The organism is Paenibacillus sp. J31R109, assembly GCF_059692055.1.
This window is the reverse complement of sequence record NZ_JCAUAR010000013.1, coordinates 1-57,671: the sequence shown is the minus strand read 5'-3', so window position 1 is coordinate 57,671 and position 57,671 is coordinate 1. Positions and strand designations below refer to the sequence as shown.

Annotated in this window: 63 protein-coding genes and 2 pseudogenes (1 of these 65 running past the window's edge); 11 read left to right on the top strand and 54 right to left on the bottom strand. The window is 40.0% G+C overall.

Annotated features, from left to right (window positions below):
• On the top strand, positions 1-217 hold the end of the coding sequence (locus tag AC58QT_RS25995) for a helix-turn-helix transcriptional regulator (RefSeq protein ID WP_497411547.1). It extends 644 nt beyond the left edge of the window; 217 of the gene's 861 nt are visible here — the last part of the coding sequence; its start codon lies beyond the left edge, outside the window; the stop codon is at positions 215-217.
• Positions 218-272: 55 nt separating this feature from the next.
• On the opposite strand, the gene AC58QT_RS25990 is transcribed toward AC58QT_RS25995, so the two are convergent.
• The 5 genes from AC58QT_RS25990 to AC58QT_RS25970 form a co-directional block, all read right to left on the bottom strand.
• Positions 273-809, bottom strand: coding sequence for a hypothetical protein (locus AC58QT_RS25990; RefSeq protein WP_497411546.1), 537 nt, complete (start codon positions 807-809; stop codon positions 273-275).
• A 64-nt stretch (positions 810-873) separates the two neighbouring features.
• A complete protein-coding gene (locus tag AC58QT_RS25985) occupies positions 874-1,833 on the bottom strand; it encodes a D-2-hydroxyacid dehydrogenase family protein (protein ID WP_497411545.1) in 960 nt (319 codons plus the stop codon).
• A 13-nt stretch (positions 1,834-1,846) separates the two neighbouring features.
• Positions 1,847-2,842, bottom strand: a complete 996-nt coding sequence (locus AC58QT_RS25980) for a glycoside hydrolase family 43 protein (protein ID WP_497411544.1) — start codon at positions 2,840-2,842, stop codon at positions 1,847-1,849.
• 85 nt (positions 2,843-2,927) lie between these two features.
• Positions 2,928-3,722 carry a Nif3-like dinuclear metal center hexameric protein gene (locus AC58QT_RS25975; protein WP_497411543.1) on the bottom strand — a complete coding sequence of 265 codons (795 nt, stop codon included), beginning with the start codon at positions 3,720-3,722 and terminating at the stop codon, positions 2,928-2,930.
• A 116-nt stretch (positions 3,723-3,838) separates the two neighbouring features.
• The gene (locus AC58QT_RS25970; protein ID WP_497411542.1) at positions 3,839-4,294 is read right to left on the bottom strand and encodes a VOC family protein; all 456 of its coding nucleotides are present in this window, start codon (positions 4,292-4,294) and stop codon (positions 3,839-3,841) included.
• A 232-nt stretch (positions 4,295-4,526) separates the two neighbouring features.
• On the opposite strand from AC58QT_RS25970, the gene AC58QT_RS25965 reads away from it, so the two are divergent.
• Positions 4,527-5,576, top strand: coding sequence for a rod shape-determining protein (locus tag AC58QT_RS25965; RefSeq protein WP_497411541.1), 1,050 nt, complete (start codon positions 4,527-4,529; stop codon positions 5,574-5,576).
• Positions 5,577-5,700: 124 nt separating this feature from the next.
• On the opposite strand, the gene AC58QT_RS25960 is transcribed toward AC58QT_RS25965, so the two are convergent.
• Both AC58QT_RS25960 and icmF read right to left on the bottom strand, forming a co-directional pair.
• A complete protein-coding gene (locus tag AC58QT_RS25960) occupies positions 5,701-6,468 on the bottom strand; it encodes a sugar phosphate isomerase/epimerase family protein (protein WP_497411540.1) in 768 nt (255 codons plus the stop codon).
• 88 nt (positions 6,469-6,556) lie between these two features.
• The gene (gene icmF, locus AC58QT_RS25955; protein WP_497411539.1) at positions 6,557-9,820 is read right to left on the bottom strand and encodes a fused isobutyryl-CoA mutase/GTPase IcmF; all 3,264 of its coding nucleotides are present in this window, start codon (positions 9,818-9,820) and stop codon (positions 6,557-6,559) included.
• A gap of 209 nt (positions 9,821-10,029) precedes the next feature.
• On the opposite strand from icmF, the gene AC58QT_RS25950 reads away from it, so the two are divergent.
• From AC58QT_RS25950 to kamA, 3 genes and pseudogenes are all read left to right on the top strand, one after another.
• Positions 10,030-11,478, top strand: a complete 1,449-nt coding sequence (locus AC58QT_RS25950; protein ID WP_497411538.1) for a sigma-54 interaction domain-containing protein — start codon at positions 10,030-10,032, stop codon at positions 11,476-11,478.
• Between the two features lie 232 nt (positions 11,479-11,710).
• Positions 11,711-12,130: a hypothetical protein gene (locus AC58QT_RS25945; RefSeq protein WP_497411537.1), complete on the top strand. Its 420-nt coding sequence runs from the start codon at positions 11,711-11,713 to the stop codon at positions 12,128-12,130.
• Positions 12,131-12,264: 134 nt separating this feature from the next.
• Positions 12,265-13,254 (top strand): annotated as a pseudogene (gene kamA, locus AC58QT_RS25940) (lysine 2,3-aminomutase); the annotation flags it as partial.
• Positions 13,255-13,291: 37 nt separating this feature from the next.
• Here the strand turns inward: kamA and AC58QT_RS25935 are convergent.
• The 4 genes from AC58QT_RS25935 to AC58QT_RS25920 all read right to left on the bottom strand — a co-directional run bounded on the left by AC58QT_RS25935 (position 13,292) and on the right by AC58QT_RS25920 (position 17,152).
• Complete coding sequence (locus AC58QT_RS25935; RefSeq protein WP_497411536.1) at positions 13,292-13,438, bottom strand: hypothetical protein; 147 nt, start codon at positions 13,436-13,438, stop codon at positions 13,292-13,294.
• Between the two features lie 897 nt (positions 13,439-14,335).
• Positions 14,336-14,665 carry a hypothetical protein gene (locus tag AC58QT_RS25930; protein ID WP_497411535.1) on the bottom strand — a complete coding sequence of 110 codons (330 nt, stop codon included), beginning with the start codon at positions 14,663-14,665 and terminating at the stop codon, positions 14,336-14,338.
• Positions 14,665-15,057, bottom strand: coding sequence for a hypothetical protein (locus tag AC58QT_RS25925; protein ID WP_497411534.1), 393 nt, complete (start codon positions 15,055-15,057; stop codon positions 14,665-14,667). The genes AC58QT_RS25930 and AC58QT_RS25925 overlap by 1 nt, the downstream gene beginning before the upstream one ends.
• Positions 15,058-15,340: 283 nt before the next feature.
• Positions 15,341-17,152 carry a phage/plasmid primase, P4 family gene (locus AC58QT_RS25920; RefSeq protein ID WP_497411533.1) on the bottom strand — a complete coding sequence of 604 codons (1,812 nt, stop codon included), beginning with the start codon at positions 17,150-17,152 and terminating at the stop codon, positions 15,341-15,343.
• A gap of 913 nt (positions 17,153-18,065) precedes the next feature.
• Between AC58QT_RS25920 and AC58QT_RS25915 the strand changes: the two genes are divergently transcribed.
• On the top strand, positions 18,066-18,851 hold the full coding sequence (locus AC58QT_RS25915) for an FRG domain-containing protein (RefSeq protein ID WP_497411532.1): 786 nt from the start codon (positions 18,066-18,068) through the stop codon (positions 18,849-18,851).
• 21 nt (positions 18,852-18,872) lie between these two features.
• A complete protein-coding gene (locus AC58QT_RS25910; RefSeq protein WP_497411531.1) occupies positions 18,873-19,967 on the top strand; it encodes a DUF262 domain-containing protein in 1,095 nt (364 codons plus the stop codon).
• 318 nt (positions 19,968-20,285) lie between these two features.
• Here AC58QT_RS25910 and AC58QT_RS25905 read toward each other — a convergent pair whose 3' ends face one another.
• The 30 genes from AC58QT_RS25905 to AC58QT_RS25760 all read right to left on the bottom strand — a co-directional run bounded on the left by AC58QT_RS25905 (position 20,286) and on the right by AC58QT_RS25760 (position 44,817).
• On the bottom strand, positions 20,286-20,495 hold the full coding sequence (locus AC58QT_RS25905) for a YolD-like family protein (protein ID WP_497411530.1): 210 nt from the start codon (positions 20,493-20,495) through the stop codon (positions 20,286-20,288).
• Positions 20,492-21,763 (bottom strand): DNA polymerase IV, encoded by a 1,272-nt coding sequence (locus AC58QT_RS25900; protein WP_497411529.1) that lies wholly within the window; start codon positions 21,761-21,763, stop codon positions 20,492-20,494. The genes AC58QT_RS25905 and AC58QT_RS25900 overlap by 4 nt, the downstream gene beginning before the upstream one ends.
• On the bottom strand, positions 21,764-22,132 hold the full coding sequence (locus AC58QT_RS25895) for a YhjD family protein (RefSeq protein ID WP_497411528.1): 369 nt from the start codon (positions 22,130-22,132) through the stop codon (positions 21,764-21,766).
• Between the two features lie 158 nt (positions 22,133-22,290).
• Positions 22,291-22,494: a hypothetical protein gene (locus AC58QT_RS25890; protein WP_497411527.1), complete on the bottom strand. Its 204-nt coding sequence runs from the start codon at positions 22,492-22,494 to the stop codon at positions 22,291-22,293.
• A 567-nt stretch (positions 22,495-23,061) separates the two neighbouring features.
• On the bottom strand, positions 23,062-23,214 hold the full coding sequence (locus tag AC58QT_RS25885) for a hypothetical protein (RefSeq protein WP_497411526.1): 153 nt from the start codon (positions 23,212-23,214) through the stop codon (positions 23,062-23,064).
• A gap of 535 nt (positions 23,215-23,749) precedes the next feature.
• Entirely contained in the window at positions 23,750-24,415 is a 666-nt protein-coding gene (cas5, locus tag AC58QT_RS25880) for a type I-MYXAN CRISPR-associated protein Cas5/Cmx5/DevS (protein ID WP_497411525.1), read from the bottom strand.
• A gap of 17 nt (positions 24,416-24,432) precedes the next feature.
• A complete protein-coding gene (locus tag AC58QT_RS25875; protein WP_497411524.1) occupies positions 24,433-25,395 on the bottom strand; it encodes a DevR family CRISPR-associated autoregulator in 963 nt (320 codons plus the stop codon).
• Between the two features lie 2 nt (positions 25,396-25,397).
• Entirely contained in the window at positions 25,398-26,945 is a 1,548-nt protein-coding gene (gene cas8a1 / locus AC58QT_RS25870; RefSeq protein ID WP_497411523.1) for a type I-MYXAN CRISPR-associated Cas8a1/Cmx1, read from the bottom strand.
• Positions 26,930-29,329, bottom strand: coding sequence for a CRISPR-associated helicase Cas3' (gene cas3, locus AC58QT_RS25865; RefSeq protein ID WP_497411522.1), 2,400 nt, complete (start codon positions 29,327-29,329; stop codon positions 26,930-26,932). Before cas3 ends, cas8a1 begins: the two co-directional genes overlap by 16 nt.
• The gene (gene cas6 / locus AC58QT_RS25860) at positions 29,326-29,988 is read right to left on the bottom strand and encodes a type I-MYXAN CRISPR-associated protein Cas6/Cmx6 (protein WP_497411521.1); all 663 of its coding nucleotides are present in this window, start codon (positions 29,986-29,988) and stop codon (positions 29,326-29,328) included. Before cas6 ends, cas3 begins: the two co-directional genes overlap by 4 nt.
• Before the next feature lie 231 nt (positions 29,989-30,219).
• Positions 30,220-31,218 (bottom strand): PDDEXK family nuclease, encoded by a 999-nt coding sequence (locus tag AC58QT_RS25855; RefSeq protein WP_497411520.1) that lies wholly within the window; start codon positions 31,216-31,218, stop codon positions 30,220-30,222.
• A 606-nt stretch (positions 31,219-31,824) separates the two neighbouring features.
• Positions 31,825-33,120, bottom strand: a complete 1,296-nt coding sequence (locus AC58QT_RS25850; RefSeq protein WP_497411519.1) for a zinc-ribbon domain-containing protein — start codon at positions 33,118-33,120, stop codon at positions 31,825-31,827.
• Positions 33,121-33,223: 103 nt separating this feature from the next.
• Positions 33,224-33,544, bottom strand: a complete 321-nt coding sequence (locus AC58QT_RS25845) for a pyrophosphohydrolase domain-containing protein (protein WP_497411518.1) — start codon at positions 33,542-33,544, stop codon at positions 33,224-33,226.
• The gene (locus tag AC58QT_RS25840) at positions 33,541-34,095 is read right to left on the bottom strand and encodes an HNH endonuclease (protein WP_497411517.1); all 555 of its coding nucleotides are present in this window, start codon (positions 34,093-34,095) and stop codon (positions 33,541-33,543) included. Before AC58QT_RS25840 ends, AC58QT_RS25845 begins: the two co-directional genes overlap by 4 nt.
• 69 nt (positions 34,096-34,164) lie before the next feature.
• Entirely contained in the window at positions 34,165-34,530 is a 366-nt protein-coding gene (locus AC58QT_RS25835) for a hypothetical protein (protein WP_497411516.1), read from the bottom strand.
• A gap of 249 nt (positions 34,531-34,779) precedes the next feature.
• Positions 34,780-35,016, bottom strand: coding sequence for a hypothetical protein (locus AC58QT_RS25830; protein ID WP_497411515.1), 237 nt, complete (start codon positions 35,014-35,016; stop codon positions 34,780-34,782).
• Positions 35,017-35,048: 32 nt separating this feature from the next.
• Positions 35,049-35,900: an HNH endonuclease gene (locus AC58QT_RS25825; RefSeq protein WP_497411514.1), complete on the bottom strand. Its 852-nt coding sequence runs from the start codon at positions 35,898-35,900 to the stop codon at positions 35,049-35,051.
• Between the two features lie 51 nt (positions 35,901-35,951).
• Complete coding sequence (locus AC58QT_RS25820) at positions 35,952-36,311, bottom strand: hypothetical protein (protein WP_497411513.1); 360 nt, start codon at positions 36,309-36,311, stop codon at positions 35,952-35,954.
• A gap of 36 nt (positions 36,312-36,347) precedes the next feature.
• Positions 36,348-36,680, bottom strand: coding sequence for a hypothetical protein (locus AC58QT_RS25815; RefSeq protein ID WP_497411512.1), 333 nt, complete (start codon positions 36,678-36,680; stop codon positions 36,348-36,350).
• Between the two features lie 195 nt (positions 36,681-36,875).
• Complete coding sequence (locus AC58QT_RS25810) at positions 36,876-37,289, bottom strand: hypothetical protein (RefSeq protein ID WP_497411511.1); 414 nt, start codon at positions 37,287-37,289, stop codon at positions 36,876-36,878.
• Between the two features lie 294 nt (positions 37,290-37,583).
• Positions 37,584-38,204 carry a hypothetical protein gene (locus AC58QT_RS25805; protein ID WP_497411510.1) on the bottom strand — a complete coding sequence of 207 codons (621 nt, stop codon included), beginning with the start codon at positions 38,202-38,204 and terminating at the stop codon, positions 37,584-37,586.
• A gap of 98 nt (positions 38,205-38,302) precedes the next feature.
• Positions 38,303-38,599, bottom strand: coding sequence for a hypothetical protein (locus AC58QT_RS25800; protein ID WP_497411509.1), 297 nt, complete (start codon positions 38,597-38,599; stop codon positions 38,303-38,305).
• A 34-nt stretch (positions 38,600-38,633) separates the two neighbouring features.
• Positions 38,634-39,011, bottom strand: a complete 378-nt coding sequence (locus AC58QT_RS25795) for a hypothetical protein (RefSeq protein ID WP_497411508.1) — start codon at positions 39,009-39,011, stop codon at positions 38,634-38,636.
• Positions 39,012-39,130: 119 nt separating this feature from the next.
• Complete coding sequence (locus AC58QT_RS25790; protein WP_497411507.1) at positions 39,131-39,406, bottom strand: hypothetical protein; 276 nt, start codon at positions 39,404-39,406, stop codon at positions 39,131-39,133.
• A 483-nt stretch (positions 39,407-39,889) separates the two neighbouring features.
• Positions 39,890-40,309 carry a hypothetical protein gene (locus AC58QT_RS25785; RefSeq protein WP_497411506.1) on the bottom strand — a complete coding sequence of 140 codons (420 nt, stop codon included), beginning with the start codon at positions 40,307-40,309 and terminating at the stop codon, positions 39,890-39,892.
• Positions 40,310-40,376: 67 nt separating this feature from the next.
• A complete protein-coding gene (locus AC58QT_RS25780) occupies positions 40,377-40,754 on the bottom strand; it encodes a hypothetical protein (protein ID WP_497411505.1) in 378 nt (125 codons plus the stop codon).
• A gap of 27 nt (positions 40,755-40,781) precedes the next feature.
• Positions 40,782-41,003, bottom strand: coding sequence for a hypothetical protein (locus AC58QT_RS25775; RefSeq protein WP_497411504.1), 222 nt, complete (start codon positions 41,001-41,003; stop codon positions 40,782-40,784).
• Between the two features lie 31 nt (positions 41,004-41,034).
• Positions 41,035-41,493 carry a GIY-YIG nuclease family protein gene (locus AC58QT_RS25770; RefSeq protein WP_497411503.1) on the bottom strand — a complete coding sequence of 153 codons (459 nt, stop codon included), beginning with the start codon at positions 41,491-41,493 and terminating at the stop codon, positions 41,035-41,037.
• A 306-nt stretch (positions 41,494-41,799) separates the two neighbouring features.
• The gene (locus tag AC58QT_RS25765) at positions 41,800-42,816 is read right to left on the bottom strand and encodes a stalk domain-containing protein (protein ID WP_497411502.1); all 1,017 of its coding nucleotides are present in this window, start codon (positions 42,814-42,816) and stop codon (positions 41,800-41,802) included.
• A gap of 291 nt (positions 42,817-43,107) precedes the next feature.
• A complete protein-coding gene (locus AC58QT_RS25760) occupies positions 43,108-44,817 on the bottom strand; it encodes a zinc-ribbon domain-containing protein (protein WP_497411501.1) in 1,710 nt (569 codons plus the stop codon).
• Positions 44,818-44,972: 155 nt separating this feature from the next.
• On the opposite strand from AC58QT_RS25760, the gene AC58QT_RS25755 reads away from it, so the two are divergent.
• Positions 44,973-45,482 (top strand): LptM family lipoprotein, encoded by a 510-nt coding sequence (locus AC58QT_RS25755; protein ID WP_497411500.1) that lies wholly within the window; start codon positions 44,973-44,975, stop codon positions 45,480-45,482.
• 580 nt (positions 45,483-46,062) lie between these two features.
• Here the strand turns inward: AC58QT_RS25755 and AC58QT_RS25750 are convergent.
• The 11 genes from AC58QT_RS25750 to AC58QT_RS25700 all read right to left on the bottom strand — a co-directional run bounded on the left by AC58QT_RS25750 (position 46,063) and on the right by AC58QT_RS25700 (position 52,425).
• On the bottom strand, positions 46,063-46,515 hold the full coding sequence (locus tag AC58QT_RS25750; protein ID WP_497411499.1) for a hypothetical protein: 453 nt from the start codon (positions 46,513-46,515) through the stop codon (positions 46,063-46,065).
• 49 nt (positions 46,516-46,564) lie between these two features.
• The gene (locus AC58QT_RS25745; protein WP_497411498.1) at positions 46,565-47,017 is read right to left on the bottom strand and encodes a hypothetical protein; all 453 of its coding nucleotides are present in this window, start codon (positions 47,015-47,017) and stop codon (positions 46,565-46,567) included.
• A gap of 73 nt (positions 47,018-47,090) precedes the next feature.
• The gene (locus AC58QT_RS25740; RefSeq protein ID WP_497411497.1) at positions 47,091-47,606 is read right to left on the bottom strand and encodes a DUF3841 domain-containing protein; all 516 of its coding nucleotides are present in this window, start codon (positions 47,604-47,606) and stop codon (positions 47,091-47,093) included.
• 50 nt (positions 47,607-47,656) lie between these two features.
• Positions 47,657-47,950, bottom strand: a complete 294-nt coding sequence (locus AC58QT_RS25735; protein ID WP_497411496.1) for a hypothetical protein — start codon at positions 47,948-47,950, stop codon at positions 47,657-47,659.
• Positions 47,951-47,970: 20 nt separating this feature from the next.
• Complete coding sequence (locus AC58QT_RS25730) at positions 47,971-48,153, bottom strand: hypothetical protein (RefSeq protein WP_497411495.1); 183 nt, start codon at positions 48,151-48,153, stop codon at positions 47,971-47,973.
• A 22-nt stretch (positions 48,154-48,175) separates the two neighbouring features.
• Positions 48,176-48,328 carry a hypothetical protein gene (locus AC58QT_RS25725; RefSeq protein WP_497411494.1) on the bottom strand — a complete coding sequence of 51 codons (153 nt, stop codon included), beginning with the start codon at positions 48,326-48,328 and terminating at the stop codon, positions 48,176-48,178.
• 57 nt (positions 48,329-48,385) lie between these two features.
• Positions 48,386-48,832, bottom strand: coding sequence for a hypothetical protein (locus tag AC58QT_RS25720; protein WP_497411493.1), 447 nt, complete (start codon positions 48,830-48,832; stop codon positions 48,386-48,388).
• Between the two features lie 941 nt (positions 48,833-49,773).
• Entirely contained in the window at positions 49,774-50,034 is a 261-nt protein-coding gene (locus AC58QT_RS25715; RefSeq protein WP_497411492.1) for a hypothetical protein, read from the bottom strand.
• A 123-nt stretch (positions 50,035-50,157) separates the two neighbouring features.
• A complete protein-coding gene (locus AC58QT_RS25710) occupies positions 50,158-50,733 on the bottom strand; it encodes a hypothetical protein (protein WP_497411491.1) in 576 nt (191 codons plus the stop codon).
• A gap of 454 nt (positions 50,734-51,187) precedes the next feature.
• Positions 51,188-51,478, bottom strand: a complete 291-nt coding sequence (locus tag AC58QT_RS25705) for a hypothetical protein (RefSeq protein ID WP_497411490.1) — start codon at positions 51,476-51,478, stop codon at positions 51,188-51,190.
• A gap of 71 nt (positions 51,479-51,549) precedes the next feature.
• A complete protein-coding gene (locus AC58QT_RS25700) occupies positions 51,550-52,425 on the bottom strand; it encodes a hypothetical protein (RefSeq protein WP_497411489.1) in 876 nt (291 codons plus the stop codon).
• A 98-nt stretch (positions 52,426-52,523) separates the two neighbouring features.
• Here AC58QT_RS25700 and AC58QT_RS25695 point away from each other — a divergent pair, with 98 nt between their 5' ends.
• A complete protein-coding gene (locus AC58QT_RS25695; RefSeq protein ID WP_497411488.1) occupies positions 52,524-52,676 on the top strand; it encodes a hypothetical protein in 153 nt (50 codons plus the stop codon).
• Positions 52,677-53,287: 611 nt separating this feature from the next.
• Positions 53,288-53,995, top strand: a complete 708-nt coding sequence (locus tag AC58QT_RS25690) for a magnesium chelatase domain-containing protein (protein WP_497411487.1) — start codon at positions 53,288-53,290, stop codon at positions 53,993-53,995.
• On the opposite strand, the gene AC58QT_RS25685 is transcribed toward AC58QT_RS25690, so the two are convergent.
• Entirely contained in the window at positions 53,900-54,811 is a 912-nt protein-coding gene (locus tag AC58QT_RS25685; RefSeq protein ID WP_497411486.1) for a hypothetical protein, read from the bottom strand. The two genes, AC58QT_RS25690 and AC58QT_RS25685, sit on opposite strands and share 96 nt — an antisense overlap.
• Positions 54,812-55,359: 548 nt before the next feature.
• Positions 55,360-56,886 carry a recombinase family protein gene (locus AC58QT_RS25680; RefSeq protein ID WP_497411636.1) on the bottom strand — a complete coding sequence of 509 codons (1,527 nt, stop codon included), beginning with the start codon at positions 56,884-56,886 and terminating at the stop codon, positions 55,360-55,362.
• A gap of 56 nt (positions 56,887-56,942) precedes the next feature.
• Between AC58QT_RS25680 and AC58QT_RS25675 the strand changes: the two are divergent.
• Positions 56,943-57,377 (top strand): annotated as a pseudogene (locus AC58QT_RS25675) (lysine 2,3-aminomutase); the annotation flags it as partial.
• Positions 57,378-57,671: the final 294 nt, after the last annotated feature.

Below are 57,671 nucleotides of genomic sequence, written 5' to 3'. Positions count from 1 at the left end.
ATTATCCCAACATCTAGGCGTAACCTTTGTTACGCTGCTGCAAGAGACACGGATTCGTCATGCTTGCAGTTTGTTAACTACTTCTGAGATGAAAGTGACTGATATCGCGTTTGAAGTTGGTTACGAATCTTTTGCTAGCTTTAGTCGTAATTTTCTGAAGCTTGTAAGTACTTCTCCTACACAGTATCGAGCGTCCATGCGAGAGAAGTTGAAGTGAAACTACAAAAAAACCGACTGAGACGAATCTCGGTCGGTTATTGTTTGTACTGCACCTATACAGATATAAATCGGATCAAACCTAGTAGGGCGAAAGAGAACAATACGATGCCAGCACCTATGCCTGTAATCGCGCTGTTCGCCACTTTGAGTTTAGGAGAAACGACTATGGCAACCAGCGAGACGGCTAACATTAACGCGGCCAGTATCCACAAGCTGGGATCTTTAAAAACACTTTTTAAACTAATAAAATGAATGCCGACGATAAAAGCGATCCAAGGAGCAACATACGCTTGACGTTTTTTCCTGATGAGGACAAATGCTCCTGCACCGCCTACAACAAATTCCGTATAAAACGAAAGTAAATAATCACGAAAAGCAGCCTGATCATTCAATGCCGAGGGTTCCTGCCAGTTCTTCACGCTCAAATATACACCTAGCAAGCAGACCAGCAGTGCTATCCCGGAAGAAATCCCCAGGTAAATTCGCCAACTTGCCCTAGGATTCTCTTGTGCCCAACCGAACCAGACGAAGCTAAACAGGCCAAATACAGATGCATACATCGCATAATCCCTTATGTATTCCAATCTCATTCCCTCCTGTCCGTCATTTCGAAGCGAAGTGTCCCCCTCAATCCCACAAGACTTCCTAGAGAACTTAATTCAATCTTCGCACAGGTTCACCGGTCAAATAAGCTTCAATATCTTCCACAACGTCTCTGTAAAATGCTTCATAATTCGCTTTCGATACATAACCGATATGTGGTGTTGTGAGCAGGTTTGGAAGCGATCTATAGATATCATCTTTAGGCAAAGGTTCCACATCGAATACATCTACCGCGGCACCTGCGATTCTGCCAGACTGAAGAACATCTGCAAGTGCAGCTTGATCTACGATTGGTGCACGTGATGTATTAATTAGATAAGCTGAATGGCGCATCCGATTGAGTTCATCTGCCCCAATTAAACCTCTAGTTCGATCGCTTAGGACCAAATGAATCGATACGAAATCGCTGTTTTCCAGAAGTTCCTCCTTCGAAGCGGCTAATTTCACGCCAACCTCATCGGCCCGCTCTTTCGTCAAATTCTGGCTCCACGCCATGACATCCATCCCGAATGCCTGACCGAATTTCGCGATCTTACTGCCAAGTTTACCAAGTCCAAGTACACCAAGTGTTTTACCGTACAAATCTGTTCCAAGCGTACTCTGCCATTGACCGCTGCGAATAGCGTTATGCTCGACTACGATGTTTCTGGCGAGTCCTAGTAGCAATGCCCACGTGAGCTCCGCTGTTGCATTGCCTGCTCCGCCCGTTCCACAAACAATGACGTCTTGTGAAGCTGCAGCCGTCATGTCGACCGATGCATTGCGCATGCCTGTAGTGATCAGCAGCTTTAAATTCGGAAGCTGAGCAAGCAGCGATGCATGGAAAGGTGTCCGTTCGCGCATAATCACGATAATTTCACAATCAGAGATCTGTTCGAGCAGTTCCTCTGGTTGATCAATATGATGTCCGATACTCTTAACCTCAACCTTATCCAAAATCCGCTCCCAGTTCGTGGAAGTTAACGCTACTTGCTGGTAGTCATCTAAGATCGCACAACGAAGTTTCTTCATATTTTGGTCTCCTTTATAACAAATGATCATCCAGCGATCTAACGATTGAGAAACTGTGACCCGTGTCTGCCATTTCGAATAATTTGCATCTTGAATCCGGCATTTTGAATGGCCGATGGAGGATGAGCATCCAGGTTCCCTCGAACGTTTGGAACATCATCCCGTGCCCACTGTCTTCTTTCACTAATGGCGGGAGCTGTTCCCAAGGACCTGCTAGCCTACCCGTTGTCGAGCGAGCAATGGTCTGTACGTAGCTGTCAGCTTCATAACTCGACCATAACATGATGAGATCTCCACTCGACGTTCTGTACAATTGGCAGCCATCCGTTACATAAACACGAGTTTGATCGTCAGTCGACTTCTCTTCTTTAAGCCAAGGTGCTTCCGAAGCGTTGAACAGATGAACCGGCTCACCAGCAGCTTCAGTTAAATCATCAGACAATTGTACGGCCTCTATGGTCCCATCGATCGTCTGGATCCACTCATGGCAGTACACCATCCATGGGATTCCGACTTCATCCACATATAAGGTGCCATCGAGCGTCATCATCGTTTCCGGCAGCACATGTGCATGTGTATTTACTAAGTTAAATGGCCCTTCCGGCGAATCGCTGACAGAGATGACAGTGCCTCTCCAATGCTTAGCATATCCATGAATAGGCTCACCTTCCAGTTGACGATCCTTATTGTGCAACGTAACGAATAGGTAGAATCGACCTTGATACGCATGGACTTCAGGCGCCCAGGCACCATGCTGGGGATGAGCCCAAGCGTCATCAGGAACAGTGAAAACGGTGTAAGGTCCTTCCCATTCCGTTAAATTCGTGCTTTTGTAAGTAATAATGCCATAACGTTCCAACCCGTGCAACCTTGGCGAGGCTCCTGTATACAAGTAATACGTACCTGTACGGCTATCAGCAAAAATGAAAGGATCATGTGCAGGAATATCTGCTAATCGGTGACCTTGTTGTGGCTGAGTAACATCGCATGTTAAGTGATAGACAGTCAACTGGCGTCAACTCCTCTGGTATTCATGGATTGGCAACAAAAAGAACAGGCTGTTAGGGTACCTGCTCCTGCTACTAGACACTCTTTTAACCTATTTGGAATATAGGACGTTCTTTGATGTAATGCACGGGAATGTTAGGGAATCGAGTAGCCAGCTTATGCGCCAAAAGCTTCATCCCTGGTTCTTCACTCTCAGCATGGCCTAGAACGATTAATGCTTTATGCTTTCCTTGGTAAACAGCGTCCCTTACATATTCAGGTGTTTCCCATTCAGGACCTTCCCCGTAAATAACGAGATCAAGTTGTTCCTTGGCAAAAAGCGGAAGCACGTTCTGAGCTCCACCTCGATAACCCGCGAGCAGCCCTATTTTCGAACACTCCAATCCCAAATCACCTACTACTCTTACATACGGAATTTCAAGGCATTTCTTCACATGTTCTACTAGGCCACTTACCGTTTCAGTAGGAATATGCAGGACGGAGGAAGCCGCATGATGCTCCCTTACGAAAGCCAGCCAATCAAGTGCTTGAATCAGCCCTTCCGTAACACCGTCAGGTTTATACCGGTGATAATAATCATGGAATCGAAATAGCGCGATACCCGATGCTTCAAGCAGCTGTCGTTTTTCCTCATAGATAGGATCCTTATGCAGGATGGCCGTATCATCATGATGTGAAAAGAAAGCTCCCTCATGAGCAACGATGAGGTTCGCTCCCAGCGCTTTAGCTTGCTCGATTACATATTGCGTAGGCATGAAAGCCGTAACGATACCCGTCACTTCTGTGTCCAGATGGCCAAATTTCAACGTATCTACGGTCTGCTCGAGCCTTCCTACTGGGGCTATTAACGATTCGATAACGGTTTGTATTTGAACACGCATGGATTGTCCCTCAAGTCATAAATGTACTTACTGCTTACTAACTTCTCTACCGTGCAAAATCTCAAGCAGCGCATTCATCATATCATAATGGACCAAATGGCTGCATCATATTGTCGCTATTTATCTTGAATTTGGCGCATCGCACCAAGAACTAAATTGTACCCGTCAGGATCTTGTATGTAGGCATTTTTGAACTCCCAATTTCCATGTGCCCCCGTAAAGGGCTCCGTTGCAATCCTTCCACCTTTGCCACGCACTTCTTCAATCAACGCTTCCAAATCTTCCCAAGTCACATGAATAAAGGTATCCCAAGCCTGATCCGGGCCTTCCCATTCAGTCGGATAATTGGAACGCTTTTGCGATACACGATTGGGCTGAACATCCTCTGTTGAGACCGCTTGTTGTAAAAGAAAGCACATATGATCGCGCTCAGCATGACCCCATTCGTCAATCCTGCAACCCAGTACATCTCTGTAGTAGGCCTGTGATCTTCCTAAATCCGAGACCAATCTCACCTGGATAGTTTGACCGAATTTCGCTTTCTGATTTGCTGCAATCTGTTGTTCAAACATTGTCGAGTTCTCCCTTCGTTCTCAAAGTAAGTCATAGCATAGTATATTCGAGTTACTCCCATAATTTCCCTGTTTAATCATAGTTCAATACAGTGATACCACTCCAAAAAAGTGGTTTATCCTGGTAATTTACGATGCAACCCTCTGAAAACCGCAAAAGAACAAGAATACTATACAGACGTGAATACCACCTCCAAGCTGCGCCTTACTACAATCTAAGGAGGAAAAAGTAATGTTCAAACAGTTTGATAAATTATATGGGATTGATTTAGGTACTTCCAACACCGTTATTTTTGAAAAAGGAAAAGGTATTGTGCTCAACGAGCCATCCGTCGTCGCTTTTAACCTACAAACGGGTGAATTACTAGCGGCAGGAACGGAAGCACAAGCGATGATTGGTCGAGCCCCTGCTCATGTGGAGATCACGTACCCTTTAATCAATGGCGTCATTGCTAATTTTGACAAGACAAGCATCATGTTGAAATATTTCATCAAAAAGATTCAAGGCAGATCCTCGTTTTTACGTAGTTCACAGATTTACATCACTGTGCCTTGTGGTATTACCAACGTACAGAAGCGTGCAATTGAAGAAACCATTGTTCACAAGGGAGCCAAGAAAGCGATCGCAGTTGAGGAGCCGCTTGCAGCAGCGCTTGGAGCTGGACTTATGCTCGATGAACCCATTGGCCATTTAGTACTTGATATCGGTGGAGGCACATGTCAAGTAGCCGTTTTGTCCCTTGGAGGCATTGTCGCAAGTCATACGATTAACCAGGGAGGTCTCTCCATCGATCGTGACATCATGGAATATGTGAAGCGGCAGTACAACCTAGAAATTGGAGAACGAACCGCTGAACAGATTAAAATGGAAATTGGAACTGCCAGCACTTCAACGGAGGAGCGAACGTTAGACATTCGTGGACGTGATCTAGTTGATGGATTACCCCGTTCCATTCGTTTGGTCTCCAGTGAAATTTACACCGTCGTCAATGAATTCTTAGGGTCACTCATTGAAGCGATTCGAGCTACCTTGGAGCTTTGCCCACCGGAGCTTGCGGGTGATGTCATGGAGCAAGGGATATTGCTTTGTGGTGGTGGCGCCTTGTTGGAAGGGATTGATGAACGGATTCGTGCCGAGACTGGCGTTGCCGTGCATATCGCCGATCAACCGCTCATCTGTACGGCACTCGGGACAGGTCAGATGCTTGGCGTATACAAATCTAAAAGCAGACCCCTCACACATGAACGTGAACCTGAAGAAAAAATAGCGGTCAGTCAATAGAAAAAGCTTAGTCTGTGAGCGTCGGCCCATAGACTAAGCTTTTTTGTTATTTACAGCTTCCCATCCATAGTTACTCTCGTCCAGAGCGGGATGATCACCTTGATTTCGGTACCTAGAAGTTGAGTTAACCCTTCATTCCTAATTTGGCAAGATTGTTATAGCTAATCTCCAAGCTTTCGAAGGGATTACGGTCATAACAGTCATCCTGCTCTACCGCTGCCCACTCTACCCCAATTTCCTCGCAAGCTTGAATAATACCTTTGAAATTCATGTTTCCTTCACCGATCTCGGCAAAACGTTGCTTGCGATCATGGGTAATCATCATATCTTTGAAATGCACGACTTTCATTCGTCCATCTACTTTGCGGATCCACTCGATAGGATCTGCGCCGCCTGCTTGCACCCAATAAACATCTAATTCGAAATCCACAGCTTGTGGATCGGACTCTTCCAATAAAATATCCATGCCTGTTTTCCCATCATATTTGGCAAATTCGAAATCATGATTATGATAAATAAACTGTAAACCTGCACTTTTCAACTGTCTGCCAAATTCAGATGCTTGCTTGGCAAATGTTGCATAACCTTGTCTATTTTCCCGAAATTCCGTAGGTAAACCGCCTAACCCTACGTATTTGCAATCCCATGCCAAATGTTTCTCAATAACGGAATCCATATCATTTAACAAATCATTGTAACCGATGTGAGTTGCACAAATGGTCAGGCCTGCCTGATCCGTAAGCGCTTTAAATTCATGAATACCGATAGGACCAACACCTGATGCCTGTACGGAATTGTACCCTATTTGCTTCACTTTCTTCAAACTCTCACTAATGGCCTCTGGTGTTTGCAGAAAACTTCTAAGCGTATACAGTTGTGTTGCGATTTTCATTTCTCTCACTCCATTCAACAAATTTAGTTCTATTCATATATATCATGGAATGGGAGGAAGGGCTATATAAATCTATTAACTTTTTAACTTACATGTTCCTACGGTACTGCCCTCCTACTTCATATAACGTTGCTGTAATCTGTCCTAGCGAAGCAACTTTAACCGTTTCCATTAGTTCTTCGAAAAGGTTCCCCTGATTACACGCAGCTAGCTTTAAACGTTCTAGTGCTGCCGGGCAGGACGATTGGTGTTGCTCCTTGAAAGCTTTCAATCCGAGAATCTGCGACTCTTTCTCTTCAACCGTTGAACGAGCGAGTTCAATTTCAACTGCTGAACTATCGACATGAGGTTTCACGAATGTGTTGACACCAATAATCGGCAACTCTCCTGAATGCTTCTTGTGTTCATAGGCGAGCGATTCATCTTGTATTTTTCCACGTTGATAGTGTGTTTCCATGGCACCGAGCACACCGCCACGAGCATGAATGCGCTCAAATTCAGCCAAAACGGCTTCCTCCACGAGATCGGTCAAATCTTCTACAATATAGGCACCTTGTAATGGATTCTCATTCTTGGTTAATCCAAATTCCTTATTGATGATCAATTGGATCGCCATGGCTCTGCGGACTGAATTCTCAGTAGGCGTCGTAATCGCTTCATCATAAGCGTTCGTATGCAAAGAGTTGCAATTATCGTAGATGGCAATGAGTGCCTGCAGACTTGTTCGTATATCATTAAAATCCATTTCTTGCGCATGTAAAGAGCGTCCAGATGTTTGAATATGATATTTCAGCCTTTGACTTCTTTCATTGCCGCCATAACGATGTCGAACGACAGTTGACCATATGCGACGCGCGACTCTCCCCATGACCGTATATTCAGGATCAAGACCATTACTGAAAAAATAAGAAAGATTCGGCGCAAAATCGTCAATTCGCATGCCACGGCTCAAATAATATTCCAAATAGGTAAAGCCATTGGCCAATGTAAAAGCTAACTGCGTGATAGGGTTCGCCCCTGCTTCCGCAATATGATAGCCGCTTATGCTTACAGAGTAGTAGTTGCGCACATGATGATCTATGAAATATTGCTGCATGTCACCCATCATTTTCAAGGCAAATTCAGTTGAAAACAGGCATGTGTTCTGTCCTTGGTCTTCTTTCAAAATATCAGCCTGAACTGTACCCCGAACCGTGTTGAGTGTCCACGTTTTTATTTGCGCATATTCCTCGTCACTTGGTTGACTACCCTTATGTTGAACAAACTTCTCCACTTGCTGCTGAATCGCCGTATTCAAGAACATGGCCAGAATCATTGGAGCCGGCCCATTAATGGTCATCGATACGCTTGTAGTGGGATGGCACAAATCGAATCCATCGAACAGCTTTTGCATATCCGTTAACGTACATACATTTACACCGCTGTTTCCGATTTTCCCATAAATATCAGGGCGGTAGTCCGGATCTTGGCCATATAAAGTTACACTGTCAAAAGCCGTTGATAATCGTTTCGCCTCCTCATTTTCGCATAAGTAGTGGAAGCGACGGTTGGTGCGCTCAGGCGTGCCTTCTCCGGCAAATTGGCGTTTTGGATCCTCACTCGTCCGTTTAAATGGAAATACACCAGCTGTATAAGGAAAGTGGCCAGGTAGATTTTCCAGCAACAGCCATCGAAGAATATCCCCCTCATCTGCGTACCGAGGTAAACTAATTTTTGGAATCTTCGTTCCTGAGAGTGATTCGGTGTACATCGCTGTTTTCAGCTCTCGGTCGCCAACTTTGCTGATTCGTTCATCTTGCTGATAGGAGTGTCGAACTTGCGGCCATTCTTGAAGCAGCTTTCTGCAAGCGGGATCCATCAGGGTTGTATAATGAGTAATGCGTTCCTGCAGCATGGTCATGACCATTTGTGAATCCTGTTCATTTCCCATATGATCGGACATTAGTATGTCTTTCGTTCCACGCAGCTGGTAGAGCTTTCGCGCTACTTTCGCCTGCGCATCTGTGAACTTTCTATATTGTCGGACCGTTTGCACAATCTCGCTGAGATAACCGGTGCGGTCTGGCGGTATGATGACATTTTTCGTAGTAACAGGCTGTCTATTCGTAATTTCGGTCACTGGCCAATCGCCGCCTGTTTTAATAGAGATGACCTTCATGAGTTTGGCAAATAACCCATGTGTACCAGGATCGTCAAATTGACTAGCAATCGTACCGAATACAGGCAACTCCTGGACTGGTGTATGAAATAAACCATGGCTGCGCTGAAATTGCTTGCGAACATCGCGCAAAGCATCCTCCGAGCCGCGACGGTCGAACTTATTAATGACGATGATATCTGCGAAGTCAATCATGTCTATTTTTTCCAACTGCGTTGCGGCGCCAAATTCACTCGTCATCACATAGAGAGACACATCGCATAGCTCTACGATTGCTGAATCACCTTGCCCAATACCGCTCGTTTCCACCATCACCATATGGTAGCCAGCAGCCTTAAGGACTTGTATGGCTTCTTTCGTAGCTAGACTTAATTCCGACTTAGCCCCCCGAGTTGCTAAGCTTCGCATATAGACCCGAGGGCTATTAACAGCATTCATTCGGATACGATCACCAAGAAGAGCTCCGCCCGTTTTCATTTTTGAAGGATCAATAGAGATGATCGCAATGCTTTTATCCGGGTATTGCTGCAGATAGCGCCTTACCAGCTCATCGGTTAATGTACTTTTACCTGCTCCACCTGTCCCCGTAATCCCAATAACGGGTGCGGTAAGTGACATCTGTAGGTTTTGTATAATAGGTAATATTGGCGCTATGGGTCCACTTCCAGCGCCTTTTTCAACTGCTGTAATGGCACTGGCCATGACTGCCCATAAACGTTCTAATGGTAACGGGAGTTCCTCCGGAAGTTGCCTTGGTGTTGGCTTGTCTACGGCTAGAATCATGTAATTGATCATGCCTTGTAATCCCATTTCCCGGCCATCATCTGGTGAAAAAATTTTAGCAATCCCATATTGCTCTAAGAATCGGATCTCAGAGGGAACAATGACACCTCCGCCACCAGCAAAAATTTGAATATGGTCAGCACCCTTTTGCCGAAGAAGATCATACATATAAGTCAAATATTCAATATGTCCGCCTTGATAAGTGCTAATTGCGATCCCTTGCACATCTTCTTGAATCGCTGCATGGACAACCTCATCAACAGATCGATTATGGCCTAGATGAATCACTTCAACGCCCGATGCTTGCAAAATCCTTCGTATAATATGAATGGTAGCATCATGCCCATCAAACAAAGCCGCCGCCGTAACGAACCTTACTGCATTCTTGGGCCGATAGACTTGTGTGTTCACAGGTAACCCACCTTCTCACCATGACGTCGTAGTAGCTTAGCTAATATTACGTTTTATCCGATTTCTATGCAGTTTAACTTCGATTCATGTGCATACTTACTACCACGGGCAAGCAAATCTACTGTTCGTTCTAGGGCATTTTTCCAGGCTTCTACTCATAAGCTGTTAATTGAACCACGTAACCATTCTTCATGAGGCGGGTGAACATAATGTCCAAGCATGACGATCATGGTGCGAAATATTTTGAAAATATGCTGAATATCATTGATGTCGGTGTTCATCTGATTGATAACAAGGGAATCACTATATTTTATAATGAAAAAATGGCTGAAACGGATGGTTTTAAGCGTGAACAAGTTGTTGGGAAAAACGTCTTTGACCTCTTTCCCTCCCTCACGAATGAAACGAGCACTTTTATGAAAGTACTGCAAACCGGCGTTGAAATACGGGAAAAAATTCAGACATACGTGAGTGTAACAGGGAAACGGATCACAACCATTAACAGTACGTATCCGATCATCGAAAACGAAGAAATCATTGGAGCCTTAGAAGTGGCCAAGGATATCACGAGCATTGTTCATTTGCATGATCAAATCCTAGATCTCAGGCATCAAATTTACGAATCACCGTCCAAAGATAAGAAAAGTACTAGTTCTGCTCGCTACCATTTTAGTGACTTAATCGGCGTAAGTGACTCCTTCCAGCAAACCATTGCTTTTGCCAAAAAAGCATCCCGTACGAGCTCACCTGTGCTGTTGTCGGGACCTACTGGCACCGGAAAGGAATTGTTCGCTCAGAGCATACACAATGCCGGTGCCCGTCGCAGCAAACTGTTTATTGCTCAGAACTGTGCCGCAGTTCCAAATGAACTGATGGAAGGTATTATGTTCGGAACAGCTAGAGGCGCATTTACTGGCGCTATCGATCGAGCGGGATTATTTGAGCAAGCGAATGGTGGCACACTTTTCCTCGATGAGTTGAATAGTCTTGATTTATTCCTGCAAGCCAAATTATTGCGTGTTCTGCAAGATGGGCTCGTTCGTAGGGTTGGTGGAAGTCATGAACAACAAGTTGATGTCCGAATCATCACTGCCATGAATATTGATCCCAAAGAGGCGTTAGCCAAGGGATTACTGAGAAGTGATCTTTATTATCGGCTCAATGTCGTCAATTTGCAGCTCCCCCCACTCCTGCATAGAAAAGATGACATTCCACTCCTCACTTCACATTTTATTGAGAAATTTAATGGGCTATTTGGCATGAAAATAAGTGGTATTTCCCCATCCGCATTAGCTTGCTTAATGAACTATCATTGGCCCGGCAATATCCGGGAACTTAGTCATGCCATCGAGTCCACCTACAATATGATGGAACTGGAGTGTGAATGGATTGAAGAAGGTCACCTCCCAGCATACCTTATGGGAAATCCTAGCTTAACGCCAACGCTTTCCCTTCCAGCCACGATGTGGCGTAATGAACCAGAGGCTATTGCTACAGGTCGATTAACGGATAAAGTGAAGCAAATGGAAAAAGAGACCATTGCGGATGCACTAGCTTTTCATCAATACAACATTACACTCACCGCGCAAGCACTAGGTATTAAACGTCAAGCCTTACAGTATAAATTGAACCGCTATGGTATTGTGAGGAAACCTTAATTGGGAAACTGAATAGGTAGAATCTACGAAATTGCACAACGAATTAAGAAGAATATACGAAATTGCACAACAAATTAAGAAGAATCTACGAATCTACCAATCTTCTTCAAAAAAAATGCAAAACGACAACGATTTTCGAGCAACATCACTCCTCAAATCCTTTACGATATTAAAAAGGATTCATAGAGAGACTAGATACTCTTGAAATCCATTCGTTAAAGGAGGAAGTAACGTGGCAACCAAAGTAATCAGTGATGAAGAATTGATGCTTCTGTTATCCCCCATTTGCCAAACCACTGCCAACGAATTACAAGAAAAGCCAAAACTTACAATGAAATTATTATATGAACTTATTAAAAAACTCAAAGAAGAAAACATGATCCTCACAGATCGTTTGACTGAATATGAACAAAAAATCGATCTGCTGCTGGATAGCAAAAGCGAAGTTGCTGCCAGCCTAGCGTTGCCGCTTCTGGAAGAGCGTGGCACGGCAATTGAGATTAGCTCTCAACCTATTTCCTTAGCACCGTCGAGTTATCTCGTCCCTCGTTCCATACGTCATCCAGAGAAGAAGAAAACACCCATGTGGTTCTTATTCATGAAATCGTCTGTTCGGTTTCTGTTTCGGCGACGGAGGGGAGTTCTTTTTTAGACATGTTGGCATAAAAGTATTGAACTCAAGTCAGTTGGCTTGAGTTTTTTTCATTTTCCCCGTGTTTCGTGGAAAGTTGGCATCCTTTTTGCATCTTCTATATGTGAGAAGATATCCATGCTGGAGGTGCAATAATGGAACAACGACGTGACTGGAAGCAAATTGCATTATGGCAGAACGTAACAGATGAACAATGGAATGATTGGCTTTGGCAGCTGACGCATACCATTCGCACATTAGATGATTTGAAAAAAGTAGTCCATCTAACCCCTGAGGAAGAAGAAGGCGTACGCATTTCCACGCAAACGATTCCTTTAAATATTACGCCTTACTACGCCTCTTTGATGAATCCCAATGACCCGCGATGCCCGATTCGCATGCAATCAGTCCCTATTTCCGCTGAATTATTGAAAACGAAATATGATCTTGAGGATCCACTTTTTGAGGATGAAGATTCCCCTACTCCAGGACTTACCCATCGCTACCCTGATCGGGTGCTATTCTTGGTAACGAATCAATGTTCGATGTACTGCAGATACTGCACACGTCGCCGCTTCTCCGGCCAGGTGGGGATGGGAGTACCCAAGAAGCAATTGGACGATGCGATCGCTTATATTCGCAATACGCCAGAAGTGAGAGATGTTCTACTTTCAGGCGGGGACGGATTGTTAATTAATGACAATATTTTGGAGTATATTTTGAAAAATTTGCGGGCGATTCCCCATGTAGAAATCATTCGAATCGGCACTCGCGCTCCGGTTGTTTTTCCACAACGAATTACGGAAAATTTATGCAACATTATTAAAAAATATCACCCTGTATGGTTGAATACGCATTTTAATCATCCGTTGGAAATTACGGAAGAAGCTAAAAAATCCTGCGAAATGCTAGCCAACGCCGGCGTTCCGCTAGGCAATCAATCCGTGATCTTAGCTGGTATCAATGACAGCACCTATATCATGAAGAAACTTATGCATGATTTGGTCAAAATCCGTGTGCGTCCCTACTACATTTACCAATGTGATTTGTCCGAAGGTATCGGTCATTTCCGAGCCCCTGTTTCGAAGGGACTTGAAATTATTGAAGCTCTCCGCGGCCATACTTCTGGGTATGCTGTGCCTACACTATTTTTTATTTGACGCTTGATTGACAAAAGAAAAGTCAACAAGCATTATTAGCCCGTTGACTGTTGGTTTGACCGACTTCTTTATAGAGATTTAAAAATGCTTTAGCCAGTAATGAATAGTTCGGTTGATTCAGTTCTGTAACCGTGCCTTTGGGACGCTGTTCGGGACGTTGTTTGACCATGATGCAAAAACTCCCCTCTTGATGGATAATATATGGTATGATTTCATGAGTTTGTCTGATGACATACTTTCCGCTCCATAATTTGCATTTACCAAAATGGCATTGACAGTGAATAGCGGTGACTAGTTTATAAGTGCTTAACAAAGTGAAGTGATACCTTTCTTTTAATCCCTTTAGTACGCCTTTGTTGTAATAATGACAGTTCTTGCACCCTGCTCCCTTAGATACAAAATTTTTGGACTTGATCAGAATGTCATGACCATTGTTACACTGTCCTTTGATCTTCTTGGAAGTAGAGTGGTAAGCACCGATCAACGTATAACCTGTCTTCTCAAGACGGTCAACGAGTTTGTCGATGGCTTTAACCAGTAAGATACCTCGATATTATTGCATTATTAACTCCTCCCATTTTTTGGTTCTCTATCCTCATTTGGTTCTTCTAACACCGTCCAATCATCGGGTCTATATTCGATCAACCCTGTTTCAAGCATGTCTAGAAAATATGCGCCAGTGAATGTGAAAAGTCTTTGATAATGTACCGCTTGCCGAGTAATGTTCAACAAGCCTACAATCTCTTCACGAGTGAATCCTGCCGAGTGGTATAAGCCGAGTATCTTATTTGACTTGGAAAATTTATGAACAGTGACTCGATCTTTTCTTTCAGGACAATGTAAATGCTTTGTTTCCCATCTAGTCGACGTCCCCCCGGGGTTTGGAATCGATTTCCGCCTTTTCCACCGCGACCGCACTCTGTACATGATTCAAAAAAAATTCCCTTAATCGCATTTACTTCTTGACGCAGCACCGTGCCAGATCGTGTAAAATGGCATGAACTCCCCCCTTTTCCAGTGACGGACCGGGGGTGTTCAAAAGGTGTTCAGTTACGGATCAGGGGTGTTATTTGCTGTACCATGCGTCGGGTGTATACTTCGTCCAATTCCCACTATAGAAAGTTCCCGGATAGTTCGTGGATGCCAGTTTTTCATAATCACCGATTACAGCTAGGACACGATCTTGTTCCACCAAGCACTCGGACGAAGACATATTGCCCTTTGAATAACTGCCCTTGTACAACACTATCTGACGCTTACCTTTCCAAGGGATGACTCTCAGGGTATACTCATCATTCAGTTGCCATACAAGGCTGTACCGCCCTCGTCCGTGGTGTTCGATTGTGTAGCGGGAATCCTCGTTTACTATGTGTTTAATCCATTCTAGCCATTTCATTAATTGACTCCTCCTTTGATGACAGATAGTTGGGGTTGGTATTCGATTTTATATTGTTCGATGGCGAAGCCACGGAATGAGATCAAGTAATCATCGGATTCGACGTATTGCTGCTGTTCATCGTCACAGATCATAGCCTTGCCCATCGAGATCAGACACATGTTATGTTCCAAGTCCGACAGATGCACCCAAGGATAGTCACCCACTGGCACGTATTTCAGATATGGCACTAGCTGTGAATACAGAATCTCGTTCTCGCCTTGATCGGCACAACACTGGAAAATGGCTTCGTAGGTCTCCAATGTATCTTCCGTCAAACCCTCGTTGATATTTGTCACGATACTCTTTACAGCTTCCTCGGTTAGCCAGTTGATTAGTTGAATGTTTTTCATATTGTTTTTCCTCCTCATATGTGTGTAAAATGTGTTACCTGTTTGTAACCGACATGTTACCGAATGTGTAACCTCCGTATCCCACGTGGGAGAAGGGTGTAACTGTTGTAACCTCTTTTCCCGAAATCCGTGTTCCCCAGAAAGCAGAAGCACAAAGCAAGAAGATTATCGCTAGAACAAAGAACTTGGAAAAACAGGTTACAACGGTTACACCTTACTCTCCCAAGGGATGTTGAGGTTACAAATTTAGTAACACTTTAGTTACAAACAAGTAACAGATAAGTTATACTCCTTGCTTCAGTTGGTACACCTTTGCTACCTTTCCTTGGACACGAACTGTCCCAACCTCTAGTCCACGAACCCTCTCGAGTGTGTCCTTAATCATCTTCTTGCTGTGGATTGTCAGTCCATTCTCTTCTACCCAGATTTGATAAAAGTCATAAACTTCTGGAGGTCGCATTCCCACGAAATAGTCGTTCTCGTATCCTTCGATGAACTCAAGGACGTTATTGTTATCCGCGTGATATTCCTTGTTATGGTTTGCTACCACTTCTGGAATTTCGATCTCTCCACTGTGGTGCAACTCTTGGTATGCTTCAACGATCAGCTTCATCCAGTATGCCTTTGCTTCTGGTGTGGTCAGCTTGGAAATGAACTTGGGGTCTTTCTTGGTCGGCTTTGAAAACATAGGCAGCCATACTACCCGCCTTTGGTACGCTTCACCCTTCTCAAACGATTTCAGAGCATGATTACTCGTGAAAATCATGGACGTGGTCAGAACAGCATCCTTGGATTGTTTGAACAGCATCCTTGTAGCCACGTAGTCACATGTTGCCACATTCTTGAGTCGCTTCATCTGCTCGTGGTCAATCGGTTGATCTTTGATGTCATCACCCAGATTGAACAGCTTACCCTGCATCCCCACGAAGTAGCGTTCATCGGCAATCTCCTCAATTGAATTGGATGAACAATTCTCTTCGCCCAGTAACAGACGAATGATTGTCAGCAGCGTCCCCTTGCCGTTCCCACCGTCCCCGATTAGGACGAAGAACTTGGCGATCTGTCTCTTGACTTCTGGATTCGTGATCAGACCGTGTGCAATCATTTGAAGGATCAGCTTGACGTAACCTTCATCACCTTGTGACAAATGTTGCAAATAGCTGTCCACAGCTTCCACGGCCTCTGTATCCTCGTTGTACTTGACATCAACGTAATAAGGAGTGAACTCATGTGAATCCAGCTCAATGAACTTACCGCTCCTGAGAATGCCATTCTTGAGTTTGATGTCCCAACCGTTGACAGGTTGTTTCACGTTGCGGATACGCTTGTCCATCTGGCGAATGACCTCTTCAACGTAATGGGTCTTCTTGTCGGGCAGCTCCTCGTACACTTCTTGAATGAACTCGTCAGAAACAAATCGTACTCCGTTGAACGAGTATAACTGCTCATTGTACTTGACAACTTTCAGCTTCTTTTTTAAGGACTCTGCAACTTGTGGTTCTTCGTTATCCTTGGCTTCGATCTTCTGATCTCGAGCAACAGTGTCGAACTCCTTCTCGTCCATTGGTTCAGCAAACACATGCTTATTGATGAATGAAAGCACCTTCTTGTGTTCTGTCACGGACATGATCTTGAACTTATGGGAATGTAATTTCTGATTCCGTCCATCACCTTCGCCCAACCCATCCAACGATTCCAACTTGGTACGGATATACAGAAAGTCGGGCAAATCCTGACGCACCCCTGCATTCACTACATCCCGCAACTTTCCACCTCGTTTGATCGTGATTGCCTTGGTGTTGGCAATATGTTTGTACTCTACGTCAAAGCCTAGGGGACATACCGATTTCGATCCCTTGAATGCTTTGGGCTTCTTAAAGTAGAGATGGACGCCACGATCAGTCCAGACGGTCTGTGTGATGATCCCAAATGTCTCGATCATCTTCTCGAGCATTTCTCTCGGCCTGTCGTCGATGTCAACGATCAGATCGTCATTGGTCAACACCCATCCTGCATCCTTGAACGATTCGTGCATTGGTGACTGATCGGCAATTACACTTGCAAATTTCTGCCCATCTTTGAACTCGATGTACAATTACTTCAACCCCTTTCAATTTTTTCGCAAAATCTCTGCCTCTTACAATAAAGATGTCGTAGGAGCACCCTGTTGCGTTTTGTCTTACATAATGACAATCACATCAAAACAAGAATATTCACAACAAGGGGCAAAACTTTCTCAACAACTTGTTGCGTTTGTGCCTTACACTTTCTATGTCGTATCGAGAATGGTTTTTTCACAACAAGGTGCAAAAAAAATTTCATTAACTTGTTGCTTGATTGCCTTACATACAGACAATCACAGTGAGACAGAAATTTTCACAACAAGGGGTAAATCTTTTTAAATAACTTCGTGTAAATAGAATCTCGATGATTGATGCAATTCTCCTTACACTTGTATAAGGACGCTTTGATACCAGAAATCCCAAATGGGTATGAAAAAAAGACAATCTCCGTCTTGGAGACTGCCTATCTTCTATTAAATGCTTCTATTCCAACTGTCTATATCGTATCTCAAGGGTTGACGCGTCATCTGTTCGATGTAATGTTTTCAATGAGTTGATTTTGCTTATCTTGTGATCTGAACTTCATAGTAGAGCGTCCTCCTGGATGATGGATTTAAATGGCTTTTGACCAGTAGCGTACTTCCATCCTACTAAGCCGCTCGTATTTTTTACAAAACTGAAATTTATCCATCTACAGGATTCTAACTGAAACGATAGTTGAATAAGCACTGCTGCGATTACAAAACCGGATTCCCTTGTAGAGTAAAAGGCGACCGTTTTTTTATGCAACGAATTTGGGCGGAGGTCATTGAAAAGTGTAAGAGCGTTTCTCTCCTACTAAACAATCCCCTAAATTAATTGGAGGATTATGGTAACCTCTGTCGAATAAAACATAAATGAAGTATGTATTCTTTTGTGAACTTATTTTAAAGGAGAGAATTAAAAATGGAAGAAACCGTTGCTGTGGTTACCCCTTCAAGTCCAAATTCACCGGTTACATCAATTATCGACTATTTAGAAAAGGTACAGGCTCATTATCAAGATAAAGAGTTGTTGTGGTTTAGGGGTCAAGGTAAGGATTATGAAAAGTTACAACCAAAACTGTTACGGAACACGAACGGAATCGATTTAGAAGAGAGTATATTCTATAGGTTTCAATCTCAGGCAATCCCCTTACTGGATGCAATACCCAATTCTTATTTTGAATGGTTATTTGTTATGCAACATTTCGGTTTACCTACTAGACTCTTAGATTGGTCTACCGACGCTTTGATTGCTCTTTCATTTGCTGTTATGAACCGGAGACAAGACCAAGATTATAATGCTGTTGTTTACTGCTTGGAACCCTATAAATTAAATAATGAGTTCAGAGTGAACTATGAAAAACCTGAGAAGTTTCTTCCTAATATTATTATGTCAGAAGTTGAGACTATCTTTGGTTTGAAAGGTACAAAGCATTATAGATTCCCATTAGCTTGCGTGGGGCCATTAAATAATATTAGAATTGTTGCACAAAAAGGAGCCTTTACAATTTTTCCTGCAAGAAAAAATGAAGATATTTCGCTAAAACATCTCTCTAATTTAGGGAATTTCATTACTTCTATTGAAATAGATAAAGCTTATATTCCTCAAATCCAAAGTGAGCTAAGAAAGCTTGGAATAACACAAAATTCAATATATCCTTCCTTGGAAAATCTTTCATCTATGATTTCTCAAGAGTTTAACTTGTGAGCATGAGGAGGGGAACCGAAAATGTTTGATATAATACCAGCAAGAAGTGATGGAAATCAAACAATATTAGATTGGTATAGAAGAAAAGAAAAAATAAATTTTGATCCTCCATATCAAAGAATAAGTGGATTATGGGATATAAACGCAAGACAACTATTCATTGATTCCTTAATTAATGGATACGATGTTCCAAAATTTTATGTACACAAACCATTTATTAGTAATGGAAATCACCTATACTCGATAATTGATGGAAAACAAAGATTGCAGTGCATTTTTGATTTTATGGATAATAAATTTTCACTTTCTAATGACTTTACATTAGATGAAAATGATTCAAAAGATATTGCGGGGAAAACTTATGATCAATTGGCAGTTAAGTTTCCAAAGGTAATTGACCGTTTTGATAAATATACTCTTGATGTGGTTCAAATAATAACGGACGATGAAGAAAAAATTAGAGAGTTATTTTTGCGACTAAATGAAGGTGTAACATTAAACAATTCTGAAAAGAGACTTTCAAAAGGTGGTTTCCTTAACGATGAGGTAATAAAACCCGTAGTTTCAAACCACGGCTTCTTTAGAATGTTACGTTTTAAAAATTCTAGATTTTCATACGAGGAGATTTTTACAAAGATCTTATTACTTGAGTACAGTAACACATTCACCTCACTAACTAAAAGTAATTTAGATAAGTTTGTTGAAGCTAATAAAGAGCAGAATCTTGAAATTAACCATATTATAGATGAGTCTTTGTCTGGCCTCGATCGAATGTGTCAAGTTTTCGACGGTACCGATCAGTTATTGGTACAAAAATCAATAATCCCTATTTATTATTTGTTTATAAAAAAATCATGGGATCGAAACCCTAAAGAACTTAAAAACTTTTTGTTTAAATTTGAGACAATTAAATTGGAAAATCGGAAAATGAATTTTGATCGATTGAACCCTATATTAAATGAGTTTGATAGGTTAAATCAACAAGGAGCAAACTCAAGCACTGCAATAAGAGAGAGGTTTAGTATACTAAGCCAATATTTTAATATCTATGAGAGACAAGGATTTATTGATATCAATACTGTTATTGATTCAAAAGAATTAGAATTATGGGAATAAATGAAACTTATAGCACTAGTTTGTCATACTTCGTTGTTTAAGTAATCATGGATTCCCACAAATCTAAAGTCCGAAAAAAATGCTATGTAATCCCCTATTCTGCTAAAATTTAAAACCAAATAAATCAACCCGTAGGAGAAAGATACTTCGGGTTTTTTCTTTGTCTATTGATTTTTTGTCGCTTCTTGTAGTTTCTTGTTTTAAATTGCGTTGTTCCAATCGTTCATACAAGTTACCATTACGAAGGGAGTCGACCATAGCTGAAATGTCCGAAATGCGAATGCCGTGAGTAAGGTACATTTTAATAGCACAATGTTCCTATACCGAGATTGTTAGAGTTGAGCAGTTCTTTTGTAAATTCGATTTGGCTAAGTGTATCAGAAATGAAATGAATTTTTCTTGCTCATCGAGTGCTTGTTGCTGAATGTGTTGCTTTTCTTTCTGACCTCTGATCGCGGACTCTTTATGTTGAGGAAGCATCATCCAACTTGATTCCCGTAGGCCATTCATTTCTAGTTTTTTGCTCATCTATAATGCCCCCCAATTTTACCATCCCTGTCCGTTGCCAATCCTGCTTTCATTAGACTCGAAGCACGAATGATTGCTGTATTACCAAAACGGTCTTTAATGCCATCCACTACACGATCAAGTTCGCGCAATTTCGTCACATCTTCGAACAGGTCAATTTGAGTAACATCTTCCTCTGCAAGAGTTCCCAGCGTAACGCCTACCTTTCGCACGGGCAATCCGTTCCAATTGCGACGAAATATTTCACGCACCGAGTCGTAAACTTTCAAGGTATGATTCGTATTCATTGGCATCTTTCGTTGTTGACTGAAACCTGTTGGAGAGTCATACGGCGAGCACATACAGAAAACATGGACCGTTCCACTTGTAAACCCTTTCGACCTAGCATCGCGGCAAACTTCTTCCGTTAACTCCAACAGTACTACGTCAACCTCTTCAACCGTCAAATAATCGCGAGGAAGCGTCATAGCGTGGCCGATCGATTTTGGTGCGATATCAAATGTTCCGGGCGTAACAGGACTATCATCTAGTCCGTTTGCCGTTCTCCACATTACTTCCGCTTGTATATCCGATTGCTTTCCGAACCGCGCACGGAATTTCTGTTTTAAAGTCGCTAGTGGGGTTTTAGCAACATGACCTATTGTGGTCATTCCAAGAGCGACAAAATGCTTCGTCATTCGTGAACCCACCCCATACATCTTATCAATGGATAGTGGCCATAGGAATCGCTCAACGTCATCTTTGCCAAGAGTAAATATTCCATTAGCATTCTTCTTAGCAAAATTATCTGTCGCCTGTTTGGCAAGTATTTTAGTAGGTCCAATACCGACGCGAATTCGTACGTTCATGGACGCGGCTACTTTCTGTTGAATCATTACCGCGAGTTCATCGGGAGTGCAGCCAAAATGATTGAGCGAACCAGTAACGTCCAAAAATTGTTCATCGATTGAAAATACCTCAACGAGATCAGTATACTTTTCGTAAATATCTGTTATCGCGAGCGATACGTCAATATATCGCTGCATGTGAGGACGCATTACAATGGCATTTGGACATAATTGCAGCGCTTCTCCCAGTCGCTGTGCTGTGGTAACCCCAAAACTTTTAGCTATCGGGCATGCCGCCAAAATAATTCCTGATCTCCTGGCCGGATCCCCAGCAACAACCACGGGGAGATTATCAAGGCTTGGATGAGTCGCCTTTTCAACGCTTGCGTAGAATGACTGGCAGTCGGATAGGAATATTGTCCTTTCGCCCTTCTTGCTCATCTAAACGCGCCTCTGCATGTTCATTAGTGTTGTCATTAGTTCTGCTTTAACCAAACTTCGAAGCATGGTGAAATAATAGATGTATCCTCGCACTTTGTATTCTACGTTAATACCGAGTGCATTCGTGGTTGTGTTTAGCACTTTAATATCACGCTTCTTCATACTGTTCTTAATACTTTGTATTTTGGGGTAAATAGAGGTTTCGACCTCTTTCAGATAAAAAAGAACATGATTATAAACGATTTTATCCTTATATATCTTCAGCTCCTCCATGTCTCTAGTTAACATATCGAGCAAAATGGGTAATAACGTGTATTCTTTGATAATTTGAATATCCTCTGCATTCTCAATCCTTGAAACAACATTCATACTTCTCACCGCCATTTACGAACATGTATTCGTGATATTCATTATATACTGAACACGTATTCGTTATGCAAGTGAATATTTTTAATATAGGTAAAAAATAAAAAACCCAAAGGGTGCTACCTCAGGCTTTTTTCAACCAGTTCTTTGCGATTTTCTATCTAATCACAAGTCAAAAGTAGGCAATCCCTAGAGGAGTGCTCAACGCTTTTCAACATCACAGCCATATTCAGCGAATCCTCGAAATAAATCCGGACGGCCTCGGCGATGTGCTCAACGCTTTTCGGCATCACAGTCATATTCAGGGGATACTGGTGCAGCTTGCCGATTTCCTTGCAGCTGTGCTCAACGCTTTTCAGCATCACAGCTATTCTCAGGCCTCCTCCAAGTTGACGAACCCTGGCTCCCCATCGTGCTCAACGCTTTTCAGCATCACAGCTATTCTCAGCATCTACAAAAAAGATATTGTGTACGGACTATGGTAGTGCTCAACGCTTTCCAGCATCACAGCCATATTCAGGTTATAGCTACTTCTACGAAATTCCCATACTTTGTTTCGTGCTCAACGCCTTACGGCATCAATGCTATTAGAAGCCTCTGCCAACCGTGGCGTACGAAATCAGGAATACTGTGCTCAACGCCTTATGGCATCACTGCTGTTAATATTTTTGCCGATAGTTCGGCCTTCTTCTTTGTTTTTCTCGTGCTAAACGCCTTACGGCATCACTGCTGTACACAGTAACCCCAACTCATCGGCACCATCGGCTCCCATGTTGTGCTCAACGCTTTCCAGCATCACAGCCTTATTCAGTGATATACGAATGGATTCATCTTGGCAGCGACAGGGTGCTCAACGCTTTTCAGCATCACTGCCATATTCAGCGGTTGTTCATCAGGCCAATGCCTTCGGCAACAATCTGGTGCTCAACACTTTACAGCATCACAGCCATATTAAGGATACCTAGCTCATCCGCACCATCTGCCTCTATGTTGTACTCAACGCTCTTCAGCATCAAAGCCTTATTAAGGATACCTAGCTCATCCGCACCATCTGCCTCTATGTTGTACTCAACGCTCTTCAGCATCAAAGCCTTATTTAGAAGTTAACGAAGCAAAGTTAGCCCTCATCCTGCATGTGCTCAACGCTTTTCAGCATCACTGCCTTATTCAGCCCAGTGCGTTGATGTTCAAGATGATGTTTGGGTAGTGCTCAACACTTTTCAGCATCACTGCCATATTCAGAAACCCAGTGGTGGCCCAAGTTGCCTGGGTTGGTCGCGTGCTCAACGCCTCACGGCATCACTGCCATATTCAGGCAAGCTTTACGTTCGGTCTCTTCTGTACCCTTCTGGTGCTCAACGCTTTTCAGCATCACAGCCTTATTCAGAGCACCCAAAACAAACGTAGGCTAATAAAGAGTTCATGTCAATCCATTTCAAGCATCTCTGACGATTCTTCATATTGCCGCTAAAGATTATCAATTCCACACTCCAAGCACCAGGGCGATGTATCCTGAAAAGTGATACCTCTTCCATTTCTAAAACTCCTCCATCTTCCGGTTAATTACTAGATTACCAGTTTAAACCAGATGACAAGAGGAATATTCGCGAGTATTAAATCCTATTTCCAATCCCGAGGACGTATTTCGGTCCATCCCCACTGAGAATCGCCAGGGGTGTAAACCAATTCTACCGGCTTATCGTCCAAAGAGAACCTCTCCCAGCATGTATTCGCGCTGCCCAGATGATCTACCCAAACCGGCAGTTCCAACGAGCCGTTTGCGTTTGGCACCAACCGATACCAGACTCCTTCCGCTGTGTGTATGAGGCTAACATCGTTTACCTGATCGTCGCTTAATCCCAAACTCAATACTCCGTATCGGTTGACGGATTCCGGGAGGTGAACGGCTTGGACTATTCGCTCCTCAAGTGACTTATATCCTGTCTGCCCTGAGTATTGTTCTCCTGTCGAGTCAACCCAGCACAGAAATTGCAAACCGCAAACCGTTTGTACAAAATCCGGGGCATTACCCAATGTCGATTGCTTGGAGGGAACGCCATATTTCAACCGACTTAGCTTATGAAGAGTCACGGCAATTTTAGGAATCCGTTTATAAGCAAAAGCTAATTTCACCCCAGCATGAGTCATGCGAAATCGCTCGCCTACCAATGAAAGGAGCATACCGTATACTGTAGATGGTGGAGGTAGCAAGTAAGTCTCAGCATACGATCTTGCAAAAGATTTGCGGAAGTTGGAGTAAGGCGCATCAATGTATAATGTAATCAAGTCAATCCCTCCGCTTCTTACTGCTCCAGTACCATGAAAGCTTCATCTAATGAGGAGATTCGGCGCAGGGCATCTTTCGCGGCAGCCGCCACCCCTGCATAAACTAAAACTCCTAGCTCTTTCAATTTCCGTCCATAAACCGTCGAGACTATATCACCGCCAATAAATAATTCCCCTGCTGGGATATCTCCACTTTCAATTCGTTGGATGAGTCTTGATACGGTATATGATCGTCTCTCCTCATCATGTTCGAAACAGTTTTGAATTTTTGGGGAATGTGCACTTGTAACTCTCAGGATTAAGGAAGCTGGTGAAAAGTCAAAAGCGAATCTAGCATGATTACCTGCCACTGGCGGCATGTCGACAACTGCACGAACCAAGTGGGCAATGTTCTCCTTATGCAGAACGTCTATTAAGTTCAAACCGAATGAGTATTGGTACTCAGTCGTATGCATTTCCGCGCTGTAGAGGGACAGCTTGCCCTTCTCCTTAATTCCGCTCACAGCATTAAACGAGAACTCGCCACGATACGGCCGAAGCGATACGGCTCGCCCAACGGCAAGCGGACTTTGTCTTCGTGTTATCTTCCCCTTCACTTTGGCTGGTTTCTTCCCTTTTACGGTGCCTTCTTCTTCCTGATCTTCCTCTTCTTTTTCCACTTTTGCTGCAGCCGCATCCATGAACCCCATTAAGTCATCATCGATATAAACTTGCTGCCCCCCGCCCCAGTACAATCTTTTCTCATCCTCAAAGGCTAACTTACCTTCCATTGCTTCGTAGCTTCGGTTTACGTCTAATCCTTCCAATTGAAACCTATAACGTATCGCGAATCGGATCGATTCCGCAGATACGCTAGTATGCAAATCGTCTTGATGAAATACCTTTTGCAGTGTCGTAGTATTGCCGATGTTGTCGCCTCTGTTGTTTGCAGCTACTGCTTCCCCAGTCAATACAGTTCCATACAAGTAGTATGTAGTCATCTCTATTTTGCTCCTTCAATTTTTTCTTGTTTATTCGGAGATTCATAGCTTAACAGAGCAAACATGCATAAGTTTTGCAAACGTTCGTAATTCCTGCGGTCAGACAGCATGTTCATAATCACAGCTTTGTTCCGGCTAAACGCCCGCAATGGAGCTCCTTTCGTACTGTCTCCACCAAATTTGTAAAACCAACCTACCAGCCCATCCATTGTTTTCAATCTTAAAATCGTATTTCGGATCTTCTCTTGCTCTACTTCAATCAGCCGCTCGAAGTTAGCCCCTTCACTTCTAGCCCTTTCTCCAATCTGTCCCAGCCTTCGATTCCATGCTTCATGAAACGAATCTACGATTGCTCGGTCTTCTACGTTCCGAATTGCTTGATTCATGGCTTGAAACCCCTTCCTTAGAAATAAAAGCTGTTTAAATTCCTGCTGTTCCGACACTAAATCTAATAAACCGCGGCTCCAATGGTCTCCCGCTGCAAGATTAGCAGCGATCAAGGCAGGTACCTCGCTTGCCGGGACGACTAATACTTCATTATTTTTTAGGGGTATTTTCCTCCGTCTAGCCAGATTGGTACCATTGGCAGCACGATATATACCAAGATCTTCGTAATCAGTTCGAATGGATTGGACATAGCTGCGGTTGATCTGATTGCCGTCCCAAGCAACTTTTCCCATTGCAATGGACAAACATCCTCCTATGCCACCGTCTGATGCCTGTATCTGCTCCTTATAGGTAATGTCTACTAGATACCGCAGACCCGCGTCTTCTGCACCTCCCACAATCCGACAGCCGTAGTGCATTTGCGGTCGATCACCTATCATCAGAGAGCCACTAATTTCCTGGATGGTTTCCGCGTACGCTTCAAGGTCACTTACGTCAGGCACCAGCACGCAATACTTCATTTTTTCCTTATGTGTGCGGGAACGGATCAAATATATGGAACAGCCAACCATCAAATATAGGAGCAAGAATACCTCCTCCGACGAGGCTTCCAGACTCAGCGATCCGCTCATCGCTCCTGGTACAACCGATTGCGGGATTTTAGCCCGTGCGGGAAGGTTTCCGGTCTTATCAAGCAACTCTGTACCTTGAGCCTTCTGATGTGCATAGCGGTCGATCGCCTTGTAAGAAATCAACTCTCTCTCTTCATCTCCGTTGGCGATGTTGATATGTCTTGTTCCAGACTCCCCTGGACGCATCTTCGGATGCTGCAAGAACGTCCCTGTAATCCCGTTATGCAAAGAAACCCTAACTGAGTCGTCATCTGGCCTGAGCCCCCATCCTGGCAAATCGATGAGCTTCGTTTGATCTGTCAGTAGAAAAGACGCCTGTAGAATGCGTTCAATCGCTTCCGTATCCTCTAGATCATCCCCCCATTCCAATTCAACAGAACCTGCGCTCATTGCAAACCGGATTCCTTCGGGAGGCCGATAATATCCCTTATATTTCCAGGCGTATAGCGTCGAAGCTAGACCTCCAAGCGCGGCACGATGGTAAATAGTGTACCCTGGATTGTTCAAACGATAAACTAACTTACCTGCCATGAAGCTCCCGTCCCCCTCCTCGTCGATTCTTCATAGTCGTATACCACTTCTTCCTTTGGCGCTACAGGAACGCCCAAAATGCGCTTCCATCCGGCCACTTGTCGCTTGAGGGGGATGGATACTTCATATTTGCCCAGCCAACCCTTATCCGGCTCTGCGTAATTTTCTTGCTTGAACTTCCGAACATCTTGTTCAAGAACTACATTCACCGTATACCCTTCTTCACGCAAATTCCCCACAGAGGTTTCCCATTTCCCGGAAAGAAACACTGCATTCTCCTCTGCCTTCTCCAGACTGAAACCTTCCTCTTCCTCGTACCGGATAAAGGCGTCTGCCAAATCCCGTTGAGACAGCGGTCGGTTCACCTGCCGAAGCTCTTCAATCCAGGTCCTAGCTTGCTGCAACTGTTCCTCATCATATGGCTTGACATCTGCAACCTCTGTAATAATGGCAGGTTTAGGAAAGAACGGTTTGCCGGTTGAAATCTTTCTATTTAACCTACCCAACCGTTGAATGAGGGCAGGCACAGGAGCAAGCTCAGAAATTAACAAGTCCGCTGACAAATCCAAAGACATTTCCGCTACCTGAGTAGCAACCAAGATCATAGGACATCCACTATCAGCCTTGTCAGCGAATGCATCAATCACTTCTCGGTGCCGAAAGCTACGGTCACCATATCTCAATCTGGAATGATAGACCTGTACCCAAGCCATGGTTTCGAATCGTTCTCTGCAGGCACGGTAGTACTCGTTCGCTCGTTCTACTTGATTGCACACCCACAGCACCTTGCCTCCCACTTGCAATACCGCCAGAATCTCTTCGAATAGCTGCTGCTCGTCGGCCCCGTTAACTAGAGTATATCGGGGCAACAATTCATGCTCGGAGTGCTCCTGGCAAATCTCTAAATCTGGCCGGATTTGATCAATCAGAGTCTTACGGCTAGCTGGCAACGAAGCGGTCATCAGCATTACAGGAATTTCGGGAAATGACTTGAGAAACATGAGAAGATGTCCAAACATTCTACAGTCCATCGCATGAATTTCATCAAAAACAATCAGGCTGTTCACGATAGCGGGAAAGCTGTAAAGCGAACGTCTTCCGTTCACCATCAATCCAAGCACCGTGTCGGCTGTGCATACCAAAAGCGGAGAGTCCCATAATCGGAAGGACTCGATTACGTCTTCTTGTTGCTGCAAGCATCCTGCTTCCCCCACCGAATCTTCTTCTAAGGATAATCGCTCCCGAAGAGCGGCTAAGTCGATATCCGCTTTTGAGTGAGCCAACCATACGTCGAGTCCCGATGCGAAGGCATAATCCTTAAACTGCTCTGTTGCGGTCCCCATTGTAGGCATGCAGAATATTAATTTAGGCGCTTGCTTGTCCTGCTGCTCATATCTAAGACACCAATTGCGAGCCCAGAGATAAGCTCCTACACTTTTACCTGAGCCGCAGCCAGCCTGGACAAGAGTTAATTTTCCAGTCACTTCTGACATGCGAGTCTGAAATGGTCGCGGGACAAACGGCAAGGGAATTTGCTTTTCATCGGTCCACTTGTCTAATAATCCGTCAATGGCATCGGAGCTTAAGCCTTTATCCAGCAAGTGCCGTTGGATGTATGAATTCAGACTCTGTTCCGAATCTGTCCCGAGCGGGGCGAGAGCACTTGCGGATACATCAGCGACAATGCAAAGCGCTTTTGCCGCAGCGATCAGTTTCATCACACCCTCGGGCAACCCGTCTCGGCTCCATCTGGCAAGCTCCCGGATTAGATCACTTATAAGTTTCGATACGTTCCAAGTCTTATCCGACTCATCAAACGAGATGAACGTATCAGTGTTGGTCCCTGCATTCTCGAAGGGATCTAGCTGAAGTTCAATCATTAATCGCTCAATTAGTCGACTGAAATCGGAATGTCCAGTATATACGACTACATCTTCAGTCTGCTTAGGTTCATGGTTTTGCCGAGAGAATTTACGATGATGGCCTAGAATTACGCAGAGCAACAAATATTGCTGTTCCTTCGTGAGTTGATCTAAGAGGTGAGAGAGAGGTGAGTGGTGACGCAGGAGTAGGACTGAGATGACTTCATGCCGCAACATCTGTGTACGGTACCGTCCTTGGAGCATTTGGATGAACTGGTTGTTTGCTTTCCCCAGATCGTGGGTCCAACCGAACCATAGCATGATCGTCTTCAGATCTTGTATTGCCTCTGATATACCCATCTGTTGCAAAGTAATAGGTCCCAATTTTTCAAACCAAACTCTGCTAGCACTAGCAACTACCAATGCGTGATGAAACAGTGTGGCATACTCGGGAACAGCTTCACCTTCTGCAATACGGTAACCTTTGGCTAATAAGACAACTGGGACTTTATGCGTTGTCATGAAGAATTACCTGCAGTAGGTTTCGAGACTCCCTTGTCTCCTACTTCCGAGGTATCCACATAGGTACCAGGGTAAAAGAAGGCGCTTCCATATTTGCCTCTGCCTGCGGGCGGCGAACATTGAATTTGCAATGACAAGGAGTCTTCAATTATGTCTGAAACGATGACTCCAAAGCCATAAATCCTCTTGTCGTGAAGCGTTAGAATCCGTCTTCGTTTCATGTGCAGCCGGTAATCCCGATTGTGAACAGCTCCATAATGTATTTGAAATTCGGATACCAAATAATCAAACAACTGCTGTTCTGATTGTTTGCCTTTGACAATTACCATTCTGGCGATGAGTATGTCGGCAGGAGTTAACGCATGAATCTGCGGAATTCCGACCTGATAGCGCTGAGAATGTAGTTGTATACTTCTACCTGCAACCTTTAATAAATATGGCAGATGCTCGACAGACGCTTGAATCCAGAAATGGCCCTGCTCACCTATTATCAGTTGCTTCCCAATTGAGTACATTCCATGAATAGGCGATATCCGAAGCTCCTGACATTCATGAATAAACGTACACTGCTTAGATAATGCAGCGTATAAACTCTCACCATGATCAATTTCAACTTGGAAATGTCCCTTGATGGGGAATTGCAGCCTTACTACACCCATGCTTTCGACATCCACTTGTTGCTTCAACTCCCTTCTAATGTAATGTTATTATTTCTTCATTTGCTAGCTGCGCACGATTAATTAATGCAGTAGAATAAAGTTTGTTAGAGAAAGTCAGTAATTCCGCAGTTTTCACAATTATTAAAAAATAAATTAAGTTCGTTAGTTAAATGACTTTTTCAACAATTGGTAATGTAAAAGTGGAAAATAGAGTTCGTTTGATTGAATCGTTTAATTCCCTTTGGCTCTCGTGATTTCGTTTGTATAATTAGTAATACTTCGGATATCATTTTCCGCTTTATGTTCAAGGAATATTTTAAACGCTTTGTTTGCAAGCTCTCTATCTGGGATGTTTTTACAAAATTCAGGATAAGGCAATCCGTTCGGGTATTTCTCGCACATCCAAAATATATACGATGCTATTTTTGCATGATCCTCAGTAATAAACAAATTAGGCAAGTTGGCCTTGATCCCTGCTGCTAGGTCTGGATAATTCAGCATTTCGGATAAAAGTTTGCGTTCTGTATTAACAAAGGCAGGCTCCGAAGATACGGGTTTTCGCTCCGATTCCGACTCCGTTTTTCTCTGTGTACCACTTTCACCATGTTCGAACCGCGCCGATCTGGCGGACTTGTACGCTTCGACGGTTTCCATATTTGGAAAAACGGCTTTAATGGAAATTGCTTTAGGGTCAAAGAATGCGACAATTTGTCTTACCGTCGCTTCGGCTAGGCTGATGGTTGTGCTGTTCATCATTAATTTGTCTTGGTCTTTTTCGGTATCAACGAAGTGGGCTAATACGAAACATGTTTCAGGTATTAAACTAAACAGCTGATCTTTCTGAATCATAAAAAACCGTATTGTAAGCTTGCCTCCTTCATTTGTAATCCCTTTATGCCACTGCATGCCTTTAACGGGTTCCGGCACATCTCCAAGCAAAATCAAACCCTTGCCTTCATTGAATCTCGGTAACGGGCAGCCGCCTTCAAGAAATTTAGCAAGTTTGGTAGCCTCTTTTGCAGTCATGTCTCCTTTCACTTCAACATAGTTGCCATGCTTGGGCAAATAAAAATCCGGCAAGTATCTTATCTTCTCCCCGTCAACCTCTTTTTCAAAACCTTCCTGCTCATAAATCCAGTCAATGCCCATTGCATCAAAAAATACAGCCCATCTTGCCTCAAGGCGGCTTCTAAAACGATAACCCTTGTACTGAACTTCAATTGCTTGCATGATACTGTATCCCCTTATTTTTTTGATTGTTTACTTCTCGTTCGTTTTGCCAAACGGATTTATTTGGATACTTTAGCGGTGCTCTTCTTTTGTAACTTTATAAAATACTTTGTTTTCCCCATGTCAGCCGTACTGATCTTTATTTTCCACTAACGGACTTCTTTTCCTCCTCATACCGGACCTAAATTCTAAAAACCCTTGCATAATATCGGTGTCTCAGTACACCTACTGTTATTGTTAAACATGGAAAACAGCGGGATATGATCTGTACAGAAATGTGGTACATGTTACGGCTCCGGTTGCTCTTGTTCTCTTGGTTTGAACAATCCTTAATAATCTAATCCCATTTAGCGAATCTGCTCACTTAGAATACTTTATGACTTCTTAAACTGATTTCGGACTCGTTAACTAAGTTAAAGCCGCATTAGCGTTTGCGATGCACCGAATTGGATGTGATCTTCTGGACTCCTCTACAATATGTTAATATCTCTATATTGTCAATTATAGCCAATTAGATAAATTTGGCAACTATTTTTCATAAAAAAAAGAGCTGGAAGATTCCCCTTCCAACTCCTTGTATTTAAATTGTAATCTAATATTGATCAACTAATCTATATCCCACCCCATTCGAGCACACTGTGGACAACCACTGCCACGATATCGATTATATACTGCTGCTTCCCATTCATGACCATTTTTACATTGCCACCATATTTTACGGTTGGAATTAGGAGCAGTGTGCTCTGGCTTAAATTTTCCGTTCCTTATAGGATGCCATTCCGTCGCGAGTTCTGGACTTAACATAGCAAGTGATGTCGAATGAGTTACTGATCTTCCTGCACAAAACGGACAGCCTCTTCCTCGATTTCGGCTATTAACAGACGCTTCCCATTCATGACTACTATTACAAAGCCACCATACCTTTTTGTTAGTATTCGGAGAAATATTGAATGGCTTTAAATCACCGTTTTTAGTCGGATGCCACTGTGTAGCAAGCTCTTTATTTTGCGCTGCCAGCGATGTTGTTTCTGAAACCCTTCTACCTGCACAATAAGGGCAACCTGTGCCGTAATTTCGATGTACTATTCTTGCTGTCCATTCATGTCCATTTTTACATAACCACCAAACATTTTTGCTGGAGCCATTCGATACCAAATCAGGTGTGAGTTCACGATTTCGAAATGTATGCCACTCTGCCGCTATTTTATGATTTTTAAAAGATTGTCGACTTGCTGGATCCAATTGGTAATCACACGACTCTTCGGCTATATAAACTCTATCTTTGAATTTTTCAGCCTCTAGAGTTGTGCAATAAGGGCACCTCTTGCCTTGATTTCGGCTTACTACAGTCGCTTCCCATTCATGACCTTTCTCGCAAACCCACCATGCTTTTTTATTGGAATTTGGCAAAACTTGATCAGGGGAGAATGAATTGTTTTTTGATGGATGCCACTCGGCAGATACTGAAGGATTCATCGTAGCAAGACAAGTTTCTTGAGTTGTGTATCTACCTGAGCAATACGGACAGCCTCTTCCCCGATTTCGGTTTGCAATAGTTGCTTCCCATTCGTGCCTATTAGCACACTGCCACCAAACTTTTTTATTAGAATTCGTAGTAACTTGTTCAGGTGTAAGGGTGTTTTTCGTTAGATGCCATTCGGCCGCTACCGAGGGATTCTTTCTCGCAAGGGAAGTGGCTCTCGTTGCGTACCTACCTGAACAATAAGGACAGCCATTGCCATTATTCCTACTATTGATTGTTGCTTCCCATTCATGGCCTTTCTCGCAAATCCACCAAACATTTTTGCTTGAACCGCATGTAACTTGATCAGGCTTAAGAGGGGCATTCTTTGTTATGTGCCACTGCTTTGCCAATTGTGGATTTTTCTCAAACAGCGTCACTTAAGTCCCCTCTTCTTTTCCTCATTTTTTATACCAATTTGTTTGTAACACGTATAATACTCTTTCCAAATTTTCAGTTTAATGCCCGTCGCTCTCATGTCATTTAATCCTCGACACTAACAAGAAATAGTCGTTCTTTAAACCCTCCACGCTCTTCTTTTTTTGCCAATCGCACCTTTTCGAAATCCTCAATGCTAACTCCCTTGTTTTGCAATATTGAGTATACAACTTCAACAAGATCAGCTAACTCTTCTATTTGTTCTTCTGCAATTGCATTAGTATACTCAAGAAATTCCTCATGAAGTTTCTTATTAAGCATTACTGTATATTCAACATCAATTAACACTCTATATGTAGCTTTCTTCCCCTTTTCTTCAATAATTTGAGGAATCTTATCACGAACTAACTTGTTATATGTAATCACAATTTCAACCCTCTCACGAATGATTTATAGAACGTATCTGTTGAAGGGTTATAGCCCATTATTCCATCCCAAGTACCTCCAAGAACAATTCTTGCATCTTCGAAAACACTAATTATATACTTGCGTCTAGCTGCTTGAGTTTTACCTAACTTCTCAATTAATTTATTAGAAATAGGATGGTTACTTTTAATTAAATGTTCGTTACGTTCATTTAATTTCTCTATATACTCCATACCTGGTAAGTAGTCACTTTTGCGCTCGTTACACAATCCATGCGCTAAAGCCAAGTTCCATATTTCATCATGTTGAAGTAATTGTCTCGGGATAACATGATCTACGTGAATATCCTGATGCATTTGTTCCCCACAGTAAAAACATACATCTTTTTGATACCCATTCAAGACCGGTATTGTATTTGTGATGTTAGTTCTTTCGTAACCTTTAGCAAGATAAAACCGTCTAATATCATTTACAAGCTCATTGTCTTCACGTTTTATTTCAAACGCAGCTTCAAGTAAATCCCAACGTGAGTTTAACTCTTGAGTTAACATATTTCCGTTGTTTTGAGAAAAGACTTCAAAAATATTATCAGTAAGTATTAACCCATTCGGTGAATGCTCCTAGAATTTAGGAATCTCTAAATTCGCAATATTATGAAAACGTGGGATAACATGTTCAAATGCTTCCTTCTCAACTTTTTCTATGGCTGCTGTCCTTGTTATCTTTCCTAAATTGTATAAATCTACAATCTTCTCCATTACTGTACGTTTGGTTGGCATATTTAGTTGTGGCTTATTATTCTTTAAACGCTCATGGTACAAATCAAAAAAGGATACAGCTAGTTCATTCATTGAAATTTTTGTTTTCCCTTGTTTCGAGAAATCAATAAGGCATTGACCTAATGCAATCTTGTAAGTTGCTGCATTTAATCCATAAAGAATTAAGGCTCTCCAGTAATCACTTTTCTCAAAATCGTTGATGTTCATTAAGTCCTCCAGGATAATCTTTGGTGTCACTACGATGTCTTGGTATTAATTTGACTATTTCCCTCACAATAATGCATTCTATCCCCATTTACGTATGCTTGTACCGAGTCAACTTATTATGCTTTTGACAAAAGGCCATTCTACAGTTCCAACTTACAATCCTCACTATACTCACTATTCCACACGACGAATATTTTCTTTAAGTAATTCTAATGAGAGCATGTTTCATTGTGTTATACGGCCAGCTCGCTATACTTTGGCTTCGTTCGTTGTTCTGAAGGTAAATCCAATATGTATCTTATCATCATCAATACCTAAGTTAATTTCTTTGTATATACCATTGTTACGATAGACATTAAATTGCTCAAGATTTCTTAGGTATTTAAAACATGCTTGGAGGTTTTCAAATTCTCTTTCTAGAAGATCATTTTCTTTAAGGAAGACAGGAACCCATCTTGGGTTTATTTTTGACAAAACAGTCATCATAGAACCATCTCAATCTCTACTATACGAAATCGTCATTTCATGTTCAATTTTCTAACTATTAAAGCCAACTCTTCGACTGAAACTATTGGTTTCCTGTGAATCATACGATGACAATTGCTACACAGCATTGCAATGTCCGATACTTTTGTTTTGTCTTCATCTCTCATTTGAGAAACAAGGTTCGTATGATGGCCTTCAATAAAGCCGTCGCCGCGTTCACCGTATATCTTAGAAAAATCAAACTCACAGACTTCACAAAATAATCTACCATTCTTTTTAATGAAACTTTCTTTTGCCTTCTTTATGACTGCAGCATTTCGCTCACGCATAATATGACTACGATAAAACTCTTTTCCTTCCGAATACCCCTGTTCCTCATCTTCATCAAATCCAACTTGTTTTTCTAAGTAGCCGCCTTCTATAGAGATAATTTCTTTATCGTTTTTATAAAGCAATTGAGACCAGCTAACCGCATAACTACCCCAATCTACAATTAATTTATCGATCATCTCATCAAAAAGGTTTATCCTTTTTAACTCATAATGGTAATAAGACTCCTTATTAAATGCTTTATCGAATGGGAATCCTGTTGGAATGATTAATTTGTTTTTATCAAAATCAGTTCTAATCCCTACTTCGTATGTACCAACAAAGGTAGCAGAACTACCTACTCCGCCTACAAAAGACAAAATGTAATCACAATCTTCAAATCTTCTTTTACTCTGAACGCTTTGATAAAAATCTAACATTCCTTGCTTGTAAAGATCGTAGACTTTATAAGCTGTCTCTTTTCGCTCTGCATGTCGAACGATTTTTATTCGATTAATATCAATTCGATTTGATTGATTTAGTAATTCCTTTTCAACAAGTTCTATAAGAGTCATTAGAACCTCCAAGAGTTCTGCCATTTCGCTGCTTCAAATTCACTATGAGCACTATGGTCTGTTCAACCTACCAATCAATGCATTGTATTCATTTGTTAGAATTTCCAACTCACTAATTGCTTCTAAGTGAAGACTCTTTTGTTGTTCGATAGTCCAGCTATAAAAACCAAATGTTAATTCATAGTACTCATCTATGACATCTAACAGATTAATGGTATTTTCATATTGATTCATATACTCTTTGCTTTTTGCCTTCCACCCATCCCATTCGCGCATTTCAGAAATATTTAAATTAATGGATGAACTGAATCCAGAAGTAACACTAAAAGAAAATGTCGTCATTGTTACTGGCAGTCCTTTATGAACGGTATAGTTTCGTAGGTCTTGAATAAATTTTGCAACTGTTGGCACTCACGATTACTTCATCTTTCTTCTTGATATAAGTATCTAGAAACGGATGATTTTCATATAAAGAATTAATATATATACCCTTGTATGATCTACTAATGACATTGCTGAAGATACGAAATTGTGAAGTAATCGAGACACTTCAAGTTGAAACTTATCTAATTTCTTGCGATTTCCTTCTGCCATCAAGTCTAATGCATTTAAATCATCTTTAAAATACGATAAAACCCTTTTAAGTTCAAAATGATTCGTATTTAGGGTATATATACTTGCGTTGAATTGGTTAAATTTATTGAGTACCTTTTTTCCTTCTGATTCATTTATTAGTTTCCTCAACTCAATAAGTCTATCTTTGAAATCTTTGAATGACACTTGTTCCCCTCCCAAAACGTTTTGTCACCTATCCATATAAAACCTTTATTTCATCATCTTTTGATTTCAAGTTTCTTATAACATGATATTGCAAATTGAGCGACTCTCAATGTCCTATAAAATCAAACTCATAGCACATATAAGGTTTTACTCTTTTTCCCCTTGGGTGAATGCGGTCATTTTTATGTTTACAATTTAACCAATAGCTAATTTTGCTACGTCATTTACAAACGATACAACTTTTCCATGTGAAATAGGGTACCTATCTAAATCTTCTTCATATATCACTATGGAAATCATATCCCATTTTTCTGTTTCTTTCGCTTTTTTTATTCTAACTCCGCTCTTATATTCATTTTCTGTTCTACTTGGCATATTCAATAATTCAGAAAGTTCTTCTAAATTGTAATGATCTATAGGAACGTTTAAATCAAGCTCGATTCTAATATCTTTTTTGTGCAACAATCCCCATTCTTTTTTATTTCCGTTGTACCATTGAATTGGAAAATGTGATACAAGCGAAAATCCAAATCTTCTATTTTTTGTACCGCAGCCAGGAATATTATTGACAATTTGCTGTAATACGTTAGTTTGAGTTTGAATATTCAATGACATCACCTCAGTCATTAAAATCTATAGTTCATTCTGTTGGGTATTTGCAGCATAATTAAACACCTATCTTTCTCGATTTTACCACCATGAAACATGCCTTTTATTGAGCATTCTTAACTATTTTATTTAGATAATTATTAACATCAGATGCATTTCTCTTACAATGATGTCCAAAGCCGTATCGTAAAAAGCCATAACTAAATTCTTCTTTACAAATTGGGCAGATAACTCTTGTTGGTTTTATCACTTGTGACTTACCTCCAATTTACACCAGTTAAAATAGCCATTTTATCACTTGTACATCTTAGAGAAATCCGAATCATAGTCATCGAAACGATGAATGACATCTAATCTGTATGTCGTTTTATTCATCCATAATCTTTGAATTTCTCCGCCTATTCCAACCCTATCTTTTTTGACGTCATCTTCTGCCTTCTGCTTTACCATTAGTTGAATTAAAGCTTCATCTAATCCTATCTGATCGGCAACGGTTTCAATATCAAGTCCAAGTTGCGGCTTAATTCCGAAGCAATGCGGAAACTCCTCTTTCTCAAAGTTACTCGTACTTCTAAAGACAAATCCCTTAAATGCTTCTTCTTCCTCAATATATCCAAACATATATAATGTACACGTAGCTTCTGTTGGATATTGACTATTAAGATTTTGTAGCCTTGATTGAGCAACATTTGCCACAACCGAAATATCTTCAGCATAAATATATCCTTGGATATCGACAAACCATTTTAATATTAAATCAAGATTACCAGTTCCACAAAGCACACTTCTGATATGAGGCAATGGAAAAATCTTTGTAAGAAATTTAACTGGAGAGTAATCCTCTGCACTTATTGCTAATGTATCCATTGCAACAACGACTTGATCCTTAAAATAAGCAAAATTTAAAGCTGTCAAAAAACTTCCTCCCCATGACATAACCATTTTATCTTAATGTAAATGTCTTATATTGCTGATGCAGCTCAAATCATAAACAACTATTTCATTACAATCAGTTATATGTACGCTTTAAAACCACGCTCTAACGTGAGTTTCCTATAGCCAACTTTAAACCCACCCAATTCGAGTACATCATTTCCTATGTCATTATGATTTGCTCTAAGTATTGAATTTACATCTATAGATACTTTAAGGAGCCATTCACCATATTCTAAACACTTCTCAATATTATCTGAAAAATTTACTCCTTTTCCACGCGAAATTGCATAAGACTCGTCTAAATCGAAACCGTTTTGTCTTATTAACATTGCATTGATCCTTGTTGTTTCATGAAAAGCTTCGATTACAGACAAAATTCAAACTCTCCTAACATTTTATTCTATTTGACTACAGATCCTTCTTTATTTCCACTAGATAGCCATCTTTCTTCAAATCTCTGCCTAAATTATTAGCCTCATGCTTAGTGATGCCTGCTGTATTATATACTGACCAATTTTCATGTTTACTTTTTTTATAAAGTACATAGTATGTATTTATATCTAGATATTCTTTTAACCATTCAATGGCTGCTATTTCAGCATCGTTTAAATATGCAAACTCTTTTTCTGTAATTCTTGAATCATAAATAATTTCTACTTGATTTCTCGCTTCAATCCAGAAGGAATCAGGGCATTTATGTATATGCATTTGTATACCATTACTAGTCTCCGCAACGTATTGTGAAACTTCACCATTCAACCATTCAGCTTCTTGGAATATAAGCATACTTATCACCATTCCTTTTCAAATGAAATAGAATAAAATAACCCTATTATTCAGTAAGTTCAATATCATTTCACTGCCAATAACTCCGTTAGTACATGAAAGTGAACTTTCATTTGACTCTAAATAATTGGTGAATGATACAACATATGTGCGAACGGTTGCCCTTGTTTTCTGAGTTCATCGCATGTCCAGTTCCAGTGGTCTTGAAGTATTGTTTCGTACAGTTGCATTCCTAGAAGTTGATTCTTAATGTATGAAAGATCAGGTGCATCAAATTGTTTCTTAACAGACTGATTTTGAAGGACTTCCTGAACTAAATTTTGAGAATCAATCTCCTTATCAACCAACTGTTTATATTCATTAACTAATTTTTCTATTTCCTGTTGTGCTTCCAAAAACAGGTTACTCCTATGCTGCTTATACCGTGAATATAAATTCCAATGGTCTCCTTTTCTATGCGAAAGCTTGTTCCTTCCATTAATCATGAGATACACCTCTTATCTGAATGAAAGTCAGTTTTTATAGAATTACATTAGCCTTCTGCATTCCTCGCATTTTTTAACCTTTGGATATTCTTTTGCCTCAAAGTAATCTTCTGTGAAGTAATACTTTCCATTTTCATTGGAATTGTCGCTTACCTTTGTTCTGAAATGCGAAATATCTACTGCAGCACAACGGTTAGAATGTAACATTCGTCCTGTCGTATCTGTGATGATGAAGTAGCCTTCACTAGCATTTCTTGAAATCCTCAACAGTTAGAATTTCAATCATTATCACCATCTCAATTACTGAGATCAATGATACAACTCTTTTAATGACTGAAAAGATAAGCTTTTATCCATTTAATAAGTCTGACTAGTTTAGACGTTGATTTCTTCTTAATCTTTGTTTGTATTCCCATATTTATCATAGTATGCTTTTGAGAATCCTAGTTTTGTTGTGTTATTTGTTGATTGATTTGACTTACCAAATGTTCTTAAAGGTACATTTGTCAATGGTCTTTCTGTGCCATAACCCCTGCCATAATTCCATGTATACGTCTGTTGGCCATCGTAATACCCTTCGTCGTAACCTTTTTTGAACTCATCTTTTAGTCCATGTATCAAATACTTTTTGATGTTTTGACAACCATCATGGTATCCAGCACCAAAGCCGTCACTTTCATTTTCTTTTCTGCAAAATGGATGCTTTAGTGCTTGAATACCCCCAGCAAATTGATAGTTAGGTACAATCGCATTCTTTAAACCTAAACATTTCTGACAATTAATCTCGCCTTGAACCCTATTTGTATGCATCATTGTCGGCTCAGAGTTACAAGCGATAAACAGGAATCCTCCCATATAATTACCAGATAAAACCAATATCTTAATGTGTTTTCTTCTCCCAATTTACGAACTCTCCAACTGGGCAATAGAAACGAACCAAAACACCGTTAACCTCTAAAACAATTCCTTTATCAGTCTGTAAAGCAATTCCTACTTTCTTGGATAAGTATGTTGAGTATGCATCTTTCCAAGATGATTTACCGCTTCTCGATCTGTAAGATTGAAATTGCTCTCTTGTCATTGCCTTTACCATTTCAGCCAATTTATCCATATTATCTGGATTGTTAATCGTACATTTTCCAGATTTATATTCAACACTTGGTTCAACACAATTATTAGAGGTCTTCTCATTATAAAAGCAGATCACACCATTCTCTGTGTCAGGGAAAGCAGCGTACCTAACTACTACATCAATCATGGTTAATCCTCCTCTAAAATCTCCGTATTATTCTGTTTTTTTGAATCTAAAGCGTACATGAATAAATCTACTTTTATAAGTAACTGTGTTTCCGCAAGGACATTTACTTGTTTCGGTATCATTAAATGGTGCATCATTATCTCTCAATACTATTGCATATTCTTTTCCACACTTACTGCACTGTTCAATTTCTATATAATCTGCTTCACTTGCTTCTTTTGTCGTGATTCCAAACTCTTCATAGTTCATTCAATTTCATCCTCCCAATAAAATCAGTTTTTTATTTATTCGTTCGACTATTGGCCTTATTGTTGTATATTGGTTTGAATTTTTTAATCCAATATTCCTCCACTTCAAGCCTACCAACATGCACCACAATCGAAGATACTGTCAAATGATCTGAAATAAATTTATTCAATAAAGCCTCGATGCTTGGCGCAAATTTCTTTTTTGAACTCGAAGGATAATAATCTGGATGATGACCGAAATGAAGTTTCCCTATATTTCTTCTCAATGTATGATTTTGAGTGTTCTTTAAGTCTTTATGCATTCTATCCTTTATATTGGCTGTCTCGCCAACATAAACGATCTTTTCATTATTTCTAACAATGTAAATACCAGCTTGGGAAGGTATCTCTTTAGTCCAATTTTCGGAATATATTCTATGCTGCTTAGAGTTTTGTAACTCAGCTTCAATTTCAGTAATTAGACCTTTAAGTGTGTCATTACAATTAAACATAATTTAACTCCATGAAATCTGAATTTTATTTAATCTTCACTAAGCAAAGCAGAACAAATCTTTATTGAAAATTCGCCTATCCAATCTCGAAAATTCGTATTTATACAACAATTGTTCAACTACAATTCCCAAGTCTTATAGACCATATTACATGCCCCAAAGGATAGAAGGCAATACAAATATTTCCTGAGCTTATTAGTGATATAAACTTTGTTGAGCCTTTATATTTTAACGCAAAAAAGCAGCATCTAATGATGCTACTCTTTTGAAACTTCTCTGTATTGAACTATGGTTTCCACGTAATCTTTACTTCTCGCACGCAACTCCATCTCCATCACGATCAAGTTTATTACTGTAACCTGGATCATTTTTAAGCAATGGAGCTTTACCTGCTGCTTTTACCTCAGTGCAATTATTGTATAAAATATTCTCTGAAGGATTAGGTGATACCTCTGCTGGTGTAGTTATAGGAGTAGGAATGGCCGACTGCTCTGAACCCACCCATAACCCACGCTTTGCCTCCCTAGCATTGGTCTGTAAGTATTTGAACAATTCCACCCATCGAACGTTTGGCGGGTATGTAGCCAATTTCGCGTAGCCTTCTCCATCCAAAGCTGCATTATAAAATGAAACATCTTCCATGTACACATACCCAAGCAGACGACCATATTTGTCACGCTCTTCAACATCCAGTTCCACATAAACAGTCTTCCCAGTCAATTGTTCTTTCGAGAAGTTAGATGCCTCTATCCCACCTTCTTGAACTAGCTTAGTCGGATGAACAGTTTCTGGAGTATCAATACCTATGAAGCGAATCTTCTCTAGTTTATCATCCCAGGTCACCTCAATTGTGTCGCCATCGACAACACGGTTAACTACAACTTTTTTCTTTGGTGCAGAACTAATTGTTATTGTACGTGAAGCACCTTCCCATCCGACTGTTGCACCGAGTGCTTCCCCCACAAAACGGAGAGGTACAAGTGTTGAGCCACTTATAACCTGACCAGGAACCGGTATAGTAGCCACTTTTCCGTCTTTTGTATAATAGTCATGTCCGACTGAATAAACGATTACACTTGTGTCCTTCGTTGCAGTGACCGTCTTTGTTGCTTGTTCCCATTCAACTTTAGCACCTAATGATTCGAATATCTTGCGCAACGGAACGAGTGTACTCCCATCAATTATCTGAGGCTCCACTTCAAATACTAATTGCTTACCGTCCAAAAACACAGCAGGAGCAGAATTCCCAGCTGCATTCAACACTGGAACAGCGGTTATTAACATTGCTACACATAAAATTAAAGCAAATAATTTTTTGTACATATTTATAAGCCATCCTTTCGTGAAATCCCCAATACTGAAAAGTTTAAAGGGTTTTCTATACTATAATAGCATAGTTCCTAACCTGGAATAATTTGAAGATTTTGGAAGTGTCGAATCTCAATTGCACTTTTGCAAAATTCCTCAGGAGGAAATGAAAAAGCACAACCTCATGGATTGTGCTTCAAATGAAACTTCTCTTTTATTGAACTCTTTCCCCGTTAATTGAACAAGGCAGCAGCTTGCAATTTGTTTGCTCCATCATTTAAATAAGATAATGACTTTATTCTTCTATCATTCTAACAAACCTTTGTAATCTTCTTTAAACATCCATTTGAATCCATATGCAGACTTCAACTTTCCCTTACAACACACTGTTATTTGATACTTTACCTCAGAAAATCCAACAGAAATTGAAGCATTTAAAACACCTTCATGCTCTGATATGTATTCGTTGTCTTTCGTCAATTTCACTATAATTTTAGGTCTAGTGTCATTAAATGGTGGCATTTCAATCTCGCCATTGAGATATTTAATATAATCTTCTTTGTACATCCATTTGTAACCACCAGCAGCTTTTCTATTGCCTAAACAAACTTCTGATATATTTTTATTACTAATACCTAAAACCTTTTGAACTTGAGGCGCACTCTCCCAATGTTTTCTTACTTCTCCATCTAGAGTTAATTGAACAACCTCTTTTGCAAGTTTTTCACCAATAGCCTTCCCAGTAGCAAATCCATTTAATTTAATTTCTTCCATCGGATCATAATCACACCAACCTAAAATTTTACCTTGTTTTAAATACCTTATAACCGTGCTTCTATCTGATTTTAAAATTTTAGCAATTTCAATTGTTTTATTGCCCTTATCCCACAAATCACAAGCAACTTTAACTAAACTATGACAAGCTGATTCATGACATTTTAACCAATCAATGTGTTCAAGGCTAAACATGGTTGATAACTTGCTTAATATGATAATGTTTTTGATGTGTTCCATTTCTGATTCTGAACAATCTAACGGCACAGGTTCAATTCCATTTTCTTTTGCGAGTGTTTCTTTAAGCCTGTCATTTTCTTTTTCTTCTTCTAGTGTTCTGCCGCGATTGGTTTCTTTGTAATGTTGTCCACCATGAGTTTCTATAATACAATTTAATGATTGTATATAAAAGTCATATTGTTTATTTCCAGACCAATTAAACACTTTATGAAATTCGAAATTAACATCTAACTGGTTCAATAATTCAAAAACAAACTTTTCTGGATAACTCACCCCATCTGAACATTTCGGACATGGAAAATTGCTGTATTTAACCATATCACCAACAATTATGCCTTTTTCATGACCACAACGCTCACACTTAAATATTTCTTTTTGACCTCTTCCAAAACTAATTTCATATCCTCGTTGGTCATTTTTCAGCAATTTGGCTATGTGAGAATGTGTCGTCCATAAATCATTAAATCCTTTTAATACTTTTTGTCCTGCACAATAAGGACAATTAAATCTCTTTCTATCGCTAACATTCATTTCATATTCATGTTTATATTCAGGACAAATCCAAAAATAAAATTCTCCACTTCCATGCGAAATGTTTTTGGGAACTTTATTATTTTTTGGACTAAATTCTGATAAGAGATATTTCTTATCATTGGTTATCGCGTAATACTCTAATGATTTTTCATATGGAGGGTTATCTTGCCTAATCATTCCTGCATATAGAGCGCCGCATTGATGGCATCTATATTTCCCATCAGAAATTCTTAATTTACTATTAAAACTTCGATTCGGAAGTGTTTTTCCACATTCGTCACATATCCTAGTTAATTTTACATTTGATCCTTCAGTTAAATCTTCTACTTTAACCAAAATGGATGTGCCTCGCGGCGTTCGCATTTGTCCATTTTTTTTAACTTTGGGTATTACATAACCTAATTTTTCATAATGAGTAACATTTCTCGAACTCAGAGTAACCCAAATTTCTTTTTCCAATATAGCCAATTTTCCCCCTCTTTAACTATGCGTATTTATGTTCGCTTTAATCTTAATGTTGCTTTACGCGGCAATTCGATTTTATAACTAACTGGGGAGCAGTATTAATATTTACTGAGTTATGCTATATTTTTCCTTAGAAAATTAGAGAGGAGATTAATTCTTTGAAACGCTATATTACTATTATATTAATCTTAACTCTTGCAATTAGCTTATCAGCGTGTGGAAGTAAAGAGTCGGAAAAGACAGTTTCTAGCCAACCAATCAAATTATCTGAGCAAAAAAGCACTTCACAACCAACAATACAACCTAAAGTTGTGGCAACGTCCACACCTATTCCAACTCCTGAATTAGCTAAAGTCGATAATTCTAAAAAAGAAACTGACTTTAAAAATGCTTTGAAGAAATACGTTGATGAAAACTTTGGAATGGATGGATTCAAAACGTCTTGGTACGACTTGATTAAAGATTATAAAGTGAGCATTACTGACAAGGAAACGGTTGTTTCAGTAATCGTTAGTTTTACTGCTGATGCTAGTAAAGCACCGAACATTACATCGACTGTTCTTGGTTTCGTTAACGATCAAACTCAAAAAGAATACAAAGCTCAGAGAGTAATAATCATTGCACAAAACAACAAAACTCTTTCCGATAAGGCTAACCCAATCAAATAATTATTTAGGTCTCCCCTTGGGAGGCTTTTTTATTTCTTCTATGAAATGCACGTTTCATTGTAATTTTACTATATCATTAAATAGCAATCTTTAATTACGCGGAAACTCAATATCTTTATGAAAATAACCAAAGTACCATTGTTTATATCGCAACTTCTCTTCGATTGTATATAAAAAAGAATGTAAATGATCCAATTCATATCGAAACTAGCACCGATGTATTTTATAATCTAATATGATCTAATTGGAATTCAATCAAATGCTCTTGGCACAGACCTAACATTAGGCTCATAACATTGCATCCAGCTGCTCTGCATTCACGTTGAAGAAACTCCTTTTGCTTCATTAGTGACCTTAGCTCTGTGGAGCCTGTTCTGAACTGTCTTTGATGATGAGTTGCACATAATCCCTTTGCTTTGCTAGGTTTTCCACAGTCTTCTACAATGCATATATCACTATCAACTGATTTGGTGCGTGCCATATCAAATACCATCCATTCGTGAGTAGCCAGCCAGTTAGCCCATAAAACTCTGATTTTGTTTGCTGTAACGTTGAATTCAAAGTGGTGCGAATTTTTCTCTCATGAAGATTTAGATTTAGATTTTAACAAGAAGACAACAACAATTGTTACACAAACAATGAATACAGAACCTAAAACAGTCCAGTTTAGGTCATTCATATTCTTCTGAAATGTTGACTCAGAATTTTTAACGGTACTCGTAGTTGCCTTTGCTTCTTCTGATTTTACAATAAAGTTTTCGTACTCATCTCTCGATACATAATGATCTTTATTTTCATCTGCTTTAACTCTGTCATAATCGGTTTTTAGTTTGTTAGCGTAGTAATCATTGCTAGCCTGTAATTCATTTCTCTTGTGAGCGTAATCAGGGTCGTTCTTATTAAGTCCATCAGCATCTAATTCTTTTAGTCTTACTACTCCTGATGTTTCTGATGTTTCTGATGGTTCAATTCCTGCAGCTTTCCTTAAATCATCAAATTTACTAGGTGATGGGCTTTGTGTGGCAAATGGCATTAAGTTAACTTCCTTTCCTCTTTTGTGCAAAAATTACCACATAATAGATTCACTTTATCGCAATTTTTAATTCTGGCTTATGCTGCTTTATTAAATCGCTTTCCAATTCAACTACCTTTTGTTTATCTGAAGAAGAAAATGGCTCGAATGAAATTAAAAAGTTATCTTTAATAAATTCTACGGACTCTACGCCAGCTTGTAAGCAGAAAGTTCTTGAAACGTTTTTCCTAAATGAAGATTTATCAATTACTAATTTACCTTTACGGTAAATAGGGTTTTCTAGTTGATAGGTGTCTTTAGATCTAAACTTCGCCGCTCTAGGTTCTAAATACACTGGATTAAGATGTTGAGACCAAATCCTTTTTCTTAGTCCTCCATTTCCTGTTGCTTTTCCTATATAGGCTAATTCGCCGCTATTCTTCGAAAACCAAGCATATAAGCCAATTCCAACTGGAATTTCTTCTCTTCTTAATGTTTTAGGATCATATCTTAATTCCCACATGAAATCACTCTTCCCAGAAACAGCATGTTATTTATATATACGTCTTATAAAAGACATCTTTTTATATAAATTATTATTTAATGAATTCAACATTCCTAATTAAATCTAAACTAATCTTTCCAGTTGTTCCTTGTATTAATCTTTCTTTATTATCTATTTCATTGTCGTATTCATCCAAACGTCTTCTATTCAAATCAAAAATAAATTCCCAACTAAATCTCTTTAGTTCTTCCTTGCAATTTTCATCCTCAGCATAAAAGTAATTCTGATATTCTTCATCATGAGGTTCATATAGTGAAAGATTATTAATAACATTTTGATAATCGTATTGATCTGACAATAATACTGCATCTTCTTCTAACTCAATCTCTAAAATTACATAGCCAGATTCTGCTTGTGGCATTGAAAGATAGAGCCAAACTGGGTATTCGCTATTGTAATTGTGTAGTCTTTTTCTCATCTGTCCCATCATCCACTCATATGCTTTGATGTGAGTTGGTGGTATATGCTTTGGATTGCCTTCTAAATAACCAATTTCTTTCGCATAAGTCCAAGCTTCTTCATTTTGTCTAGTCCAAAATATACTCACATGCTCACCTTTTCATATCCAATTTGTTTCCTATCAAAGAATTGTTTTATTTACTGGTTGTACAATAAGCCTAATTTCGTAGCTGTTTCCATATGAATTTCTGGACATTCAATATAAGCTGATTTGTCTTCCTTAACCCACAGCTTAAGAAAACCCAAAGAATCTATTGTGCGTGAAATATCATTTAAAACATTTTTAATTCTGGGGATGTCTGGATTTGCTAAAATTAGTATTATTTTATTTGATGAAGTCTGATATTTCTTAATTAAATAATACAATTGAACACCAACATGTTTCTTTATCTGTCCATTTCCAAAAACATATTCATTTTGGTTGTTAGCCATTGAGCCTTTAGATTCAACAATTAAAGTATATCCGTCTTTTTCCCTAGCACATCAATTCCCGTCTGTGTGTTTATTGCACACCTCTCTACTTCTATGTTTCTCAGATTAAAGAAGGCTGAAACTGCTATATTAACATCGTTTTCGTTCATCATAAAAGGATCTGGGCTCTTGTGTATGGGGATTCCACTTTTGTTTACCTTCACACATTTTCCTCCTATGAAAGTATTATTTTATCGCTTTCTTAAATTTATCTAATTGCGGTTTCTTATCCTTATCTTCAATAACTTCACCATTAGATAAATGATCACCTAAAAACATTCGCTCAAGGTACTTTTTAACATCCTCAATGGGATTATTACTTAACTTTTCTTTACTCATATCAGCCACATCCATCCTTAATGAAATATTTGTTTATTTTAAATGATAAATATATCTTCATGCATTTAATAGTGTATGCCCATTTTGTCTAAGTTCAGTTATAACCAAATTCTCGATTAGTCTGCGGATACTAACATCTGACAAACTATCTTCTGTATAAATTCTATTGTTAAATATAAATTTATTTATTTTCATGATTTGAATATCTATTATGTATTTATCAATTTGATATTGGGTGAACCCAGCGTTCATTCTGATGTTGGTTTTCTGAGATGGGCCTGGCTTCAAGTAACCCTTTAAACGATCCGCAAAATTTTGAGTTTCTCCAATATAAGAAATATTACATTTTTCTGAGTGCTTATACACATTCCAACGATAAATGACAGGCTTTTTATAAACTTTTCTCATATGAGAATTTATGTCATTGGGGAAATAGTATTCTTTGTTCATTTCTTCATGAACTGGAATCCATTCAAAATCAAGTTCTAAAGAATACATTTTCATAGTCAACTCCTCGAAAGTAAAAAAATTAAATAGTTGTTTCATTTACTACGTAAAGCAAAAAGTACATGTAGTCATTTTCTTAAATTGGTTTAAACCTTCCTTATAGTCATCAGTGAAAAAATATGATCCATTCTTTTTATTGCTGGTTATTACTTTTTGTAAAAAATAACTTTCTTTAACCATGCTACAACTCGAATGATGAACACAGTTCTTTGCCAGATTTTTGTCAGTAATTGCAATGAATCCTACTCCATCACTTTTTATCGTATTGAATTGAACAGCGTTTATTATCTCATGCATCAATCGATCACCATCCAAATGGAATATATTAAAATTATCTTTTCATTTAACTTACAAAATCTTCTTACCAAGTGAAACCGAAAATTACGTTCCATATTTCACCATAAAAAGCATAACATTATCAATAAGTTTGGTCTACGTTCAATCAAATGAAAACTACATTTCATCGGAAGAAATACCCTTTAGTTTCAAATCTACGCTCCATTTGCTTATAACTACGTATAGTAGAAGTAGATAAAACAAAAACGCCTGTATAGACTCATATAGCAATACATACAACAAAAAGAGCCTAAGAGATTTATCCTAGACTCCACTCAGAATATAAACAGCAGTAGCACATAGCGTACAATCAATTCGAATGAGTGCTTCTTTCAGAGGTGTTTGATCATAACAGCTTTCGCAGCTTAACCCTTGGGAGATTTTAATTTAGAGATATTCCACTTCTCCCTCTTTTCGGAAGAACAAAAAACCTACCCAATATTACAGGTAGGCATGTGTTTCACATATGTGACTCTTTTATTGCTCATATGATGAAAGAGTTAATACACTCATCTATGAAGCTGAACTCCATTAAGTTAACCCAACTTTTCGAAGTTTGTTAAGAATGTCGCTTCGCTGCTTTAGAGATAGACATCTTTACGTTACAAACCCCCATGTACCTCTATATGCTCAAATATCGGTAAAAACAGCCAAAACATCCCTACTTCTACTTCATTACGCGGTACGTCATCTGCCGTTTTATATAAAAAGTTAGCCGTTGCCCTTACGGCGTCTGGTAAAGCTGCATCTAGCTTAGTGGCAAAATCTCCATCGCACACATAAGGTAGGCGTATCTTACGGTACAAGGCGGGATTAATATCGGCTATTGCGTCAAGGTTTTTAATGCTTCTCACCCCCTTCATGTCGTCCTCGTACCACTTAAGTCATCATCGTCTTCGTTTGACAAATCCGTTTGGTCTCAAATGTGAAAAGGAAGAAGAACTAGACATGCACTGTAAAAAAGTGGGGCAGTCGATCTTGATCAGCTAAGCAAAAAACCTATCAATTCTTACTTTTTTTTCGAGCCTTTCGGGTATTGGATGTTCCTCGAACAGATACTCTACCTGGACGAACAAAGTATCTCCAATCACTGGATCGAAATTAATAAAGAAACGAGGGTGATTAACGTCGTAAGTAAATTGAACGTCTGGAAACCCCTGTACTCTGAAACTAATCTGCTTTTTTTCCTCGTACACTCCATTAAGTTTATAAATCTGCCTTATTTCCTCGTTCGCTTCATATAGCTTGATGATACTTTTCCTATCATTAATATGACTAATGACACGTAATAAATCTTGTACTTTTGGACTTTGTAATTCATCATTAACCATTGTTTTAAGTTCTTCTTTATCTATTAGTGGAATTGTCGTGAAATACGATTGATCTAGGTCAAGATGCATGATTTTACCGGTTGTATCAATTAAATATACAATTTCGGCGTCTTCATCATATAGGATATTGGTACTTTCATCTTCATCCCAAACTTCACACGTTAGTGTAATAGAACCTGTGCATGTAATCTGTTTAGGTTTTTGTTCATCAAAATGTAGTTTAATATTCATTTAATCTCCCCTATTATTCTTTACTACATATCATCATTGTCAATTCAAGAGTTATTTAAACTCACTGTAGTTTTACATGTGTGTTTATACTGAACCAATAGGGTGGGTTACTTGTTACTGCAACATTTGGACTGGACATTAATTCATTTAATAACTCATGTAGCCTGAATTTTCGGTGCGGTTTCATATTCTCTTCGACCATCCAATTCATTCTCGAAAAACTCTTTGCTCATAATCATCAAAAACGGTTCGTCTTTATTCATAAAGCTCCCATTGCTGAAGTAATTAAACGGTACTCACTGTGATTTTTCGAGTTTGACCACTCCGCATAACATACGATACTTCAACTCAATCATTCGGGTAATATATGTGTATAAAAATAAAACAAGCCCAGTGCTGGATGTTAGTACCGGACTTGTTCATTATATTTTTATGGCAATCTAGGCATTTATGTCTATAACTTCCCAAACATCACTTCTTCAAGACGTTTATGCGCGAGCATATTCATTGTGACGCTATGAGCGAGAAGCTGATCGAGATTCAAGTTAAAATTTAAAATCACGCGTTGTCCTGCTGCATTTTCTCCCACGAGCGCAAACTCGCGTAAAACCAAAGTTTCGTCATTCATTGAAAGTATTGCGAGTTCCTCGTTTTCGACTGAATCCGCTGCAACTTTCTCCTTCGTCCGCCGACCTCCATCAAGAGCAATCACTTGAGCGACCAGTTTCTCCGATAAGTCTTTCATGAAAGCACCCCCAGTATATGTCAGTATAAGCGAATTTTCATTTCATTATACACAAATATTCGTTCAAGGCATTATGAAGCCATATCGTCATCAACTGGATCACTTGGTAGATCGTTTTGCATTATGAGCCATTTATTTATGGCTTCATCTATATGTGTGTACGTGGGAGCATAGACTGAACCAAAGACACGTTGGGAATTATGTTTAAAATTAGAACCCGCCTCTAATAAAATATCGTCGCATGTTACTCCTTCGCTACCTGTAACGGCAACTCTTGCCCAACGATCTATTTTTGGAAAATAGAGGAATAGGTCAATCTTACCATTCATATCTCCGTTCGCGTCGCTCCTATAAACATCAAACTCGAAGTCTCCTTTTGTGGATAACGAACGAAGCATATCTCGTGTAATAAATTCCTTTACAAATCCGTTATAACCACGAGCCATTCTTAACAAAATACATAATCCCAGTATTGGGCTAGCGGAAATATTGGGATGAGGTTCTTGAACCGAATTAAATAATTCCTCCCATCCTCCAGTGGAAATATACTCAGAAGGATTCCCCATTTTTTTATAAATTTCTACTTGAAACTCCAACCATGGTGTTAGCGATACTCCATAGTTAGACGAAACAATTTCATGCAATCCAGGTAACCTTGAGCTTAAATCAATAGTATGCGAATCTTTAATGCCGAGCTCATCGCATGCAGCATATATACCGGTGTATTTGATTTTACTTCCGTCAAAATTAATAGTTTGTCCCTTATTGTTTCTCCTAAGAATGGATTCGTACCAAGGAATGATGTCCTCAGGATTTACAGTAGTCAATGGTGCTTGCCAATAAATATTAAAGTCATTTAAGCCCCTATGATTTAGAACGTTTGAAAGCTCTGGATAAAATGGCTGGAGAGCCTTAATATTGAGAGCGCCATCTGGTGAATGTTGCAATTTTGTAAATAAGTAACTAATTTTCTAAACCTCCGATTAATCAACCAGGTCTAATTGATAATTTGCCCGCATATATTTTTCTGAAAGGAGAAATTTGCGTGGAGCAACTTGATCTGGCTGAATGGTTTGATATAAGAAAGATACCTTACATGCAAAGGGCGGCAAATCAATCGAAAGCAAGACCGAATGATGATAAAAGAAAATCAAATACAAAAACAGAAGCATTAAAAGTCCAGTCCTCTGGCCCCTAAAATTAGGGGTTCTTTTTTATTATTATAACCGTTCCCATTTTTTACATACTCCAAGCGCAATCCTAATAACGATTTTTGTACAATGCTTTGGATTCATCTACGCTATCCACCTGAAGCAACATGTAAATGCGTATATAAGCCCACGTAAATCTTTAAAAGTTGCCTAGAGATTGAAACCCCTACACTTGCACCATCAGAAGCCCATACAAGCCATTCTGTTGGCTTACAGTGGGCATTAAAGAAGACACCCGATTAGGTGTCCTTCAATGAATAATATTACTCGATTACCATGTTACGGCCCAAGGCTTAGATTAGTTTCGATTCTGGAATCCCTAGCAGCGCTAATATCTTTCAAATATCGAGTATCACCTTTATTCTTTCTCGCCTTCGACATCGAGATTCAATTCATTAAACGCAGAATCGAGCGCATGTAGAAACCCAAAAACTACACGATTCCTCTCTACTCATCCCAAAGTTATAATCAGAGTAGAGATGCTTATTAAGAAATCCTCGCAGAATCATGACTTGCCGTTGGTTCATTTTGAGCGTCAATTCATTATTGTTTGATGGTGGCATTGGTATCTCTCCCTTTGGTTTAAAAAGATTTTATCATGTTTTTGTATCCTCAAATTAATTTAGTAGGATTACCCGACTCCGCGATTCGCGAATCCGTCGAGCGTGTCCGTTCTTTCATTAAAAACTGCGGTTTCACCTTCCCCATGGACCGAATTACTGTCAATCTAGCTCCAGCTGATTTGCGGAAGGAGGGCTCCTCTTTTGATCTAGCGATTGCGGTTGGGATTCTCATTACGACAGGTCAAGTGCATGTAGAGAGCTATCCTTCCACGTTATTTCTAGGTGAACTTGCCCTGGACGGGTCCCTCCGACCTATTCCTGGTGTACTCTCCATGGTTCACGCCGCCAAAAAGATGGGAATTAAGCGAGTTTGCTTATCAACCGCTAACGCACCTGAAGCCGCATTAATCCAAGGTGTTGAAGTATACGTTATTTCGAATCTTTCCGATTTCAAGAAATGGAACAAAAGTTCGCATCATGAATTTATGTATCAAATAGGTGATCGAGAAAGCAACGAGCCATCTACCACACCCAATCAACAGGCTAGTTATGCGGAATATTACGCCAATGTTAATGGGCAGCATCTGGTAAAACGCGCAATGATGATTGCTGCCGCTGGCATGCATAATTTAATGGCGTTATGCTATTTATTCATTTGCATTACGGAACTCAATCTTACTTACTTGTATTCTTGGATTCATTATTTCTTCAATCAAAGGATCATCTGGATACAGGTTTTTTAGGAGGTGATAAATGGCAACTTCGACGTCTTTAACATATTGTTCGCTTTCCTCAAAGCTAATGGTAGCCCTTAACGGTCTATGTACAAGTTCATTCCTGATTCGGGCAGCATTATTAAATATTCTTACTTTTGGTGATTTTTCGCCAATAAGACTTTCAAGAACGTCGCCATATAAGCGATCTAATGGAGGGGAAGGAACATACTTTAACAATGTTTCCAATTCTGGTTTTAACCTAATAAGAAACTCTTTAATTGCTAATTCTGCAGCGATAGTCGCATCAATCCACTTATGGCGGACATCATTTTCGCTCTTGGCTCGGTGGAGATGCTTAAGTGCGATAAATGGTTCATAACCAGTATCTAAATAGGACTGGATAATTCCAATCGTACTCTTCTGTAAATATTGAGGTAAATAATTAGTATTAAAGGTAAATCTCATTGTGGCAGGGAACGAATGCCATTCATGTTTATCGAAAGACCATTCACAATTGACACATTGTATACTTTCAACAGAATTTTGATTCAGACAATACTTCAACATTTCGAATATGCGAGAAGCAACTTTGTCCACTTTATTTACATTGTAGTTAAATTCGTCTTTAACCTGATTTTTAAAATCAGATGGTTCACTACTTGTTTTTAAACGTTCAATTAATAGATCAGAGGCTATAAATTCATACCATAGATTAATGTTATGTTCACTTACCTGTGCTACCACCACATCGCTTTCGAATGGCACTTTCAATTCATATATTTCCTCTATACCGACTTTAAAATATCCTTCTGCTTTGTATTCCAAATGCAGATACATCTTCATATTTACACCTCTTATTATTACAAGTTTTTCTTAGTTCAAGTATATACTATAGAATAATAATTAAGTTAGTCTGTTCGTTCGTTAACAAACAAAAAAAGAGCTGCCGCGTTACTAGCTCCCACGCTACAGCTCCCGTTAATTAAAAAACATGAGTTACGACTATACCCGCACAATGTCATAAAACACGCTCAACTCATATGTGATAATAGGCTTGACCTTCGAAGATTCGCGTTTGTCTTTCTTCGTAATAGAGTGTAAATCCATATCAAAAGATTTCCACCGTAAAAACTAGGATCGGCCCCAGACTAGATCTGGTACGGTTTCTCATCTAATTGACTCTTCCTTTCATGTTAAAAAATTATGTATTATAGTAAGTGTCCGTGCTATTGGGGAAGCTTTGCAGGATATAATTCTTCCTTTTTGTGTTTCCATAACAGCTCTTGAACCCGTTGGGAAAGTAGACGTTCAGCGGTTGCAAAAAATGTATCTCACAAAAATCCCTTATGTAATTCTAGTAAAAAAAACGTCCCCGTGTTGGGAACGTCCTGTTAATAATATTCAACGCCTATGTTGTATGGAAAGTCTTTTCTAATCGGATTCCTTGTTGATAGTTTGCGAATATCTTGGGGCATATTCCTTGTAAATTGAATCTTGCGAATTACTTGCTTCAGTGTTCTGTTCTGTGATTCTGTGGGCAAGGTTTCAAAGCCGTTCAATAATTCCAATACGTGGGTTATCCTTTCAACATGCGATTCAACATTGATTGTCTCACTCTGTTGCGATAACTTGTCACGGCTCTGTTCCAACACTTGCCCCATGTCGATCAAAGCTTGTCTTTTTGCCTTTAATTCATCATGCGTAAAAATACCTTTCACGGCTAAGTCAACTAGGGTGGCTTGCTCTCTTTGATTCTCGGTAATCTGAATATCAATATTTGAAAGTCTTTCTTTCAAATCGGATTCAACATGGGTCAAGTCTTGTTGCTCAAGTAGGTTCAACTCTGTTCGTAATTGTTCGCTATGGGCAACCAGTGTGTCAAGAATGTCCATCTCTACATATTCCATCTTGATACCATTGTTTGAACACTTCTCTGCACTATTCAGCAATTGATATTCACACGGCTTAATCGAATAAGTTCCATTTGGTTCTTTCCGAATAACCAACTTACGACCACAGTTTCCACAATAGAGCAGGTCTTTCAGCATCGTTGCTCCTGTCTTGGGTGCAGGCTTGTCACGAAAAGCCCTAGCTTGATCTGCACGATGTTCCCGATCTCTGTTTGCATTCTCCCATTCATTAGCGGAAATAATAGCAGGGTGAGCACCGTGAGACTCGTAGATGTTCAGAACCTTGAACACGTACTTACCATTCTCTTTAACTCGCTTACGATCTTGGAACATGACTGAACCCTTATATGTAGAATTTTGGATAATCCTTTTCACCGTGGGCAACTGGAATGCTTCTGTTCGTTGCGGTTTGTACCCTTCTCGGTTCAATGTGTCAACGATCTTACGACTTCCTAGCCCCTGTGAATGAAGGTTGAAAATATAACGCACTACCTTTGCTTCAGGTTCAAATATTTCAAGTTTCTTTGTCGTGGTATTTCGTCTATACCCATATGGGACACTCCCTGCAACGTGTAGCCCCTGCTTGACCATCGATATTTTATTGTTCTTGGAACGCTTTCCAATGAGCGCATGCTCTTGAGAAGCGATTAGCGAACCGAAACGGAATGTCAGAACGTCTGTGTTATTGCTTAGGTCATACGTCTTATCAACTGTCAAAATGGGCTTGTCATAGTCTACACAATATTTCAAAACCGTCTCTGAGATGTACCCGTTTCGGCTAAGGCGGGATAACTCGATTACAAGTATTCCATCGAAGCGTTCAATATTGTTTAGTAGACTTTGCAATTGGGGGCGCTGCTCCATGTCAGATGCTCCACCGCTCAGAACCTCTGAAAACTCTTCAAAGGTATGTCCATGCTTTTTACAGAAATCGAAGAGGATGTTACGATGATTTAAAAGTGTTTCTACGCCTTCTGTCTTTTTCTCTTGTGATATACGGAGATACATGGCTAAGTGCATTTCGTTCACCTCGTAAAGTTGCTGATACATCTCAATATATCACACATACAATAAAAAATGAAGTACCTACATTTGTTGTTGATGCGCCAGGCGGAGGCGGTAAAATTGCACTGCAGCCTAACTATCTCATCTCACAGAGTCAAGATAAAGTTATCCTGCGCAATTATGAAGGCGTCATCGTCGGCTACCCCGAGCCGAAAAACTACGTACCCGGCCGGGCCGACGAATATTTTAATGAAATGTACGGCATCCAAAAACAGCCAGAAAGCACAGGCATTATCGCACTCATGAAAGATGAAAAATTCAACTTAGTGCCAGAAAATTTGCGCCGAATCGGTCGAAGGAAGACGTATCAGGAAACACCGGAGCACATGTCACTCAAAGATCGACGGCCAGCGAGAGATGAAATGAAAGACAAATTAATCAAAGCACAGCATAAAGAGAAGATTGTGAGCGCTTCTGAGATTCCTGAGGAGTAATGAGGCGCTGGTGACGAAAGGCCGCGAGCTGCTGCCGTAACTCGAATTTTTCGAGTTGCAGCATTCAAGAGGCCGCGAGCTGCTGCTGTAACTCGAATTTTTCGAGTTACAGCGCCTAAAAGGACGCGAGCTGCTGCCGTAACTGAACGAGTTGCAGCGCCTAAAAGGCCGCGAACTGCTGCCGTAACTCGAATTAATACGAAAATAAAATGTTGCAAATTGGATATAATGATGCGTATAGGCAAAAAAAAGTCCCACTACCTGAAAAACTAACTTTTTCCGAAAAAAATTAGT

Bases quoted from the DNA above. Each gene is read 5' to 3' on its own strand.
- AC58QT_RS25875 (WP_497411524.1), bottom strand. From the start codon at position 25,395: ATGACTACATACTACTTGTATGGAACTGTATTGACTGGGGAAGCAGTA.
- AC58QT_RS25910 (WP_497411531.1), top strand. From the start codon at position 18,873: ATGTTTGATATAATACCAGCAAGAAGTGATGGAAATCAAACAATATTA.
- AC58QT_RS25840 (WP_497411517.1), bottom strand. From the start codon at position 34,095: ATGTTAACTCAAGAGTTAAACTCACGTTGGGATTTACTTGAAGCTGCG.
- AC58QT_RS25925 (WP_497411534.1), bottom strand. From the start codon at position 15,057: ATGAAAAACATTCAACTAATCAACTGGCTAACCGAGGAAGCTGTAAAG.
- AC58QT_RS25720 (WP_497411493.1), bottom strand. From the start codon at position 48,832: ATGAAAATGTATTCTTTAGAACTTGATTTTGAATGGATTCCAGTTCAT.
- AC58QT_RS25905 (WP_497411530.1), bottom strand. From the start codon at position 20,495: ATGAGCAAAAAACTAGAAATGAATGGCCTACGGGAATCAAGTTGGATG.
- AC58QT_RS25935 (WP_497411536.1), bottom strand. From the start codon at position 13,438: ATGGTCAAACAACGTCCCGAACAGCGTCCCAAAGGCACGGTTACAGAA.
- cas8a1 (WP_497411523.1), bottom strand. From the start codon at position 26,945: ATGGCAGGTAAGTTAGTTTATCGTTTGAACAATCCAGGGTACACTATT.
- AC58QT_RS25950 (WP_497411538.1), top strand. From the start codon at position 10,030: ATGTCCAAGCATGACGATCATGGTGCGAAATATTTTGAAAATATGCTG.
- AC58QT_RS25985 (WP_497411545.1), bottom strand. From the start codon at position 1,833: ATGAAGAAACTTCGTTGTGCGATCTTAGATGACTACCAGCAAGTAGCG.
- AC58QT_RS25885 (WP_497411526.1), bottom strand. From the start codon at position 23,214: ATGCTGAAGAGCGTTGAGTACAACATAGAGGCAGATGGTGCGGATGAG.
- AC58QT_RS25835 (WP_497411516.1), bottom strand. From the start codon at position 34,530: ATGAACATCAACGATTTTGAGAAAAGTGATTACTGGAGAGCCTTAATT.
- AC58QT_RS25930 (WP_497411535.1), bottom strand. From the start codon at position 14,665: ATGAAATGGCTAGAATGGATTAAACACATAGTAAACGAGGATTCCCGC.
- AC58QT_RS25690 (WP_497411487.1), top strand. From the start codon at position 53,288: ATGTTTTTGTATCCTCAAATTAATTTAGTAGGATTACCCGACTCCGCG.
- AC58QT_RS25685 (WP_497411486.1), bottom strand. From the start codon at position 54,811: ATGAAGATGTATCTGCATTTGGAATACAAAGCAGAAGGATATTTTAAA.
- AC58QT_RS25780 (WP_497411505.1), bottom strand. From the start codon at position 40,754: ATGATTGATGTAGTAGTTAGGTACGCTGCTTTCCCTGACACAGAGAAT.
- AC58QT_RS25895 (WP_497411528.1), bottom strand. From the start codon at position 22,132: ATGAATGTTGTTTCAAGGATTGAGAATGCAGAGGATATTCAAATTATC.
- cas6 (WP_497411521.1), bottom strand. From the start codon at position 29,988: ATGGGTGTAGTAAGGCTGCAATTCCCCATCAAGGGACATTTCCAAGTT.
- AC58QT_RS25965 (WP_497411541.1), top strand. From the start codon at position 4,527: ATGTTCAAACAGTTTGATAAATTATATGGGATTGATTTAGGTACTTCC.
- AC58QT_RS25970 (WP_497411542.1), bottom strand. From the start codon at position 4,294: ATGTTTGAACAACAGATTGCAGCAAATCAGAAAGCGAAATTCGGTCAA.
- AC58QT_RS25775 (WP_497411504.1), bottom strand. From the start codon at position 41,003: ATGAACTATGAAGAGTTTGGAATCACGACAAAAGAAGCAAGTGAAGCA.
- AC58QT_RS25795 (WP_497411508.1), bottom strand. From the start codon at position 39,011: ATGCTTATATTCCAAGAAGCTGAATGGTTGAATGGTGAAGTTTCACAA.
- cas3 (WP_497411522.1), bottom strand. From the start codon at position 29,329: ATGACAACGCATAAAGTCCCAGTTGTCTTATTAGCCAAAGGTTACCGT.
- AC58QT_RS25745 (WP_497411498.1), bottom strand. From the start codon at position 47,017: ATGTGGGAATTAAGATATGATCCTAAAACATTAAGAAGAGAAGAAATT.
- AC58QT_RS25975 (WP_497411543.1), bottom strand. From the start codon at position 3,722: ATGCGTGTTCAAATACAAACCGTTATCGAATCGTTAATAGCCCCAGTA.
- AC58QT_RS25735 (WP_497411496.1), bottom strand. From the start codon at position 47,950: ATGGCTAACAACCAAAATGAATATGTTTTTGGAAATGGACAGATAAAG.
- AC58QT_RS25680 (WP_497411636.1), bottom strand. From the start codon at position 56,886: ATGTATCTCCGTATATCACAAGAGAAAAAGACAGAAGGCGTAGAAACA.
- AC58QT_RS25915 (WP_497411532.1), top strand. From the start codon at position 18,066: ATGGAAGAAACCGTTGCTGTGGTTACCCCTTCAAGTCCAAATTCACCG.
- AC58QT_RS25725 (WP_497411494.1), bottom strand. From the start codon at position 48,328: ATGAGTAAAGAAAAGTTAAGTAATAATCCCATTGAGGATGTTAAAAAG.
- AC58QT_RS25855 (WP_497411520.1), bottom strand. From the start codon at position 31,218: ATGCAAGCAATTGAAGTTCAGTACAAGGGTTATCGTTTTAGAAGCCGC.
- AC58QT_RS25990 (WP_497411546.1), bottom strand. From the start codon at position 809: ATGAGATTGGAATACATAAGGGATTATGCGATGTATGCATCTGTATTT.
- AC58QT_RS25900 (WP_497411529.1), bottom strand. From the start codon at position 21,763: ATGAGCAAGAAGGGCGAAAGGACAATATTCCTATCCGACTGCCAGTCA.
- AC58QT_RS25750 (WP_497411499.1), bottom strand. From the start codon at position 46,515: ATGCCATTTGCCACACAAAGCCCATCACCTAGTAAATTTGATGATTTA.
- AC58QT_RS25825 (WP_497411514.1), bottom strand. From the start codon at position 35,900: ATGACTCTTATAGAACTTGTTGAAAAGGAATTACTAAATCAATCAAAT.
- AC58QT_RS25960 (WP_497411540.1), bottom strand. From the start codon at position 6,468: ATGAAAATCGCAACACAACTGTATACGCTTAGAAGTTTTCTGCAAACA.
- AC58QT_RS25705 (WP_497411490.1), bottom strand. From the start codon at position 51,478: ATGAAAGACTTATCGGAGAAACTGGTCGCTCAAGTGATTGCTCTTGAT.
- AC58QT_RS25785 (WP_497411506.1), bottom strand. From the start codon at position 40,309: ATGATGCATACAAATAGGGTTCAAGGCGAGATTAATTGTCAGAAATGT.
- AC58QT_RS25770 (WP_497411503.1), bottom strand. From the start codon at position 41,493: ATGTTTAATTGTAATGACACACTTAAAGGTCTAATTACTGAAATTGAA.
- AC58QT_RS25710 (WP_497411491.1), bottom strand. From the start codon at position 50,733: ATGAATATTAAACTACATTTTGATGAACAAAAACCTAAACAGATTACA.
- AC58QT_RS25765 (WP_497411502.1), bottom strand. From the start codon at position 42,816: ATGTACAAAAAATTATTTGCTTTAATTTTATGTGTAGCAATGTTAATA.
- AC58QT_RS25715 (WP_497411492.1), bottom strand. From the start codon at position 50,034: ATGAAGGGGGTGAGAAGCATTAAAAACCTTGACGCAATAGCCGATATT.
- AC58QT_RS25830 (WP_497411515.1), bottom strand. From the start codon at position 35,016: ATGATGACTGTTTTGTCAAAAATAAACCCAAGATGGGTTCCTGTCTTC.